53 protein-coding genes and 1 tRNA gene (1 of these 54 running past the window's edge) are annotated in these 57,671 nt (G+C 61.2%); 25 read left to right on the top strand and 29 right to left on the bottom strand.

Going from position 1 to position 57,671, the window contains the following annotated elements:
• A protein-coding gene (gltX, locus tag BLS13_RS11980; protein WP_093452572.1) for a glutamate--tRNA ligase crosses the window boundary here: on the bottom strand, positions 1–256 show its 5' end (the start). 1,172 nt of this gene lie to the left of the window's left edge; only the first 256 of its 1,428 coding nucleotides appear in the window; the start codon lies at positions 254–256; its stop codon lies off the left edge, out of view.
• Positions 257–282: 26 nt separating this feature from the next.
• Here gltX and BLS13_RS11975 point away from each other — a divergent pair, with 26 nt between their 5' ends.
• The gene (locus BLS13_RS11975) at positions 283–2,502 is read left to right on the top strand and encodes a ComEC/Rec2 family competence protein (RefSeq protein ID WP_176943564.1); all 2,220 of its coding nucleotides are present in this window, start codon (positions 283–285) and stop codon (positions 2,500–2,502) included.
• A gap of 192 nt (positions 2,503–2,694) precedes the next feature.
• On the opposite strand, the gene BLS13_RS11970 is transcribed toward BLS13_RS11975, so the two are convergent.
• The 10 genes from BLS13_RS11970 to BLS13_RS11925 all read right to left on the bottom strand — a co-directional run bounded on the left by BLS13_RS11970 (position 2,695) and on the right by BLS13_RS11925 (position 11,183).
• Positions 2,695–3,189 (bottom strand): ImmA/IrrE family metallo-endopeptidase, encoded by a 495-nt coding sequence (locus BLS13_RS11970; protein WP_093452395.1) that lies wholly within the window; start codon positions 3,187–3,189, stop codon positions 2,695–2,697.
• Positions 3,176–3,574: a hypothetical protein gene (locus tag BLS13_RS11965; protein WP_093452393.1), complete on the bottom strand. Its 399-nt coding sequence runs from the start codon at positions 3,572–3,574 to the stop codon at positions 3,176–3,178. The genes BLS13_RS11970 and BLS13_RS11965 overlap by 14 nt, the downstream gene beginning before the upstream one ends.
• A gap of 175 nt (positions 3,575–3,749) precedes the next feature.
• Positions 3,750–4,418 (bottom strand): transcriptional repressor LexA, encoded by a 669-nt coding sequence (gene lexA, locus BLS13_RS11960; protein WP_093452569.1) that lies wholly within the window; start codon positions 4,416–4,418, stop codon positions 3,750–3,752.
• Positions 4,419–4,475: 57 nt separating this feature from the next.
• Positions 4,476–5,663, bottom strand: coding sequence for a molybdopterin molybdotransferase MoeA (glp, locus tag BLS13_RS11955; protein ID WP_093452392.1), 1,188 nt, complete (start codon positions 5,661–5,663; stop codon positions 4,476–4,478).
• Positions 5,660–6,130 (bottom strand): cyclic pyranopterin monophosphate synthase MoaC, encoded by a 471-nt coding sequence (moaC, locus tag BLS13_RS11950; RefSeq protein WP_093452390.1) that lies wholly within the window; start codon positions 6,128–6,130, stop codon positions 5,660–5,662. The genes glp and moaC overlap by 4 nt, the downstream gene beginning before the upstream one ends.
• On the bottom strand, positions 6,127–6,918 hold the full coding sequence (trpC, locus tag BLS13_RS11945) for an indole-3-glycerol phosphate synthase TrpC (RefSeq protein ID WP_093452567.1): 792 nt from the start codon (positions 6,916–6,918) through the stop codon (positions 6,127–6,129). Before trpC ends, moaC begins: the two co-directional genes overlap by 4 nt.
• Before the next feature lie 54 nt (positions 6,919–6,972).
• Positions 6,973–7,731, bottom strand: coding sequence for a hypothetical protein (locus BLS13_RS11940; protein ID WP_093452389.1), 759 nt, complete (start codon positions 7,729–7,731; stop codon positions 6,973–6,975).
• Between the two features lie 66 nt (positions 7,732–7,797).
• Positions 7,798–8,784, bottom strand: coding sequence for an anthranilate phosphoribosyltransferase (trpD, locus tag BLS13_RS11935; protein ID WP_093452387.1), 987 nt, complete (start codon positions 8,782–8,784; stop codon positions 7,798–7,800).
• A gap of 163 nt (positions 8,785–8,947) precedes the next feature.
• Positions 8,948–9,553: an anthranilate synthase component II gene (locus BLS13_RS11930; RefSeq protein ID WP_093452385.1), complete on the bottom strand. Its 606-nt coding sequence runs from the start codon at positions 9,551–9,553 to the stop codon at positions 8,948–8,950.
• A 157-nt stretch (positions 9,554–9,710) separates the two neighbouring features.
• Positions 9,711–11,183 carry an ATP-binding protein gene (locus tag BLS13_RS11925; RefSeq protein ID WP_093452383.1) on the bottom strand — a complete coding sequence of 491 codons (1,473 nt, stop codon included), beginning with the start codon at positions 11,181–11,183 and terminating at the stop codon, positions 9,711–9,713.
• 116 nt (positions 11,184–11,299) lie between these two features.
• Here BLS13_RS11925 and BLS13_RS11920 point away from each other — a divergent pair, with 116 nt between their 5' ends.
• A complete protein-coding gene (locus tag BLS13_RS11920) occupies positions 11,300–12,250 on the top strand; it encodes an isopenicillin N synthase family dioxygenase (RefSeq protein ID WP_093452565.1) in 951 nt (316 codons plus the stop codon).
• A 150-nt stretch (positions 12,251–12,400) separates the two neighbouring features.
• Here the strand turns inward: BLS13_RS11920 and obgE are convergent, their stop codons facing one another.
• The 5 genes from obgE to hspQ form a co-directional block, all read right to left on the bottom strand.
• Positions 12,401–13,441: a GTPase ObgE gene (gene obgE / locus BLS13_RS11915; RefSeq protein WP_093452382.1), complete on the bottom strand. Its 1,041-nt coding sequence runs from the start codon at positions 13,439–13,441 to the stop codon at positions 12,401–12,403.
• A gap of 131 nt (positions 13,442–13,572) precedes the next feature.
• Complete coding sequence (locus BLS13_RS11910; RefSeq protein WP_093452380.1) at positions 13,573–14,142, bottom strand: GNAT family N-acetyltransferase; 570 nt, start codon at positions 14,140–14,142, stop codon at positions 13,573–13,575.
• Between the two features lie 179 nt (positions 14,143–14,321).
• Complete coding sequence (rpmA, locus tag BLS13_RS11905) at positions 14,322–14,591, bottom strand: 50S ribosomal protein L27 (RefSeq protein WP_093452378.1); 270 nt, start codon at positions 14,589–14,591, stop codon at positions 14,322–14,324.
• A 31-nt stretch (positions 14,592–14,622) separates the two neighbouring features.
• On the bottom strand, positions 14,623–14,919 hold the full coding sequence (gene rplU / locus BLS13_RS11900) for a 50S ribosomal protein L21 (protein WP_037525731.1): 297 nt from the start codon (positions 14,917–14,919) through the stop codon (positions 14,623–14,625).
• Positions 14,920–15,122: 203 nt separating this feature from the next.
• Entirely contained in the window at positions 15,123–15,515 is a 393-nt protein-coding gene (gene hspQ, locus BLS13_RS11895; protein ID WP_093452377.1) for a heat shock protein HspQ, read from the bottom strand.
• Between the two features lie 121 nt (positions 15,516–15,636).
• On the opposite strand from hspQ, the gene BLS13_RS11890 reads away from it, so the two are divergent.
• Positions 15,637–15,726, top strand: a tRNA-Ser gene (locus BLS13_RS11890).
• Between the two features lie 229 nt (positions 15,727–15,955).
• Positions 15,956–17,428 (top strand): tyrosine-type recombinase/integrase, encoded by a 1,473-nt coding sequence (locus tag BLS13_RS11885; RefSeq protein WP_176943563.1) that lies wholly within the window; start codon positions 15,956–15,958, stop codon positions 17,426–17,428.
• Positions 17,429–17,461: 33 nt separating this feature from the next.
• Here BLS13_RS11885 and BLS13_RS11880 read toward each other — a convergent pair whose 3' ends face one another.
• Positions 17,462–17,731: a M48 metallopeptidase family protein gene (locus tag BLS13_RS11880; RefSeq protein WP_093452373.1), complete on the bottom strand. Its 270-nt coding sequence runs from the start codon at positions 17,729–17,731 to the stop codon at positions 17,462–17,464.
• A gap of 77 nt (positions 17,732–17,808) precedes the next feature.
• A complete protein-coding gene (locus BLS13_RS11875) occupies positions 17,809–18,030 on the bottom strand; it encodes a hypothetical protein (RefSeq protein ID WP_093452372.1) in 222 nt (73 codons plus the stop codon).
• A gap of 79 nt (positions 18,031–18,109) precedes the next feature.
• Between BLS13_RS11875 and BLS13_RS11870 the strand changes: the two genes are divergently transcribed.
• From BLS13_RS11870 to BLS13_RS20700, 5 genes are all read left to right on the top strand, one after another.
• Entirely contained in the window at positions 18,110–18,973 is an 864-nt protein-coding gene (locus BLS13_RS11870; protein ID WP_143011942.1) for a hypothetical protein, read from the top strand.
• Between the two features lie 471 nt (positions 18,974–19,444).
• Positions 19,445–19,822, top strand: a complete 378-nt coding sequence (locus BLS13_RS20360; RefSeq protein ID WP_143011941.1) for a hypothetical protein — start codon at positions 19,445–19,447, stop codon at positions 19,820–19,822.
• 1,516 nt (positions 19,823–21,338) lie between these two features.
• Entirely contained in the window at positions 21,339–21,896 is a 558-nt protein-coding gene (locus BLS13_RS11865; protein ID WP_093452368.1) for a recombinase family protein, read from the top strand.
• A gap of 260 nt (positions 21,897–22,156) precedes the next feature.
• A complete protein-coding gene (locus tag BLS13_RS11860) occupies positions 22,157–22,447 on the top strand; it encodes a hypothetical protein (RefSeq protein WP_093452366.1) in 291 nt (96 codons plus the stop codon).
• Positions 22,448–22,526: 79 nt separating this feature from the next.
• Positions 22,527–22,673 carry a hypothetical protein gene (locus tag BLS13_RS20700; protein ID WP_176943562.1) on the top strand — a complete coding sequence of 49 codons (147 nt, stop codon included), beginning with the start codon at positions 22,527–22,529 and terminating at the stop codon, positions 22,671–22,673.
• A 124-nt stretch (positions 22,674–22,797) separates the two neighbouring features.
• Here the strand turns inward: BLS13_RS20700 and BLS13_RS11850 are convergent, their stop codons facing one another.
• Entirely contained in the window at positions 22,798–24,252 is a 1,455-nt protein-coding gene (locus BLS13_RS11850; protein ID WP_093452364.1) for an ATP-binding protein, read from the bottom strand.
• Positions 24,253–24,678: 426 nt separating this feature from the next.
• Between BLS13_RS11850 and BLS13_RS11845 the strand changes: the two genes are divergently transcribed.
• Entirely contained in the window at positions 24,679–25,899 is a 1,221-nt protein-coding gene (locus BLS13_RS11845) for a tyrosine-type recombinase/integrase (protein ID WP_093452362.1), read from the top strand.
• Positions 25,900–26,112: 213 nt separating this feature from the next.
• On the opposite strand, the gene BLS13_RS11840 is transcribed toward BLS13_RS11845, so the two are convergent.
• The 3 genes from BLS13_RS11840 to BLS13_RS11825 all read right to left on the bottom strand — a co-directional run bounded on the left by BLS13_RS11840 (position 26,113) and on the right by BLS13_RS11825 (position 28,741).
• The gene (locus tag BLS13_RS11840) at positions 26,113–26,739 is read right to left on the bottom strand and encodes a BrnA antitoxin family protein (protein WP_093452361.1); all 627 of its coding nucleotides are present in this window, start codon (positions 26,737–26,739) and stop codon (positions 26,113–26,115) included.
• Positions 26,699–27,049, bottom strand: a complete 351-nt coding sequence (locus BLS13_RS11835) for a BrnT family toxin (RefSeq protein WP_256325839.1) — start codon at positions 27,047–27,049, stop codon at positions 26,699–26,701. The genes BLS13_RS11840 and BLS13_RS11835 overlap by 41 nt, the downstream gene beginning before the upstream one ends.
• A 1,251-nt stretch (positions 27,050–28,300) precedes the next feature.
• Positions 28,301–28,741 carry a nuclear transport factor 2 family protein gene (locus tag BLS13_RS11825; RefSeq protein ID WP_093452356.1) on the bottom strand — a complete coding sequence of 147 codons (441 nt, stop codon included), beginning with the start codon at positions 28,739–28,741 and terminating at the stop codon, positions 28,301–28,303.
• Between the two features lie 276 nt (positions 28,742–29,017).
• On the opposite strand from BLS13_RS11825, the gene BLS13_RS11820 reads away from it, so the two are divergent.
• Both BLS13_RS11820 and BLS13_RS11815 read left to right on the top strand, forming a co-directional pair.
• A complete protein-coding gene (locus BLS13_RS11820; RefSeq protein WP_256325848.1) occupies positions 29,018–29,794 on the top strand; it encodes an SDR family NAD(P)-dependent oxidoreductase in 777 nt (258 codons plus the stop codon).
• Between the two features lie 98 nt (positions 29,795–29,892).
• Positions 29,893–31,371 carry an aldehyde dehydrogenase gene (locus BLS13_RS11815; protein ID WP_093452353.1) on the top strand — a complete coding sequence of 493 codons (1,479 nt, stop codon included), beginning with the start codon at positions 29,893–29,895 and terminating at the stop codon, positions 31,369–31,371.
• A gap of 138 nt (positions 31,372–31,509) precedes the next feature.
• Here the strand turns inward: BLS13_RS11815 and BLS13_RS11810 are convergent, their stop codons facing one another.
• The 4 genes from BLS13_RS11810 to BLS13_RS11795 form a co-directional block, all read right to left on the bottom strand.
• On the bottom strand, positions 31,510–33,243 hold the full coding sequence (locus tag BLS13_RS11810) for an N-acyl-D-amino-acid deacylase family protein (RefSeq protein ID WP_093452352.1): 1,734 nt from the start codon (positions 33,241–33,243) through the stop codon (positions 31,510–31,512).
• Positions 33,244–33,496: 253 nt separating this feature from the next.
• The gene (locus BLS13_RS11805; RefSeq protein ID WP_218123279.1) at positions 33,497–34,207 is read right to left on the bottom strand and encodes a dienelactone hydrolase family protein; all 711 of its coding nucleotides are present in this window, start codon (positions 34,205–34,207) and stop codon (positions 33,497–33,499) included.
• Between the two features lie 77 nt (positions 34,208–34,284).
• Positions 34,285–35,148 (bottom strand): nuclear transport factor 2 family protein, encoded by an 864-nt coding sequence (locus tag BLS13_RS11800; protein WP_176943561.1) that lies wholly within the window; start codon positions 35,146–35,148, stop codon positions 34,285–34,287.
• A 319-nt stretch (positions 35,149–35,467) separates the two neighbouring features.
• Positions 35,468–36,445: an SDR family NAD(P)-dependent oxidoreductase gene (locus BLS13_RS11795; RefSeq protein ID WP_218123278.1), complete on the bottom strand. Its 978-nt coding sequence runs from the start codon at positions 36,443–36,445 to the stop codon at positions 35,468–35,470.
• A 406-nt stretch (positions 36,446–36,851) separates the two neighbouring features.
• On the opposite strand from BLS13_RS11795, the gene BLS13_RS11790 reads away from it, so the two are divergent.
• The gene (locus BLS13_RS11790; RefSeq protein WP_176943560.1) at positions 36,852–37,661 is read left to right on the top strand and encodes a TauD/TfdA dioxygenase family protein; all 810 of its coding nucleotides are present in this window, start codon (positions 36,852–36,854) and stop codon (positions 37,659–37,661) included.
• A gap of 80 nt (positions 37,662–37,741) precedes the next feature.
• Here the strand turns inward: BLS13_RS11790 and BLS13_RS11785 are convergent, their stop codons facing one another.
• Positions 37,742–38,560 carry an SDR family NAD(P)-dependent oxidoreductase gene (locus BLS13_RS11785; RefSeq protein WP_093452346.1) on the bottom strand — a complete coding sequence of 273 codons (819 nt, stop codon included), beginning with the start codon at positions 38,558–38,560 and terminating at the stop codon, positions 37,742–37,744.
• Between the two features lie 190 nt (positions 38,561–38,750).
• Between BLS13_RS11785 and BLS13_RS11780 the strand changes: the two genes are divergently transcribed.
• The 6 genes from BLS13_RS11780 (at position 38,751) to BLS13_RS11755 (ending at position 46,281) form a co-directional block, all read left to right on the top strand.
• Positions 38,751–39,500, top strand: a complete 750-nt coding sequence (locus BLS13_RS11780) for an SDR family NAD(P)-dependent oxidoreductase (RefSeq protein WP_218123277.1) — start codon at positions 38,751–38,753, stop codon at positions 39,498–39,500.
• A 77-nt stretch (positions 39,501–39,577) separates the two neighbouring features.
• A complete protein-coding gene (locus tag BLS13_RS11775; RefSeq protein WP_093452563.1) occupies positions 39,578–40,849 on the top strand; it encodes a cytochrome P450 in 1,272 nt (423 codons plus the stop codon).
• A gap of 28 nt (positions 40,850–40,877) precedes the next feature.
• Positions 40,878–41,198 (top strand): 2Fe-2S iron-sulfur cluster-binding protein, encoded by a 321-nt coding sequence (locus BLS13_RS11770; protein ID WP_256325838.1) that lies wholly within the window; start codon positions 40,878–40,880, stop codon positions 41,196–41,198.
• Positions 41,199–41,342: 144 nt separating this feature from the next.
• A complete protein-coding gene (locus BLS13_RS11765) occupies positions 41,343–43,739 on the top strand; it encodes a TonB-dependent receptor (RefSeq protein ID WP_176943558.1) in 2,397 nt (798 codons plus the stop codon).
• A gap of 209 nt (positions 43,740–43,948) precedes the next feature.
• Complete coding sequence (locus BLS13_RS11760; RefSeq protein WP_093452340.1) at positions 43,949–45,250, top strand: spinster family MFS transporter; 1,302 nt, start codon at positions 43,949–43,951, stop codon at positions 45,248–45,250.
• A 203-nt stretch (positions 45,251–45,453) separates the two neighbouring features.
• Complete coding sequence (locus BLS13_RS11755) at positions 45,454–46,281, top strand: FadR/GntR family transcriptional regulator (protein WP_093452338.1); 828 nt, start codon at positions 45,454–45,456, stop codon at positions 46,279–46,281.
• A 166-nt stretch (positions 46,282–46,447) separates the two neighbouring features.
• On the opposite strand, the gene BLS13_RS11750 is transcribed toward BLS13_RS11755, so the two are convergent.
• Both BLS13_RS11750 and BLS13_RS11745 read right to left on the bottom strand, forming a co-directional pair.
• The gene (locus tag BLS13_RS11750; RefSeq protein ID WP_093452336.1) at positions 46,448–47,968 is read right to left on the bottom strand and encodes an acyl-CoA dehydrogenase family protein; all 1,521 of its coding nucleotides are present in this window, start codon (positions 47,966–47,968) and stop codon (positions 46,448–46,450) included.
• 131 nt (positions 47,969–48,099) lie between these two features.
• On the bottom strand, positions 48,100–49,422 hold the full coding sequence (locus BLS13_RS11745) for an MFS transporter (protein ID WP_176943557.1): 1,323 nt from the start codon (positions 49,420–49,422) through the stop codon (positions 48,100–48,102).
• 423 nt (positions 49,423–49,845) lie between these two features.
• On the opposite strand from BLS13_RS11745, the gene BLS13_RS11740 reads away from it, so the two are divergent.
• The 6 genes from BLS13_RS11740 (at position 49,846) to BLS13_RS11715 (ending at position 57,402) form a co-directional block, all read left to right on the top strand.
• On the top strand, positions 49,846–50,646 hold the full coding sequence (locus BLS13_RS11740; protein ID WP_093452332.1) for an FCD domain-containing protein: 801 nt from the start codon (positions 49,846–49,848) through the stop codon (positions 50,644–50,646).
• A gap of 82 nt (positions 50,647–50,728) precedes the next feature.
• Complete coding sequence (locus BLS13_RS11735) at positions 50,729–51,940, top strand: cytochrome P450 (protein ID WP_093452330.1); 1,212 nt, start codon at positions 50,729–50,731, stop codon at positions 51,938–51,940.
• Between the two features lie 60 nt (positions 51,941–52,000).
• A complete protein-coding gene (locus tag BLS13_RS11730) occupies positions 52,001–52,789 on the top strand; it encodes a phytanoyl-CoA dioxygenase family protein (protein ID WP_093452328.1) in 789 nt (262 codons plus the stop codon).
• A gap of 45 nt (positions 52,790–52,834) precedes the next feature.
• On the top strand, positions 52,835–53,575 hold the full coding sequence (locus BLS13_RS11725; protein WP_093452326.1) for an SDR family NAD(P)-dependent oxidoreductase: 741 nt from the start codon (positions 52,835–52,837) through the stop codon (positions 53,573–53,575).
• A gap of 274 nt (positions 53,576–53,849) precedes the next feature.
• A complete protein-coding gene (locus BLS13_RS11720) occupies positions 53,850–56,558 on the top strand; it encodes a TonB-dependent receptor (RefSeq protein WP_176943556.1) in 2,709 nt (902 codons plus the stop codon).
• Between the two features lie 130 nt (positions 56,559–56,688).
• Positions 56,689–57,402, top strand: coding sequence for a dienelactone hydrolase family protein (locus BLS13_RS11715; protein WP_218123276.1), 714 nt, complete (start codon positions 56,689–56,691; stop codon positions 57,400–57,402).
• Positions 57,403–57,671: the final 269 nt, after the last annotated feature.

Genomic DNA, 57,671 nt, shown 5'->3' with positions numbered 1-57,671 from the left:
CGCGTTCGAATTGATAGACGGTCTCGCCGTCCCAATCGAGCTCGAGCCAGGACATGCCATCGAGAATCGCCGCGATCGCCGGTTCGGTGGAGCGCGCCCGATCAGTATCCTCGATGCGCAGCAGGAACTTGCCACCGTGATGGCGCGCGAACAGCCAGTTGAACAAGGCCGTGCGGGCCCCGCCAATGTGCAGGAAGCCGGTCGGCGACGGCGCGAAGCGGGTCACGACGGGGCGATTTTCGATGCTTGCGCTCAAGCGCGGATTCTCCAAGGATCGGCGCGATGGCCAGCGAATTCGATGCCGCCCCTAGCATAGCCTTCCGGCCGCTTCAAACGGGCGCGCGGGCACAAATCGCACGGCTTTTCATTGCGCTGGAGCAATGGCTGGAAGCCGAGCGCGATCAACTTGCTTTATGGCTGCCGATCGGGCTCGGTGCGGGCATCGCGGCCTGGTTCCTATTGCCGACGCCGCTCGCCTGGGGAGGGGCCGCGATCGCCATGGCCGCGATCATGGTGTTCGCCGGGCTGTTTGGCGGGGGGAGCCGCGCGGGCCATGCCATCGCCTGCTTTGCCCTGGCGATGCTGATCGGCCTCGCGATCATCTGGATCAAGGCCGAATGGGTGGCGGCACCACGACTGGAACATGTCGGCATCGCCCGATTTTCGGGGAAGGTCGAGGCGATCGAGCCGTTGCCGGCGCGCGGGCTGATCCGGTTGCGGATCGCGCCCGATCCCTCCTTCGGCCTGCCGCCACATGTCCGCGTCAATGCCGATGCGAAGACGCTGCCGGCCTATATCCCGGCCGGCTCGCGGATCGATCTGCGCGCGCGGCTGTTGCCCCCGATGGGGCCGCCGGTGCCGGGCGGCTATGATTATGCGCGGGTCGCCTGGTTTCAGGGGATCGGGGCCATCGGCAAGACACTCGATACACCGGTGCTTCATCTGGGGGAGGCGGGCGGGTTCTGGGCCTGGCTCGCCAATATACGCGTGCGATTGTCGGCGCATATCGAATCGCAGATTGCCGGAGCCGGCGAGGGCGGCGTGGCGGCATCGTTCGTGACGGGCGACCAGGGCGCGATCCCCGAAAGCGACAATGATGCGCTGCGACAGGCGGGGCTGGCGCATTTGTTGTCGGTATCGGGGCTGCACGTGTCGGCGGTGGTGGGCGGCGTCATGCTGCTGAGCCTGCGCCTGCTCGCACTATCGCCACGGCTGGCGCTGCATGCGCCCTTGCCCCTGATCGCGGCCGGTGCGGGCGCGCTGGCCGGTATCGGATATACATTATTTTCGGGTGCCGAAGTGCCCACCGTGCGATCGTGCATCGCGGCCTTGCTCGTGCTGATCGGCGTGGCGATGGGGCGGGAGGCGATGACGTTGCGGTTGGTGGCTGCGGGCGCGCTGATCGTGTTGCTGTTCTGGCCGGAGGCGCTGGCGGGGCCGAGCTTCCAGTTGAGCTTCGCGGCCGTCGCGTCGCTCATTGCGCTGCACGAGCATCCCCGCATGGCAGCGTTCGTTGCGAAGCGCGACGAGCCGTTGTTGTGGCGCCTGGGCCGGGAAGGCGCCTCGTTGCTGGTCAGCGGGCTGGTGATCGAACTGGCGCTCGCCCCGATCGCCTTGTTTCATTTCCACAAGTCCGGCCTGTATGGCGCGGTCGCGAACATTGTTGCGATTCCCTTGTCGACCTTCGTGATCATGCCGCTCGAAGCGCTTGCGCTGTTGCTCGATGTGGCCGGCCTGGGCGCGCCGGTCTGGTGGCTCACCGGCAAGGCGCTCAGCCTGCTGCTGTGGATCGCGCATGTCGTGGGCGATGCGCCGGGCGCCGTGGCGGCGCTGCCGTCAATGCCGTGGGGCGCGTTCGCGCTGATGGTGATCGGCGGGCTGTGGATCGCGTTGTGGCGGACGCGGGTCCGGCGGCTGGGTGCGATCCCGCTTGCGATCGGCGCGCTCTGGTCGATCCTGACGCCGCCGCCGGACATCTTGGTGACGGGTGACGGCCGCCATGTCGCGATCCGCACCGGCGATGGCCGGATCGCTTTGCTGCGGCCGAAGGCGGGCGACTATGTCCGCGACGTGCTGGGTGAGGCATCCGGCGTGAAGGGCGAGGCTTTGGCGTTCGAATCGCTCGGCAATGCGCGCTGCGGCGATGACATGTGCGCGGTCGACGTCGCAGGGGGCGGGCGGACATGGCGGCTGCTCGCGACGCGCAGCCCCTATCTGATCGACATTGCGATCATGAACCGGGCCTGCGCCGAAGCCGATATCGCCATCAGTGACCGGCGCCTGCCGCGAAGCTGCCATCCGCGCTGGCTGAAACTCGACAAGCCTGCGCTGGCACGAAGCGGTGGCGTGGCGATCCGGCTGGGCTCCGCGTCTGTCGATAGCGTGGCCGATTATATCGGGCAGCACCCGTGGGCGGCGATGGTGGGCGTGAGACCACGTCACCCGACTGCTTCGTCATTTCCGTCAACGCGGCAATCCACGGATACGGCCCGCCAAAATTAAGGGGCCTATATACCTAACTAGTATACCTAACTAGCCAAAATCAGATTGGCGGGCCCGCAAAATCTGGACTACCTTGTTACACGGTTTCCCCGCTACATTCTCACGAAAGCCTACCTCCTTGGTGGACAGAAGAAGGCGAAGCAGATCGGGAGCCTGTATCAGCCCAAGGCGATTGAGGGGCCAAAGGGAGCCCTAACCCCTCAAGCCCAGCGTTTTGAGGCGGATTTCCATAGCAGCTTTGGAAACGCCGAACTTATTAGCCAGCGCGGCTGTGTCCGTCGTCGTCGCATGTTCCTGCTCTACCAACTTCTTTGGCATTACGATCTGCGCGGCGATGCGGTTCGCTTCGATCTCGTGCAAGCGCTTGAACACGACATCACCAGACTGTTCGCCGCTGCCATAAAGCATATCGATATGCCGATGCATCTTCTTTCCATCGCCCATGAGGTCGCGATGCAATAGGTAATGTGCCAACTCATGAGCAGCGGTGAAACGCTGGCGGTTTGTCGACTCAAGAGCGTTTACCACCACGGTGAAGCTATCACCGTTCCGGGTGATCGATCCCGATGCCTCACCATCCATCCACAGCGCATTGTATTCAATGCCGAGTTCGGAAAAAATTGCTTCTAGGTCAACCGGGGCCTTCGTCAAATGGCGAGCGACGATGTTCATTTCACTTTTTTCCATTGTCGTCCTCCTTTCCTGCTGCCTCAACAAGTTTGGCTAGATCGTCATCTGATATAGTGCGTTCTCCGCCCAATGTCCTGAGAAAATCAGCAATCGCGCGATTCGCGACGGGGGCTACGATCTTAGCCACTTCCTCCTTGGCGGTTTCCTCCGCCTTTTCTCTGGTCAGCCCACGCAACGCCCAGAACCCGTATAAGGCGGCTATGGCGAACATAGTTTGAAAGACCGTGAGCGAAACCGCGATATGATCGAAGTCTGGTTTACCCCGTTCGCCCCATAGAATGAGAAGCCCGGCGGTGTCCAAAATGACAAGGACCATTAGGACGAGAACCATGTAACCTTGCTGGGCTACATCGCGCTCAAGCTTCTTTAGGCGGTCTTCCATATCACCTTCCGTTCCCAGAGGGCTACGCTTGCTCGCGAGACAGAGTCAAACTCAGACAGCGCTCGGCTAGTTAGGTATATAGGCCCGCCGAAATTAATCGATGCCGCCGTCCACGGGTCCCCGCTTTCGCGGGGATGAAGGTAAGTGATGGCACGGCGAACGCTGATTCCCGCGCTCAATAGCGCCGCAACAGCCCCGCCAATTTTCCCTGCACCCGCACCTGATCAGGCGCATAACGCTGCGGATCATAAGCGCGGTTGGCCGGATCGAGGCGGATCATCGATCCTTCGCGGCGGAAATATTTGAGCGTGGCTTCGCTGTCCGCGATCAGCGCGACGACGATCTCGCCGTCGCGGGCCGTCTCGGTGCGGCGGATCAAGGCATAGTCGCCGTCGAGGATGCCGGCCTCGACCATCGAATCGCCGGATACTTCGAGCGCATAATGCTCGCCGGGACCCAGCAAGGCGGCGGGGACGGAGAGCATGCTCTGCCCCTCCATCGCCTCGATCGGCATACCCGCGGCGATGCGGCCGTGCAGCGGGATTTCCAGCACGTCATTGGCGGGCTGCAGGATGACCGGGGGTGCCTTCGGCATCGGCACCACATTGGATTTGGGCGCGGTCGGCGTGATTTCGGGCATCCGCACCACTTCCAGCGCGCGGGCGCGGTTCGGAAGCCGGCGGATGAAATTGCGTTCCTCGAGCGCGCTGATCAGCCGGTGCACGCCCGACTTCGATTTGAGGTCGAGTGCCTCCTTCATCTCTTCGAAAGACGGCGAGACGCCGGTTTCGGCCAGGCGGTCGTGGATGAAACAGAGCAGTTCATGCTGCTTACGCGTCAACATCGCGAGCACCCCATGGAGGAACGAACGATGAACATCTAGGCAACTTCCCGGGGAGTGTCAAGCGAGCGTAATGATTTGCACCGGATCGCCGGCGGCCAGTGGCGGCGCATCGATATCGCGCACGAGCAGCGCCTCGGCCTGTGCCAGTGCAAATAGCGCGGCGCTGTCCTGGCTGGTGATCGGAATGATCGCGCCATCGCGCCAGCGGCCCCGCAGATATTCGGCGCGTGAGCCACAATGGGGGAGCGGCGCCCCGAGCCGGGCGGTTGTCGTCGCCGGGATCGGATCGGTCGCGCCGAGCAGGTGCGCGATCAGCGGGCGCAGGAACAAGGTTGCGGTGACGAAGGCGGAGACGGGATTGCCGGGCAGGCCGAGCACGATCGTGTTGCCGAGAGTGCCGATCATCACCGGCTTGCCCGGCTTCATCGCCACCTTCCAGAAATCGATGCTCGCCCCGGCCTTCTTCAACGCCGGTAATACCAGATCATGGTCGCCGACCGAGGCGCCGCCGGTGGTGACGATGATGTCGGCCTGATCCTTCAGGCGCATGAAGGCTGCGGCGATCAGATCGAGATCATCGCGCACCACGCCATGGTCCCGTGCTTCGACCGGATCGCGCGCGAGCATGGCGGCGAGCATCGGGCCGTTCGAGGCCGGGAGCATCACGCCCGGCGTCGGTTCGCCCGCGGGCACCAGCTCGTTGCCGGTCGACAGGATCGCGATCCGTGGCCGGCGGTGGACGGCGATATCGGCATGGCCGCCGCTCACCGCGAGCGCGATCGCCGGCGCGTTCAGTTTGGTGCCGGCGGGCAGGAGCAGCGAACCCGCGGCGAAGTCATTGCCCGCGCGGCGGATGTGCGCGCCGATGGCGGGCGGTCCCTCGCCGCTCATCGTCAAAATGGCGCCGTCGCGGGTGGCCTCTTCCTGGATCAGGATCGTGTCGGCACCCTCGGGTACCGGTGCGCCGGTGAAGATGCGGGCGGCTTGGCCGGGCAGCAAGGCGGCATCCAGCCCTCCGCCGGCCGCGCTCTCGCCGACGACGGTCCATGGGCCGGGACGCTCGGCGAAGCGGATTGCGTAGCCATCCATCGCCGAGAGATCGGCGGCGGGCTGGGTGCGTTTGGCGAGCAGATCGGCGGCGGCGTAGCGGCCGATCGCCTGGAACAACGGCACCGTCTCAATCGGCAGGGGTGCCCCAAGCGCGATCATCCGCGCCTGCGCCTCGGCGACGGGAATCAGGCTCATGGTGCGCGCCAGTCGCCCGAACGGCCGCCGGTCTTGGCGAGCAGGCGGATCCCTTCGATCCGCATCGCGCGGTCCATCGCCTTGGCCATGTCGTAGATGGTGAGCAAGGCGACCGAGACCGCGGTCAACGCCTCCATCTCGATGCCGGTGGTGTAGGTGGTGGTGACCGAAGCGGTCGCGCGGATGCCGCCCTCTTCGATGTCGAGATCGAGTGTGACCCCGGAGATCGGCAGCGGATGGCAGAGCGGGATCAGGTCGGCGGTCTTCTTGGCGGCCATGATGCCGGCGACGCGTGCCACCGCCAGCACATCGCCCTTCTTCACCGATCCTTCGCGGATCGCGCTCAGAGCGTCGGCCGCGATCAGGATGCGGCCCTCGGCGACGGCGGTGCGCTTCGTTTCGGCCTTGGCGGACACGTCCACCATCCGCGCGGCGCCGTCGGCATCGATATGGGTAAGGCCGGTCATACGCCGACCAGCAGCCGGCGGGTGGCGGCCTCGACATCGGCGTGGCGCATCAATGCCTCGCCGACCAGGAAGCAGCGGACGCCATGTTCCGCCATCGCATCGAGATCGGCCTTCGATCCGAGCCCGCTTTCGGCGACGAAGGTGCAGCCGGCCGGAGCGCTGCCGACCAGTTCATAGGTGCGCGCGAAATCGACCGAGAAATCGCGCAGATCGCGATTGTTGACGCCGATCAGCCGCGATTTGAGCTTGAGAGCGCGATCGAGTTCGGCGGCATCATGGACCTCGACGAGCGCGTCCATGCCATGGTCGATCGCGGCCGCCTCGATCTCGGCCATCTGCCCGTCGTCGAGCGCGGCGACGATGATCAGGATCGCATCGGCGCCGAGCGCGCGCGCCTCGGTGATCTGCCACGGATCGACCATGAAATCCTTGCGCAGGCAGGGCAGGGTGCAGGCAGCGCGCGCAGCGACCAGATAATCGTCACGGCCCTGGAAATAGGGGCTGTCGGTCAGCACCGAGAGGCAGGCGGCGCCGGCGGCTTCGTAGGCGCGAGCATGCGCCGGCGGATCGAAATCGGCGCGGATCAGGCCCTTGGAGGGCGACGCCTTCTTGATCTCGGCGATCAGGCCATAGCCGGCGGCGGCCTTGCGATCGAGCGCGGCGCGAAAGCCGCGCGGCGCGCTCTGGCCCTTCGCGGCGGCCATTAGATCGGCGAACGATGTCGCGGCCTTGCGCGCCGCGACATGATCGCGCTTGGTGTTGCAGATCTCGGTCAGCTTGTTGCTCATGCCGCGCGGCATAGCGGCTCGGCGGCGATCGGGAAAGTTCCGTTTCCTTGGGGTTCAGTAGCTGGTCTGGCCGCTGCTGTTGGTGGTGCCGAGCATGTCGAGCAGCGACGAGGAGGTGGAAGTCGAATTGCTGGAGGAGGAGGTGCCCGTCAATCCGGTGAGGGGGTCGGTGTAGGCGGCGGTGCCGTCGCTGTTGCTATTGTCGCCGAGCATATCGAACAGCGACGACGTCGCACGGCCATTCGCCATAGCGGTGGTGAAGGCCGCCGCACTGCTGCGCAATTTGTCGGTCCAGCCGCGCGCGTCGCGTTCTTCCTGGGTTATCGAATCATATTGGCTGACGATCTGCTGGTTATAGACGGTGAGCGCCGACAGGCTGGCACCGCCGCTGGTCGCGCTTGCGAAATCGGCGCGGGTGCGGTTGCCGAGTTCCTGTTTGGCGGCGGCAATCTCGCTCGAGCTGAAACTGGCGGTCTTGTTGAGGATGATGGCCGACAGCGCGCGGCCGCTCATCTGGCTGAGATCGGGCTTGGAAGTGGTTTTTGCGGCTTTCGCGGCGGCATATTGCGCGTCGAGCGTGGAGCGTACCTCGTTCGAGAGCGCGGTGAAGTCCTTTTTATTATCGGCCTGCTCGGCGGCGGCGATTTTGGCGGCGGGGGAGATCGAGACGCCGTTCGCGCTGGTCGTGGTTGCGGCCTGCGCGACCGAACCCTGCGCCTGCGCAGCCGCAATCGCGGCCTTGACGGCAGCCGTCATCGATCCGGTGCCGGTCTGGCTGGTGGTCGTCGAACTGAGCGCGGATAGCAGCGACATCGGGCGAGCCCATCAAAGAGAGGCCCGAACGGTTAAACGAACATGGTTAACCAAGTCTTGCAGGCCCTAGAAGGCGATCCACCGCGCCAGCAAATTCGCCGCGCTCTTGCTGTCGATCGCCTCGGCGGCGATCGCGACCCCCGTAAGCCAGTCGGCCGCTTTCCCCGCGACGATCAGCGCGGCGGCGGCGTTGAGCAATACGGCATCGCGATAGGCGCCGGCTTCGCCATCGAGCAGGCGCTTCAATGCGGCCGCGTTGAAGGCCGCGCCCCCGCCGCGCAGCGCCTCGAGCGGGTGGCGCTGCAATCCTGCCGTTTCGGGCTTGAACCGTTCCGGCCCGAAGCCACAGGCACCGAGCCGGAAGATGCTGCTCGGCCCGCCGATCGAGAGTTCGTCGAGCGGTTCGTCGCCGGAGACCATCATCGCCGATGCGCAGCCGATCCGATCGAGCGCGCCCGCATAGACCGGCAGATAATCGGGCCGCGCGACGCCGATCAGCTGGCGGGTCACCCCGGCCGGATTGGCGATTGGCCCGAGCAGGTTGAAGATCGTGCGCCGGCCGATGCGCTTGCGGATCGGGGCGATGTGGGCGAGCGCCGGATGATGCTTCTGCGCGAACAGGAAGCAGATGCCGAGTTCGTTCAGCGACGCCTCGGCGCGATCGGACGCCCGCGTGAGATCGAGGCCGAGCGCCTCGAGCGTATCGGCGGCACCCGCCTTGCTCGATGCCGCGCGATTGCCGTGCTTGGCGACGGCGACGCCGGTTGCGGCGACGACCAGCGACACCGCGGTCGATACGTTCAGGCTATGCGCGCCGTCGCCGCCGGTGCCGCAGACGTCGATGGCTCCGGCCGGTGCGGTGACCGGGATCATCCGCGCGCGCATCGCGAGCGCGGCGCCGGCAATCTCCGCGCTGGTCTCGTCGCGTTTGGCGAGCGCGATCAGGAAGCGCTCGATGTCCTCGTCGGATACGGTGCCATCGAGGATCGCCGCGAACGCATCCTGCGCGCTCTGCTGGTCGAGCGTGATGATCGGATCGGGGAGGTGGGTCACGCGATCCCTTCTCCCGCTTGCGGGAGAAGGAGGGGCCTGCCGCCGCAGGCGGTGGGAGGATGAGGGTCTGACCTCGCCGACGCGCCGAGGCCAACAGGAAGAAAGAAGACCCTCATCCAAACCTTCTCCCGCAAGCGGGAGAAGGCTTCAGAAGGATGCGGCGTCACTTCGCCGCTCCGGCCCGGTCCTTCACCGTCATCCCCGCCGCGCGCATGAAATTGGCGAGCATCGCATGGCCATGTTCGGTGGCGATGCTTTCGGGGTGGAACTGGACGCCGTGGATCGGAAGCGTCGCGTGGCGGAAACCCATCACCGTGCCGTCCGGGGTGCGCGCATTGACGACCAGCTCGGGCGGCAGATCCTCCTCGGGCACGATCAGCGAATGATAACGCGTGCCGGTGAACGGCGAGGGCAGGCCTTCGAACAGGCCGGTGCCGTCATGATGGATCGGGCTGGTCTTGCCGTGCATCAGTTGCGGTGCGCGGATCACCCGCCCGCCGAAATGCTGGCCGATCGACTGATGGCCGAGACAGACGCCGAGCAACGGCCGTTTCGCGGCGGCGGCGGCGGCGACGAGCTCGAGCGACACGCCCGCCTCATTAGGCGTGCACGGCCCCGGCGAGATCAGGAACGCCTCCGCCCCGGACGAAATCGCCTGCCCCGCCCCGATCGCATCGTTGCGCACAACCTGCACCTCCGCGCCCAGCTCCTGCAGATAGTGGACAAGGTTCCAGGTGAAGCTGTCATAATTGTCGATGACGAGGATCATGACGGCGCTGTAGCGGGGGAGACGGCGCGGGGAAAGGGGGCGCTTACGGAAAGGTCTATCGCTATGTAAATGGCTTCGGGTGCCGTATTGGTCATTAGTATTGGGGCGTTGATCGTGGCTGGGGCATTGGGGGCTGGCCTGCTGTAACAATGGCAGTCTACTCCGCCGCCTCCGGCACTGCCGCCGCGGTGGTCCACCCCAGCTTCGGAATCGTGATCGAGCGCTTGCCGCCGAGATCGACGCGCAGCACGAAGATCCCCTGTTCCTCCATATAGGCCATCAGCCGCCGCACCCGGCCGAGCGAATGGGTGCCATAGACCTGTGCCAGCGCGCTATCGCTCGGGGCCTCGCTATTCTCGCGTGCCGCGCGGGCTACGAGCAGGAAGGGGCCGAGCATGTCGTCGGGCAAAGCCGTCCCGATCGCCAGCGCCTGTCGCCATTCCTCGTCGGGTTCGCCGAACAATCTCGCCCGCGCCATCGCCAGCCGGCGGCGGAAGGCGATGAGGTCGAGGCCGCTGTCGGGCAATTGGTGCATGCGGCAGCGGACGCCGAAATCCTGGAACAGCACGGCGGCGGCGCGATAGGTCGCCTCGGGGTCGGCGACCATTTCGGCGAGCACGTCGTCGATGATGCGATTGCGGTCTTCGGTCGGCATCGCCGGCGTGGCGGTCGCGGGGGTCAGCACAGGGCCGGGGCGTGAGATCGATCGCAGCAGATCCTCGGTCGTCGCCTGGCTCGATCGCGGCGGCGGCGGGGCGGGGGGCAGGGCTTCGTCTCCGGGGGCGAACAGCATGCCCTGGATCGCTTGCGTATCGGGCGCGCTGGGCAGCGGCACCAGCTTCGGGCTGCCGCTGCGCGCCTGGGTCTGCACGTCGCCGATCTTCACCGGGATCGGGCGGCGCGAGATCGCGGGCCCGAGTGCCAGAAAATGGCCGCGCGGCAGATCGCGGATCACCTCGGCCTGTTTGCGCTCCATGCCGAGCAGATCGACTGCGCGGGCCATGTCGATGTCGAGAAAGGTGCGCCCCATCATGAAGTTGGAGGCTTCGGCCGCGACATTCTTGGCGAGCTTGGCGAGCCGCTGGGTGGCGATCACGCCGGCCAGCCCGCGCTTGCGGCCGCGGCACATCAGGTTGGTCATCGCACCAAGCGATGCGCGGCGGGCTTCGTCGGAGACTTCGCCGGCCACGGCGGGCGCGAACAATTGCGCCTCGTCGACCACCACCAACGCCGGATACCAGTGATCGCGCGGGGCATCGAACAAGGCCGACAGGAAGGTGGCGGCGCAGCGCATCTGCGCCTCGATCTCGAGCTCGTCCAGCGCGAGGATCACCGAGACGCGATGCTCGCGGATGCGGGTGGCCAGCCGCACGACCTCATTCTCGCTATGCTCGCCGGCATTGACGACGACATGGCCGAACTTGTCGGCGAGCGTGACGAAATCGCCTTCGGGGTCGATGATCACCTGCTGGACCAGCCCGGCCGATCCTTCGAGCAATCGGCGCAGCAGATGCGACTTGCCCGAGCCCGAATTGCCCTGGACGAGCAGGCGCGTGGCGAGGAGCTCCTCGATATCGAAGAAGATCGATTCGCCTCTGTCGCCGGTGCCGATATCGATACGTGCTGTCACCTGTGTGTCTTTGGCGGATCGGGGGCGGTCTGTTCAAGCGCGGACCCCACAAAAACTGTGGATGGAATGGCTGCGATACGGTCGCAATCGGCGTTCGGCCTGTTTATATGAATGTCATGACCGCTCCCGCAGAACTCAGCACCGTGCCCAGCGTCTCGCTGGCGCAATCCGATGTCGATCCCGAAGGCTTCGCGCAGGCGATTGGCGGATCCTTCCAGCGATTCGGCTTCGCCGTCGTCGCCGATCATGGGATTCCTGCCGATCTGATCGCGCGCGCCGAATCGCTTGCGAAGGCCTTCTTCGCGCTACCCGAGGAAACGAAGCGCGCCTATCGCGTGCCCGGCAGCGGCGGCGCGCGCGGCTATACGCCGTTCCGGGTCGAAACCGCCAAGGATGCGACCGAGGCCGATCTCAAGGAATTCTGGCATATCGGGCGCGAACTGCCGAAGGGGCACCCGTTCGAAGGCTTCATGAACCCGAATCTGTGGCCCGACGAGATCCCAGGGTTCAAACAGACCTATCTCGACCTGTTCGCCGCGTTCGATGAAGCGGGTTTGCGCGTGTTGTCGGCGATCGCGCTCTATCTGGGGCTCGATCGCGATTTCTTCGTGGATACGGTTCGCGACGGCAACAGCGTGCTGCGGCTGTTGCATTATCCGCCGGTATCGCCCGACGCGCCCGGCATCCGCGCCGGCGCGCATGAGGATATCAACACGATCACCTTGCTGCTCGGCGCCGAGGAGGCGGGGCTGCAACTGCTCGATCGCGACGGCCGCTGGGTGGCGGTCGATACGCCCGAGGGCGCGATGGTGGTGAACATCGGCGACATGCTGCAGCGGCTGACCAACAATGTGCTGCCGTCGACCAGCCACCGCGTGATGAACCCGCCGCCCGAACGGCGCAGCCTGCCGCGCTATTCGATGCCGTTCTTCCTGCATTTCCGGCCGGATTATCTGATCGAGACGCTGCCCGGATGCGTGAGCGCCGACCGTCCGAATCTCTATCCGGAGCCGATCACGGCGCACGATTTCCTGATGCAGCGGCTGCGCGAGATCAAGCTGCTGTAAAAGGTTCGTAATTCCTCCCCGAGCCTGCTCGGGGAGGGGGACCATGCGCAGCATGGTGGAGGGGCGGCGGCGGACGCTTCGAATGTTGTGCAGGCCCCTCCACCGCTCTTCGAGTGGTCCCCCTCCCCGTTCCGGGGAGGAATTTGGGCCTCAGATTGGCGACCACGGCTCCGCGTCGGGGGCCGCGGCGGCAACCGACGCGGCCGTCGGCCCCAGCGCCTCGATGATCCGGTCGAGCACCGGCTCCAGCCCGGCGCCGGTAGCGCCGGACAACAACATCACTTCCGCGCCGCTGACCTTGGCGATCTTCTTGCGCAATTTCTCGACCGCCTTGGCATCGAGCGCATCGACTTTGTTGAGCGCGATGATCTGCGGCTTGTCGGCTAGGCCGGCGCCATAAGCGTCGAGTTCGCCGCACACGATATGAAAGGCGTCGACCGGATCGTCGCCAGTCGCATCCACCAGGTGGAGCAGCACGCGGCAGCGTTCGATATGGCCGAGGAAGCGATCGCCGATGCCGGCGCCGTCGGCCGCGCCCTCGATCAGCCCGGGAATATCGGCGACCACGAATTCGCGGCCCTTATGCGCGGCGACGCCCAATTGCGGGCGGATCGTGGTGAACGGATAATCGGCGACCTTCGCCTTGGCATTGGAAACGGCGTTGATGAAGGTCGACTTGCCGGCATTGGGGAGCCCCACCAGCCCGCAATCGGCGAGCAATTTCAGCCGCAGCCAGACCCACATTTCCTCGCTGGGCCAACCGCTGCCATGCTGGCGGGGGGCGCGGTTGGTAGAGGTTTTGTAGGTGGCATTGCCGCGGCCGCCATCGCCGCCGCGCAGGAACACGCGCCGCTCGCCGGGGGTCACGAAGTCGGCAAGCACCTCCTCCTTGTCCTCGGACAGGATCTGCGTACCGACGGGGACGCGGATGACGAGATCGTCACCGCCGGCACCCGTGCGATTCGATCCGGCCCCGCCTTTGCCGCGGGGTGCGCGAAAATGCTGGGTGTAGCGAAAATCGATGAGCGTGTTCAGGCCGGGCACGACTTCGAAGATGATGTCCCCGCCCTTGCCGCCATTGCCGCCGTCGGGGCCACCATATTCGATGAACTTTTCGCGCCGGAAGCTGACGGCTCCGGGGCCGCCCGTACCGGAGCGGATGAAAATCTTGGCTTGATCGAGAAAATGCATGGCCGCGCTTTATACGAATCGCGGATGAATTGAACCCTTGGCGCGCCTGATGTGGTCATCCGACATGCCAGGCAGACGTGAATCGTGCCTTGGTCCCTCTTCCCGGGATGGGGAGAGGGAAGGCTCGGCGCTTAGGCGGCCATCGCGCCTTCCTGATCATAAAGCGATTCGATCGGCGATTCGGCGCCCTGCGCGCCTGCCTCGCGCCGATATGCGACGCAAGGCTCGACGCTGCTGCGCGCGCGGCATGGGCGCATCGTAACATTGCCGGTCGGCACGAAGCCCAGCTTGCGCAGGACATGCCCAGATGCGGGATTGTCGGCGAAGTGCCCTGCGATCAGGTGCGGCAGGCGCAGGCTGTTATCGGCCATCGCGATGATTGCCCGGCCGGCTTCGGTGGCGAATCCCAGGCCCCAATAGGGCCGTGCGATCCAGTAGCCGAGTTCGACGCCATCGGCGGCTTCATCCAGTCCGATCGCGCCGACCAGGCGGGGGGCGCCGCGCGTGCGCGCGAAAATCAGCGCGTTGGGCAGCCGACCCTGTTCGCGCGAGAGGAAATCCTCCGCGTCGGACAGATCATAAGGCCAGGGCGCGCGCGACAGCTTGCTGACGACCGCGAAATCGCTGATCGCTGCGGCCAATGCGGGCGCATCTTCTCTCCAGGCCGGCCGCAGCAGCAGCCGTTCGGTTCTCGCGAACATGTGGATTCCTCCCTCTCTGGCTGTACAAAACGCGTCTAAACGCAATTGGTTACAGGCCAGCGACAAAAATGAGGGAGACCAAGAAAAAGGGAGCCGGTGCGACCCGTCTCCCTCATCATCCCGCTTGCGCGGGATTTTCGGGGTCGCCCGGATGGACGACCCTTATATGGTTCGTCCGATTATTCGGCGGCCAAAGCCGCCACGTCGACGCTGACATATTTCCGGCCGAGCTTGCCGTCGTGGAAGGCCACGCGACCGTCGCTGAGCGCGAACAGCGTGTGATCCTTGCCCATGCCGACATTGCGGCCCGGATATACGCGGGTGCCGCGCTGGCGCACGATGATGTTGCCACCGACGACGTTCTCGCCGCCGAACTTCTTCACGCCAAGGCGACGGCCGGCCGAATCACGACCGTTGCGCGACGAACCGCCTGCTTTCTTATGTGCCATATTCTATCTTCCTTTCGCGGTTCTGGCGGCTTCAGCCGATCGCGGTGATCTTGAGAATCGTCAGCTGCTGGCGGTGGCCATTCTTGCGACGATAATTGTGGCGGCGGCGCTTCTTGAAGACGATGACCTTATCGGCCTTCGCCTGCGCGATGATTTCCGCCGAAACCGTGAGGCCTTCGACCGACTTCAGTTCCGAACCCTCGCCGGCGAGGAGCACATCGCCCAGCGCAACGGTTGATCCGGCTTCGCCGTCGATTTTCTCAACGACGATCTTGTCTCCTGCGGCAACGCGATACTGCTTGCCGCCCGTGCGCACGATAGCGAACATGGCCCTCATCACTTCTTCAAAGCTGTTAGCGCGAACGCCATGGCTACGGCCATAAGCCCCCGCACGGGAAAGACCGGCTCGCTAAAGGCTGGTCGTGCAATTGTCAACCTGCGCGAGGGCCGAAAAGCCGGGTTCCGCGGTAATCAGGATGGTTCTTCAAGGGCGCCGGACCCGGATCGGGATAGCACCGGCCGAATCGGTGATCAGTGGCGATGCTCGCGGCGCAGGCGATAGCGGCCGTCGGCATAGCTATCGAACAGCCCATCGATCGCCGGATGATCGATCATCTCCTCGCTGTCGTCGCGCACCAGATTATGCTGGCTGACATAAGCGATGTAGCTGCTCTCGGCATTTTCGGCGAACAGATGATAGAAGGGCTGTTCCTTGTCCGGGCGGATATCCTCCGGAATCGCCTCATACCATTCCTCGCTGTTGGCGAAGACCGGATCGACATCGAAGATAACGCCGCGGAATTCGAACAGCCGATGCCGCACGACATCGCCGATCGCAAAACGCGCATGGGCAATGGGCGGGGCTTTGATACCGGGGAGGGCCGCACCCGCAGGGGTGGCCGTGGCTACGCTTTTTCCAATCACAAACGATAATGTAGGGAAGTCCACGCGACTTGCAAGCGGGCGCTTGGCAAGAGCGATTCCTTTCGCTAATGCCGCGCCTTCATCGACCGGTTGAGCCCTCGCGGCCTGCCGCAAGCCTCGCGGAGAGGTGCCAGAGTGGTCGATTGGGACGGTCTCGAAAACCGTTGTGCCGGTAACGGTACCGTGGGTTCGAATCCCACCCTCTCCGCCAACTCCTTCCTAAGGGGACGAGTTTGCTAAAATCCTTGGAAATCGCCGGTTTTCAGCGTTGATGTGCTACAAACTGGTGCTACAAATTGCGAATGTCTCCGTATCTTCGAAAGTCGAGTAACGGTGGTTGGGAGGTGCGCGTTGTTGTGCCTGCTGATTGTCGGGTGGCGTTGGGGCAATCTGCGCTGACGAAGCGATTGCCCCGCGTTTCCAATAGCGCAGCGAGCCGGTTGGCAGCGCCCATCGCGGCTGAATTTCTCGACCGCATCAACCGTGCGCGCATGGACAAGAGCAGTCTGCCATCAATCCATCGTGATCACGCGAATTCCCTCATTAAGCCAAGCGAAGCCCGTCGGGCGATCGAGCAATGGCAATTGGGCGAAACGGCGCGATTGAAGCTCCTGATTTTCAACGGTCTCGACCCAGACCCAGAGCCCGACCGGTCGACAGATTTGCCGCGTTGGATAACATGGCGGGCTGCAAAGTCTCGTGAGCGCGGCCGACTGGCGAATGAGATGTGGACCGAAATTCAGGGCTTCGATGACCGCCTGATTGGCGCTCTGGCGGCGGCCGGAATATTAATTGATGCCAGCCACACCGCTATGGATCGGCTTCGATGCATGTTTTGTGAGGCGAGCTTGGCCGTTTTTGATGGGACCCATCCATCCATCACCGGAGAAGACGAAGAATTTTTCGAGGAGGCTCCGGAGGCCGAGACGAAGACGGTGGTCCCGTTGATGGATGTGTTTGCGGATTATGTCGGCGAGCGGAAACCTGCCCCGTCGACGGTGAAGCGCTGGCGCCCGGTGATTCGCGCGCTGATCGCGCAGTTGGGTCATGACGATGCGAGCCGAATAACCACTGCCGATCTCATCGCTTGGAAAGATCGCCTCCTTAAGCAGCCAGGCGGAAGAGGTGTGCCTATGGCCGCAAGGACGGTTCGTGAAATCCACCTGGCGGCTGTGAAGGTCGTTCTTGGATGGGCTGTCGAGAACGGCCGAATTCCGCTCAATCCGGCGGCGGGCGTGAACGTCCGCGTGCCAAAGGCGACGCGCCTCCGAGCGAAAGAGTTTAACGACGACGAAGCGAGAAAAATCCTCCAGGCGGCGTTGGCCGCTGGGCAGGGCCGCATATCAGCACAACACATGTTGGCCCGGCGGTGGGTGCCTTGGCTTTGCGCCTACACCGGTGCTCGCGTCGGAGAGATTACTCAAATGCGAGGGCAGGATGTCAGTCAACGTGATGGCGTCTGGACGATCCGAATCACTCCTGAAGCGGGAACCGTCAAAACTGGCGCTGCCCGTATTGTGCCTATCCATGATCATTTGATCGAGATGGGCTTTTTGAAGATTGCCAGGGCGTCTGAGGGGCCGCTGTTCTACGACCCGAGGAAGGGGCGGGGCGGCTCGGCCGGAAATCCGCAGTCTAAAAAGGTCGCCGAGCGGATTGGTGCGTGGGTCCGCAAGCTTGGCGTTTCTGACTCGTCGATCCAGCCCAATCATGCCTGGCGACATCTCTTTAAAAGCATCTCGCGGCGGGCAGGCATGTCGACGCAAGCCTGTGACGTGATCCAAGGTCACGCCGCGCGGACCGAAGGGGAGGCCTATGGAGAATGGAGGGCCGATGTGCTCGCGATTGAGATGAGCAAATTTCCGAGGTTCCACTGGGAAATGCCAGACGCCGATCGTGCGGGTTTGGAATAACTTGCGCGCAAGGCGATCAGGATCATGTTGTAATTAATCGCGATCGCATTCGAGAAATTCTGCGGACAAATCGGATTGGTGCCTGTCCAGCCAGGCCTTAGCAGCGGCGTATCCCGGAGCCAGTGAGGTCAAAAAATTCCAGAATTCCGGCTCATGTGACCGGTGCCGGAGATGCGCGAATTCGTGCGCCACCACATACTCCAGCACCTTCTTCGGTGCGAAGATCAGGTGCCAGTTTATGAGGATGTTGTCCGCCGCGCCCCAAAGATGGCGTTCGAGTTCCGCTAGCGTCAGTTTGCTCATTCATGCCCCGTCGCCATTTTCTGGCACAATAGGACAGGTGCGGCGGCGATTGAAGGCTGAACCGAAAAGCGAGTCCGTCAGGCGTCTGGCGACGATTTCCAAGGTGGCGTTTCGAGCCGTTGTTCGCGCGCCTCCAACGCCTCCTCCAACAAAACCCTTACGAAATCGCCCTGTCGAACCGTGCCCCGGAGCGCATCGATACGCGCCTTGGTTCCGCTTTTTGCGCGGAAATGAATGGCTTCATCAAAGACCTTGGGCTTCGTCACAAAACCCGAGATAGCGGTATCGCTTTCTTTCATCCAGACCTCATTATTGCACGGCGTTGACGCTATAAGCGATACCGGTTATATAAGCGGTATCGCTTATAGGGGCAAGGTTTTGGCGACCCACAAAATTCTCATCAGCATTCCAACCAACGGAAATCCCGCGCAAATCTACGATCAGGTCGCGGCCTATAACGCGGCGATGGCCGGGAACTGCACGCACATTGTCCATGTGTCGCGCGATGCTGCGCAGTCTGGAGCAATGGCGGAGTCCGGCGCGCTCAGGCTAAGCAGCTTCGAGAACGTCCTCCTCAATGACCGGCACTATTTCTCCAGGACGCCGTCGATCCTGGGCATCCACGTGATGAACGTCGAATTCGCGGTTAGGCTCGGAATCGCGTTCGATTATGTCTATCTCCATACAGCCTCGGACCTGCCATTTCGCCGCAATCTCGACGTTCATATTGCGCAACACGACTTCGGCATGGGACCGTCCAGGCGCGTCGATGCGACCAAGCAGAATGGTTGGAATCCGGCAGTTGCGGATCACCGCGACATTCACGTGCTGACTTCGTATTTCGGTGCGGATGCACCGATTTACACGACAAGGACGGAAGGCTTCTTCGCACGGAGAGACCTGTTTTTCGAGGTCATGTGGTATGCAAAAGTCCACGTCCCGTTTGAGCGTGAGAACATCTGGCGCGGCAATTATCCGTTCGAAGAATTTCTGCTGCCGACGGTTGTCGAGCACGTCTTGGGCAAGCGCAACCTCCGGCGGACACGGCATGCGGTCCACACGACGACCTCGGATCGAAGCTTTGCGCTGAAAACTCGGGAGCCCGTAAGCGAGCGGCATATCTCGCTCCTGGATGGCCTCGATCGAGCGATCTTCGCATTCAAGTTCGCGCCAACCGACCTCGCCTCCCCGGTCCGAGTTTGGGTGCGTCGGCGACTCGGCTACGAGCTACCAGTCCAATGAAGAACAAAAAATCAGGCCATATCCGTCCGACTTGTCTATGCGGGTCGCACGCGATCTGTTGGTGGACGTGCTCTTCGGCGCCGAGCGCGTAGCCCGCCGACAGACTGCCGGAACGATCGGCCTGCACACGCCACGCGACGACGATATGTCGGCATGGACTTGGCACAAACAGGGCCAGATCGTTGGCTGGAGACCCGCAGCATAAATACCTGCACGACACTTAACGCAGGTTTTTATGACATATCGAGAAATTGCCCGGCGCCGAACCGAGCTTCCAACCCCTCCTTTTACACACCCCTATTTGACGAAAATTTGGATCGACCCCGTCGATGCTGTGCGATTTTTCGCTACGATTGACGGCAGCGAGCACTATCGAATTTACGAACATGATCGCTCTCATGCGGATGTCCACGTCGTGTTGTTGGCGTGCTCGACTGAACTCGCGCGGGATCATCTTAGACGGGAGTGGATGTGACTTCGATACATCAGACCTATTGCTTCGATCGCTCGCGGCGCGAGATTGGAGAAAGATGGATTATGGAGCGCTGCGGTAGCCTCGTAACGATGCCCATCGTTCACGGAGCGGCCCTCTATGTGGAAGCCTGCGACACGGGAAAACTTTGCATCAAAGCTGGGGAACCGGAATGGGAATCGATCAATGGTGTGTGGATGGCTGTTGGTGATGAGAGAGAAATTTTGGATATACTCAAATGGGTTGTAAATTTAGCGCGATTTCATGGGTTTAGACCGAACCTTCGAGCATGTGTGGATATTTTGGTGACTTGCGAGTTCGATAATGCTGAAAGTATGCGTGAATTTGAATCGACGTTAGGCGCAAGTCCAATTTGATTTTCCTCATAAAGCGGCATGTGATGTCCGTATTTATCGCTAAATATTGACCTAAATCATATTTCAGTATAAATATATGTGAAATAGCTCAGGAAGCATTTAGGGCGCACTTCCCGCCCAAACCAGCCCGTGACCTTGGAAGGCGCCGCCGTAATTGGATTGGGGCCGTGGAGCGGAGATGGATCGGTAGAGCAACCGCCTGGCCCCGAGCACTGCCAGGTAAAATAAAGGTGCGATCACAAGAGGAGAGCCATGTTGAATGGACATCTCTCCGCATCCGAATGGTCAGATCGACGCGGCGTTTCGGATGAGCTTCATGAAAATGATAACCGTTGTGGCCAGAGAGGGCCAGGGACAGGCGAGCTAATACAGGGACCGGGCAACCCCCTGTCGCGCTATAGACGCGCATGTCGCCAGTGTTCGATGTTACGCCTGCTAGTTGCAGAGGTCCCCCTTCCAAGTTACCTTGTTGCGCCTTGGCCCAACGGAAGCGGCAATTTGGAAGGGGGAGAAACTTCGTTGTCCAACGCTGTTGCAGCCCGATAAACCGCTTCGCGTTGAATATTAGATTCTGGTTCATTTATGCCGATTGAAAACTGCTGCCGACGAAATGTTGAGCGCGCTCGTCGCGCGAAACAGTTCAAGGAAGCCGGTCGCCTGAGCGGCGCGAAGGCGAGCGCAATGAGATGTCCCCCGAATTTTGCTGCCGTCTCGCGTCCGATGATCTCGACAGATCAGACGCGCCCGATTATCTCGCGATAAAATTCGCGAGATAATCGTTGTCTGATATCGATTTTTCGGCGCTCATAAGAGCGGCACGCAAGCGTTTGGTGATCCCGCGCGAGGTTTCCGGAGGCGCCCGATAGCGTCGCGCCTTTGGCCGTTGAAGTGCGATCTAATTGGATCGCACTTCCACATCGCGCTATGATCACATTGGCAGATCATAGGTATATAGGCAGATGGGAGCGCGGTTTTCGCATGCGACTGTTGGGCGTAACTGGGGCGTCTTTTGCGGGGTCATAGAGCAAATTGTTGCTCCCGTCATATACAACCCAGTGCCAAACGTTCTTGTTCGGACCCATGCGACCGCATTTGACGATGGAAAGCGTAGTTATCGCCTCCCACGACCGATGGCGGTGAATGCGATCAGCATATGCGATGTCCAGATCATCTAACGCTTTTCGCAGGTGGTGCCAGTGCGTGTAAAGGACGTCGATTTTGCCAGGTCCAAAAATTAATTCGACGGCCTTCAGATATGCGCCTCTTTTTGATCTCGACAAACGAGTGCCTGCGATGATTGCAATACATGCAGGTCCACAGCCTGTGCTTTTGTTCTCTTGGCGGACGAATCTAACCTTGCTCATGGCATGTGGTTAACCATCGCGCAGTGTCTCAACAAGGTAACCTCTGGCGGGGCATTCAATGAGACATCCTAGGCGTCTCGTATGGATCGCTATTCCATTTATGGAACATATGCGGTATAGGGCTTTAGAGCCAACTGAGACAGGAGACCGCATTGGGGAAGACGTTGGGCTATGCCCGAATCTCAACGCACGACGGTCAGGACATTGCTTCGCAAAAGACGGCCTTGGAACGCCTAGGCGCACTCGTGGTCTTTGCTGACATCGGGAACGGTTCGTCGCTTGATGGCCGAGATCAACTAGAGGCCGCCATTCGCTTGTTGGAACCAGGGGGAACGCTACTCGCACTCCATCCCGACCGCCTCGCCAGGGATACCGGTGACTTGTTGACCATCGGCAAAAGGGTGGTCCAGAAGAAGGCGATTCTCAAAATCCATGATCCAGCGATCACGTTTGACGGCAGTGATATGATGGGAGAAATTCTCCTGACGCTGTTTGGGATGGTTGGTTCGATCGAGAAGCATTTCATCAGAGCACGTCAACGTCGCGGGATCGAGGCCGCCAAGCGGCGCGGAGGCGTCTACAAGGGGCGCCCGGCTACAATCGACCCTGAAGCGGTGAAAGAGCTTCATAGGGCGGGAATGGGGCCATCGGCGATTGCCAGAAAGCTGGAGATCGGTCGGGCATCGGTATATCGGGCGTTGGCTGCCTAAACGGCAATCTGCAGTGAGATATCGATGGATTGGACAAAGGAAAAAGGAGAGGTTTTTTTGTTGGCCTGATCTTTCATGCTGGCGGAGGCCCGCACGTGAGCAGGTTGCGTGGCGAAGGCCGCCACATTTCTTAAAAGGCGCCGAGCCGGAGTCGAAATATCCGCTGACAGCATTTTTTGTTACCGAAACGAATAAGCCATTGGTGTTCGCATTGATGCATGTGTAGCTGATTCCGCCTCACTCAAGACGACGGAGGCCACATGAATTACGATACACGGTTCGCTCTTATCGATGCCGATGGCGACGAACGCTTCGCAGCAATCATCAAAGGCACCTACCAGATCGGCAAGGAATCTTCGAGAAGGCCGGTGAGCATCCACGATTTCGCCAAAGCAATTTTGACTGAAGGAGAGGGTGGTCGTTTCGTCTCCGGTGACGGCCGCAAACATGGCATTTTGAAATTCAGCGGTCACGCAAGGCAAGCGGTCTCATATAGGTTGAACTCGGCAGTGGCCGCCCAGCTTGGCCTCACAGCCTTCGGCAAGAGATAGGCGTTAACAATCTGCTTGGGAGGCCATGCGATGCGCATGGCTTCCTCTTCTCGGCGAGGTGATTTCCTACGGAGAGATTTTGCGCGATCTCTACGGCGAGATGATGCGCAATGATCTGCGGATGCAGGTTGCGGAAGTTTCCTCATTTGCATTCCAAAAGCAGGCCATAATTTTCCTTTTGCGTGGGCGCGACATGGATAGCTTGGAAAATGAGAGGCGCGATTGACGAAGTGGTCAAATCTTTAAAGCCAAACGGGTTTTAAAATTATCATTGAATATCAATAGGTTAAATTCATGCCGATGGGCAGCCTACGCGGATTTCACGTCACTCATCAAATCATGATCAAATCTTATGCCCAGAATGGCAGGTAGCCGACCTTTGGGTGTTTTATATCGGCATACCTAATTATATTCCGATCCAAAGCCTGTCGGATCACTCCAGAAATTTGGGCGGCATTCTGACTCTCCACGCCAAACCGTTCACGCAGAGTGCTATTTTTCATGCGGTCACCGCTCACATAGCGAAGGACCGCGTGCTGATAACACGCTCGGACCCGTTCTTCGCCCGTCATCTCTGAGAATTTGCGGGGTGAAAATAGGGTGACGCGAGTAGCGTTATCCTCGGCTCTAAAGTCGGGAGGAGGCAATTGAAAAAACTCCACAGAGGCGATGACCTTGTCAATCCCGGTGCCCTGTTCCTCACATATGCGCATCCGGCGCATGAGCGCCGCCAACGCTTCGTTTCGGGATCGTGGAGGAGAATCAATGAAGCGATCGGGATTGATCAACGGAATGCCGGGATTTGTGATTTCCAACCTGTCAGTAAACAGTTCAATGAGAGGGCCAGCACCGCTAATCGTCATATCTTGGTGAATGAGCGCGTTTGCGATCAATTCACGGATAGCAATTTCCGGAAACAACGGGTGTTCGCTCCGGAGGGCGGAGCCGATGTGCTCATTTTTAGGCAAAACCCCGTTAATGAATTCGATCAGGCCTCTAAATCCGCTTGCATATCCCCGCTGTCCATCCCGCCGATTTGTAACGGAAGCGGCTCGATTTTGGCCATTATAGGAAACAAACCGAACAGCCTTTCGGGCAATCGAGGGAGCAAATGCATCGAGCTTTTTTGCGGTGAGGATTGCACCAAGATTGGTGATATTCCAACGTCCACCCACGTCACCTGCTATAAGCCTATCGGCTGCCAATCGGTCGAAGATACCTGCTCGGTTGTCCGGAAGCGGCTGCTCGGTCAATTCAAAATAGCTCGTATAATCGAGCATGGACAGAACGTCGTCGCCAGTGACGAATTGCGCCGCGATGCCGTCCTCCCACGCGTAAGGCTGTAATTTTGCCCAAAGCGCCTTTTGTCGTTCTGGGTGGTCAGACAAGCGAGGAGTCGCGCTTCCAATGCGAATATAGGCCGTTCGTTCATATTCTACCGGAGCCGTCGTAGCCGCCGGAATTTCCAGCAGCACGACTCTTCCGTCAGGGTGATCGATTTCTCGAAAAGAAAAAGGAACGCTCGGCTGCAACCGCTGTGCGAGATAGAATTCGAGAGGTTGCCCCTTCGCCTTTTCTGCGCTTGGCCGAAAATGAGCGCCCACGACAGCATGGTCGGCATCTCTGATTCCCCAAACGATATAAGCAAAATGCTCATTCGCGAGGCGGGCCGCGTTTGCTAAGGCCGAAACGCGAACTCCGATCATGTCAGGATCAAAATTATTCTCTTTGAACTCGATCCAGGAGGTTTCGGCCGGTCGGTCACGTAGATCGTCAATAAGGGCGATGGTGCGGAGATCAGTCATTGGGCACGTCCTATAGCCCCGTTGGCGTGTTGTGGCGCATGTAATTGCAAAGGCGCTCTCATAGCACGACAATCCGCGACGATAAGTGGTTGCCCATCGCCCTGGATATGCTCGCGACTCATTTGGCATCGGTCATTTTTCGAGCGCGTGCGATCCGTGAGAAGCGCGGCAAATTTCTTCGTCAAATGCTCCCAATTATGCTACAAAACCGCTACAATGCTCGGAGGAATCAGACGATTTTTCAGTGACTTTTATGCGAGGGAGATGTGTCCCACCCTCTCCGCCAGCAACTCCTTTGTTGGGTATCGCCAGCCGCCGCGAACCACTCAATAAACGCTGAGTTTCGGTGGTTATGGCTCCGCCCCTTTTCGTTGACCTTCGCGTGCATTCAGCTCATCGTGTGGGGAACGATGTGGGGAGCCGAAGATGGGAACTCTGTCCGCTACAGGCATTCGCGCAATCAAGACACCCGGGCGTTATCACGATGGCGGCGGGTTGATGCTGGTCGTCGGGAAAAACTCCCGAAGCTGGATAGTTCGGATCAAAGAGCCTGGTCCCGCTGGCCGCCGGCGTGACATCGGCCTCGGATCGGCCGCGCTGGTGACTTTGGCCGAAGCGCGCGGCGCGGCGGTGATGGTACGGAGGCAAGTTCTCGCGGGGATCGATCCCGTCGTTGAGCGTCGCCGCGCGCTCGAGCAGATCCCGACATTCCGAATCGCGGCAACGAAGCTGCACGGTGAACTGAAGGCGAGCTGGAAAAAGGACGGCAAGCACCACGACCAGTGGCTCTCAACGTTGGAGACGCATGTTTTCCCATCGCTCGGCGATCGCCTCATCGATGGGATCACCGGCGGCGATATTCGTGACGTTCTTCTGAAGTCAGTCGATGACAAGCGCGGAGCCTTATGGCTTGAGCTGCCTGAAACGGCCCGCCGGGTCCGCCAGCGGATCGGCGCCGTGCTCGATTGGGCGCGCGCCAATGGGTTCCGGGAGACGGAAGCGCCCTTGCGATCGGTAAATCGGACCCTCCCGCGCCAGCCGAAAAGCGACGGCCACTTTGCAGCGATGGCCTTCAGCGAGGTGCCCGATTTTATGAAGCGCCTTCGCGAACGTGATGCATCGTCACGGTGGGCTGTCGAGGCCGCTATTTTGACGGCGACGCGGTCCGGCGAGATCCGCGGTGCGCGTTGGGTAGAATTCGATTTCGAGGCAGGAACCTGGACTATCCCAGCCAATCGGATGAAGGCGGGGAAGGTGCATGTCGTGCCACTCTCCGCCTCAATGCTCGCGCTGTTGAAGAAAGCGAAGAAGGTCGCAACCGGAGACTATGTCTTCCCGGGGCAGAATCTCCGCAAGCCCATGAGCAACATGACCATGACGAAGTTGCTGCGCGATATGGGCGTCACCGATACCGTGCATGGCTTCCGAAGCGCCTTTCGGGATTGGGTCGCTGAGGAGACGACGTTCCCAGCCGAAGTCGCGGAAGCGGCCCTGGCGCACGCCGTCCCGGACAAGGTGGTCGCGGCCTATAAGCGCACCGACTTTCTCGCCAAACGGCGCCAGCTCATGGCCGAATGGGCGTCATATTGTGAGGGAGCCAAAGCGAAGGTGGTGCGGTTGCCCCGCCGGCCGGCGGTGAAAGGTTGATACGGCAGAGGTTTCGACGGTCGCCGACCTTGCGAGACTGTCAAACTCGATGTCGAAGCCGAAGTGGAAATACGCCCATTCGAGCAATTGACAGATTTTTTCATCTCGCCGTGCGCAGCGGGCAATGGCCGCGCGCGCTCACCGCGGACGACGTCTTGATCCTACCGGTTAGCGGCTATTCTGCCCAGCCGCCGACTGGGCAGAATAGCACTGTTATCTATGCGACAGTTTGGCGACGCGCTGCGCTGCTTCCTGCAGCTTGCCAAGATTGGTAAATCCGCCGGCAGCCTCGATTCTAGCGAATGCGGCGCGCGCATCGTCGATCGATTTGGAAATAACATCCATGCCGCCGATCGCTTCCACCTTCGCCATTGCCTCCGCTGCTGCTTCACTGGATCGCTTGACGAATTCCGCCCCGCCGGCAGCCTCAATGGAGGCTTGCACACTCGCCATCTGGAGTTGCATCGCCCGGACGATCCCTTGTGTCGCGTCTGCCCTCTCCCGCAGGGATTGCGCGAGTTTCATGGGCGCATCATCAACTGTGCCGAGGTTGATCGCGGCCTGGCGAAGCGCTTGCTCCATTTGGGTATGCCAGCCGGCGCCGGTTGCCTTGAACGCCTCGATGACCTCGAGCGGTAGCCGAAGCGACTGTTGCACCTTTGCGCCGCCGCCTTTCGGTGGGCGGCCGCGGCGCTTCATCGTCGACGTCGCCTGGCGGTGGACGGTATCCCCGATCCGCACCTCGGCATTGTCGAAGAAATGATCATCCAGTTCGGGCGCGTCGTCGCGATCGAACTCCTCACCGGAGCCGTTCGCCGAACTTGGTCTGTTCTCGCTCATTGGCTTTCCTCAGAGAAATGATCCGGCGCGTGGCCTCCCGATCGGTGTAAACGCAAACGACCATGCGGCCGTCCATCAGCCCAAATGCGATGTAACGATCTTCTCCATAGTCCGCGCGATCGTCCAACATGATCAGCGTGGGGCCGGCGAAGATCTCCGCCGCATCGGCCATGTCCAGCCCGCGCTCCTGAAGGGTTGCTTCGCGCTTGGCTGAATCGAAGCTGATGTCCATGGGAATTATGTAGCAGCGTAAATCGTTCGGCGCAACGATTATTGTAGTAGCGAAATCCAAGGCCCGTGCCAGCCGCATCCGAAATGCGCCTCAGGTATGACCGTCAATGCTTCAGGATTGCAATTATGAGGGCGGCGATCGCGCAGATCAGCGATCCCACAGATATGGGCAGCGAAACGGCGGCGGGCGTCGCCCATGCATCGCGCCGTCTCAGTTCACGCTCCAGGGCTATCCTCGTGCCGCGGTGGAGATCGCCGGCGAGAAATTCGTGAAGCCCGCTATCGGACAGACCGCGTATGCCGCGCCGATTGTCGGGCGCAAATCGGATGTCCAACTCCGCGTACCAATCGAAGTCCTTCTCGTATCGGCGCTCACGGGCGACCTCAGTCAACCAACGATCCGGAATTCGCCACATGGGGCGACGGTATGGTCAACTTATCTCGAAGTCGATCGGAGGCGTCGCGGCCTCCCCCCGAAACCGGCGAACTGCTCGACCGGCGCAAGCGCCTGCATCTCACAGTGAATCGTTCTAAGCTCGACAAGGCAATCGAGTATCGCGAACGAGACCTCGGGCGCAAATTCCTCAGCCGCGACCTCTCCAGTCGCGTCAGTCCTTCGTTCGACCTTCGCGATAAAAGGAACTTCAGCTGACCCGACCCGACCCCGGATTCTCGATTTGTTACGGCGGAGACATGGGGGGAGGCCACTCGAAATTGATACAATCCGGCCGCTTCGCTGGGCGATCCCGTGTTTAAAATGCGGTCTCCAGCCGCTTCGCTAAGCCGACACCAGAGGTAGGACCCGTTGCCAGCGGTGAGCCTGTCGTGGCATCATGAGGGATGGGCAAGGCATCTCGCAGACTACTCACGGACCCCGACCTAGAAATGGCGCTCGAGGGTGTTGTCGGCAGGGTGACCCGCCATCTCCTGATGATTGTAGGCGCTGCCACAATTTTTGTCGTAGGTCTGCTGTGCTTCGTGGCTTTGCTCAGCCGTTGAGCATACACCCGGCCGTCTGGTTCGCATCAGAAGTTGTTGAGCGTCAGGTATTGCGTGGCGCCGGTGGCCGGCTGCGATGCGAGCGCGCCCAGACCTGTAGCGAATCACGGGCATCGGTTCGTTAACCATCGGCGCGGGGGCGAGATGCAATCAATTGCATCAATTCCCTGTAATATCGGCCACAGGCTCGCTGCAACTTCGCGCAAACTCCGATCCTCCGCGCCCCCTCCAGTATCGCAGGGCGATGGAGCGGAATTATTGGTCTGATGCCGGAACTGCTTAAACGGGTTTGGCGGAATGGGTGGAATACCCGCACGGGAGGCGGGTGCGTCTATCGGTCTATATCTATGTGCAGTCGGGTTAACTTCAGATAGGCGATGCGCCAGCGACCGTCAGGTCCGCGCACATAGCGTTCGTGATAATGGCCGAAACCGGTGTGGCCGGCATTGCCGATCTGCAGCTTGCGGTCCTCGGTCCATACCACCCGGTCCTGCATCGCCCAGATAACCTCGGCGACGTTACCGACGATCGTCATCTCCGGCGAATGGACCTGATGCACGGTAACCTGGCCCGCGAGTGCGCCGCTTATCATCCGGATCATCGCGTCCCGGCCCTTGATGAGCGTACCGCCCGAAGGCCGCATATCGAGTTCCATATCCTCGGTGAACAGGTCCGCATATCCATCCCAGTCCTTGGTATCGAGCATGCGGCAACATGTCGCCTTGACCTGGCTGATCGCGACATAGGCCTCCAGTTGGGCAGTATCCGGCATTGCTCTCTCCCTCCGGTTCGCCGGCGCGGTTGGCCACGCCGTTGGTGATATGGTGCCGGTGCCGGATGGCATCTCAAACCTCCGGCGCCGACATGGGCCATTGTGTATCCGGCCACGCCGGGCACGGTCTTCTGTTGACAAAGCTATGGCGTGAGCAATAGCTATTTCTAAGAACTATAATACTAGATATTTCGCGCGGCGACGGTGGATGGCGGGCGGGTGATCCGGAGTCAGGGCCGTCGCAATTCATAATGATGGAGAGTGATGGTGAACGAGATGTTCTCGCTTGAAGGCAAGGTTGCCCTTGTGACCGGTAGCGGTCGGGGCATCGGCGCGGGGATCGCGCGCATGTTCGCCGAGGCCGGTGCGGCCGTCGCGATCACCGGGCGGACCGCGTCCGAGGTCGAGGCGACGGCGGCGGCCATCCGCGAGAGCGGCGGGCGAGCGGCGGCCTTTCCGGTCGATATCGCGGACGCTTCGGCTCTGCCGCCGCTGATCGACGCGATCGTCGCCGAATTCGGCGGGCTCGACATTCTCGTGAACAACGCCGGCGGCGGCACGTCGACGGCCTTCGTGGACACCACGATCGAGGAACTCGAAACCCACTTCCACCTGATCGTGTCGATCTCGTTCGAGCTTGCGAAGCTGGCACTTCCCCACCTGTTGGTGCGGCCGGGTGCTTCGATCATCAATATCCTCTCGCCTGGGGCATATAAGGCGACCCGCGGCAACCTCTCTTATTATGTCGCGAAGTCCGGCCTGTCGCACATGACCAAATTGATGGCGGCCGATCTCGGGCCGCGGGTGCGAGTGAACGCGATCATTCCCGGCCCCATCGAAACGCCCGCGTTGCAGCAGGTCTTTGCGGCGCGGCCGGAAATCCACGAGGTCGCGGTGAACTCCACCAGGCTGCGGCGCATCGGCACGCCGGATGAGATCGGATATGGCGCGGTCTATCTCGCGTCGCCCGCAGCGGCCTTCGTCACCGGGGCGATCCTGCCGATCCACGGCGGCGACGTCGAAGAGGGACGCCAGATCTCTCCCGATCTTTGATTGAGCGCACATATTCGGCCGAGATCGTTCGATCTTCGGCTACCGGCCTCGCTCGCTGACGGTGCGCGGTTCACGATTGAAAAGAACAGGAGAGTTCGATGTCGACCATCACAATGCCCTTGAAGCACCCGGGTAAGCTGTTCTTTGGAGGGGAGTGGATCAGTCCGTCCACCTCGAGCATGATCGACGTCATCGATAGTGGCACCGAAGAGCTGTTCGGTAGCGTCGCCGAGGCCCAGGAAGCAGATGTTGATCGCGCCGTCGCTGCTGCGCGAAAGGCGTTCGATACCGGGCCCTGGCCCCGCCTCAGTCATGCGGAGAGGGCGCAATATCTCAGAGCGATTGCGACGGAGATGGATGCGCGCGCCGAAGACACCGCATTGATCTGGACGGTCGAGTCGGGGTTTCTCCACGGCATGGCGAAGATGGGCGCGAAAGGCGTGGCGAGCATCTATAATTATTATGCCGATCTCGCCGGCACATTTCCGTTCATCGAACAGCGCCAACCGGGGCCGGGGAGCGGAAATGTCGGACTGCTCGTGCGCGAGCCGGTTGGCGTCGTCGCGGCGATCATCCCCTGGAATGGCCCCGCCTCGACAATCGCCTATAAGATTGCGCCGGCGTTGATCGCGGGATGTACCGTGATCGTAAAGCCTTCCCCCGAAGCGCCTGGCACGGCTTATGTGCTGGCGGAAATCTGCGAAAAGATCGGTCTGCCGCCGGGCGTCGTGAATGTGCTCACGGCCGAGCGGGAGGTGTCCGAAAAGCTGGTCCGTCATCCCGGCGTAGATAAGGTGACCTTCACCGGGTCGACCGCCGCCGGGCGTCGGATCGCTTCGGCCTGTGGCGAACGGATCGCGCGCTGCACGCTCGAGCTCGGCGGGAAATCGGCGGCGGTGATCCTGGACGATTATGATGTCGAAGTGGCGGCGAACACGATCGCGCGCCTCGCGCGATTGATGACCGGTCAGGTCTGTTCGTCGCTCACCCGGATCATCGTGACCCGGGATCGCCATGATGCGCTGGTCGATGCGCTCAGCCAGTCGTTCGGTGACACCAAAGTCGGCGACCCGTTCGACGCCACCAGCCAGATGGGACCGCTGGCGATGGAGCGTCAGCGCGATCGCGTCGAAGGCTACATCGCCAGGGGCAAGGCCGAAGGCGCCACGCTCGCAACCGGCGGCGGGCGGCCGAAGCATCTGAACCGCGGCTATTATATCGAGCCGACCGTGTTCGGACATGTCGATAATCAATCGACCATCGCGCAGGAAGAGATTTTCGGCCCCGTTCTCAGCGTGATCGCCGCCGACAGCGAAGCCAATGCCATCGCGCTCGCGAACGACACGATCTACGGGCTCAATTCATCGGTCTTCACCAACGACATCGACCGCGCCTACGCCGCGGCGCGCGAACTGCGGTCGGGCACCGTGGGGCATAATTCGCTGCGGTGGGACTGCAACATCGCCTTCGGCGGCTTCAAGCAATCGGGGATCGGGCGCGAAGGCGGGACGGAAGGGCTGCTGCCGTTCCTCGAGGCCAAATTGCTGCTGCTCGATGCCATGCCGTCAAAGCTGTAGGGGCGGCCCGCCCACGATTGAAAGAGGTGACCCAAGTTAGGGGCCGGGGCGCCTTTGCCCCGGCCCGCACCTGGGATTCCTAGGCGAGCAAGTCGCGACGCGCTTGACAGGAGCGCGTCGCGGCCTGGCTGCGCGGTGTTAAGCCGCCTTCGGTGCAGGTTGGCGTCCGCGGATAAGGCGACCCGGCAGGTGGCCGGTCTCCTTATCGTCCCGACGGGTAATCTCGCCGCTGACGATCGTGGCGCGATAGCCCTTCGTCGGCATGACCACCCGCCCTGCGCCGGCCGGCAGATCCTTGACCAGCAACGGCCGGTAAAGCGTGAAGTTGTCGAGGTCGATCACATTGAGATCGGCCTTGTAGCCCACCTCGATAACGCCGCGGTCGAGCATGCCGGCGGTGATCGCCGGATCGAGGGTGATCATCTTGATGCCCTCGGGCAGCGATACCGAGCGCCCGTGGCGGCCCTTGATCCAGCGGGTAATCATGTACGACTGTGCGCTCGCGTCGCAGATCTGCGTGGAATGTGCGCCGCCATCGCCCAGCGCCAGCACCGTGTGGGGGTGCTTCATCATCTTTTCGATGGCATCCATCGCCTGATCGACCATCGTTGTCGACGGCAGCATGAACATCGTCAGCCCCTCGTCAGCGATCAGCCGCTCATAGGCATATTCCTTGGCGGGAATACCAAGCTTTTCGGCCATTCCGGTAAGGCTGTTTTCGGGGAATGGCTCGAGCTCGGGTTCGACCTCCCTGAGTTCATAGATCCGCTCGAGCATCGTATAGGCTTTCGACGCACGATGGTCGGTGATCGTGGGGAATTCGTCGAGGATCGCCTTGCGAACTTCGGGCTTCCGCATTTCCGCCACCCGCTCGGGCAACGGCAGATCAGCGATCTTTTGATAGCTCGGGCAGAACGCGAACGGGTGTCCAAACACCGACAGTCCGAAGATGGTGGTTGTCGGGCGGCTCAGCACCTGGCCTCGGATCTCCAGCCCTTCGTCATTGGCCTTCTCGATCATCTCCATCGTCTTGACGTGACGCTTCAGATTGTCGTCTTTCTGCGTCATCGTGAAGGAGACCGAGCAGCCGGACTCGCGCGCCATCGACTCCATCAACCCGAATTCGCCCTCATGGTCGCCGAAATCGGTGATCAGCTGGATGGCCCCGCCACCACCGCGCTGAACCCCCTTGGCGATGCCAACCAGTTCCGCCTCGGTCGCGTCAAGGCTGGCGGGTTTCCAGCCATCGCGGCTCTGGTGATGCGAGGTGCGCGATGTTGAAAAACCGATCGCCCCGGCGCGAACCGCCTCCTCGGCGATCTTGCCCATCTTCTCGATTTCCTCGGGGCTGGCGGCCTCGCGATGGATCCCGCGCTCACCCATCACATACGCGCGCAGCGGGATATGGCCGATATGCGCGGCGACATCCATGTCCAGGTGACGCGCGGCCACGGCATCGAGATATTCGGGGAATGTTTCCCAATTCCACGGGAGGCCGGCCTCCATCACTTCCTTGGGGATGTCTTCGACGCCTTCCATGAAGTTCAGCATCACAGCCCGCGTCTCGGGCTTGCACGGGGCAAAGCCGACGCCGCAATTGCCGATCAGCGCGGTCGTCACACCGTGGTTCGAAGACGGCTTCAGATGCGTGTCCCACAGGACGTGACCGTCATAATGGGTGTGAAGGTCGACGAAGCCCGGGGTCACGATGCAGCCGGTGGCATCGATTTCCTCCTTGCTGGATCCGCTGACCGTGCCGACCTCGACGATCTTGCCGTCCTTGATCGCGACGTCTCCCTTATAGGGCTCGCCGCCCGTACCATTCACGATCAGGCCATTGCGTATGATGAGATCGGCGGTGATGTTCGACATGGGAAAATTTCCTCCACCTATAACGGATCCGGCCGCGCCACGACTCCGGATCCACAGCCCTAATAATATAATCCTCTAGCGGATTGACGGACGGTATCAAGCGCGATCGATGAGGCTGAGCGGTCGGCAACCCGCCCCCCGGGAACTTTGCGAAGCTTCACCGCCACGTTCGCCGGATGATCTTAGGCTTCGGCGAGTCGAACCCCCGCTCCGGATGATGGCATCCAGAGCGGGGCCGCTTGCGGTGCGCCGATCAGCTTTGGACGTGGGCGTCGAGGAACTGCACCGTCTTCGCCCACGCATCCTTCGAAGACGCGGCGTTGAACGAACTGCGATCGTTGCAGTGGAAGCCGTGATCGGCTTCGGGATACCGGTTCACCTCGGTATCGACAGCGGCGCTGGCGGCGGCTTCGCGCAAGGCATCGACTTCGGCAACAGGGATGCTCTGATCGAGATCTCCGAAATTGCCGAGCCAGGGGGTTTTCAGAGACGGCGCCTGATCGACCAACGCGGGCAGACCGAAGCGACCCTGCGCGATACCGCCACCGTAAAAGGTGACCGCGGCGCCCAGCGCCCATTCGGCACCGGCGAAGAACGAGATTGTACCGCCCATGCAGAATCCGATGATCGCAACCTGCCTGCCCGAAAAGCCGGCCGCGGCAAGGAAATCGAGCGTCGCCTTAAGGTCCGATTCGATGTCGGCCCGGTTGAGCTTCATGATATGGGGCACGACCTCCGGCATCTTGTCGTAGGGGATCAGCGGGTCGCCGGTGCGGTGGAACATGTGCGGGGCAACCGCGACATAGCCTTCCGCGGCGAGGCGCTTGCAAATGTCCATGATGTGATCGGTGATCCCGAAGGCTTCCTGGATGACAATGACGGCACCCTTCGGCGTTCCGTCCGGCTTCACCTCGTAGATCTTCATTTGCGAGCCGCTGCTATCGACCGTATGGGTACCAGACATTCCAAACTTCTCCTGAATATGAATCAATCAATGATCTGGACGTTGACGCATAATCTGCGCATTCGTCCGGTCGAGGGTCACATGGTGGGCAGCGGATGCTCGCGGGCCTCGACCGGGTCCGTTCCCGCGCCGGTGCGCACCCAATATTTCCGATCGGGGTCGATCGAGTTGAGATCTGCCGTGCAGAAGGCCAGCGTCCGGCCCGAACTCCGCTCTTCGACCTTCCATTGCAGCTCGGCGAAGATGTACCAGCTCTCGGCGACCCGGTTCACGAGTTGCACGTCGAGCACGCGATACTTTGCGAACAACCGCGTATAATGGTCCCTGATCGCCGCATGCCCTGCGACGTTGAGCAGGCTCGATTCGTCGGTAAGGTAGTTACGGATGGCAATCGCCGCGTCATCCATGTGCGCGGCGACGATGCGATCGACGTCCTCCGCACGCAGCGCTGCGATATAGTCTTCATGTTCGGCCAGCACGGCCATGCGGCGCAACGGCAGGCGACCCTCTTCGGCGGGTTCCGTGCCATCCGGCATGCGTCCCACGGTGCCGACCTGCAGCTCGCCGAGGATACCGTCAACGCCGACGGGGAACATCACGACGGTTTCGCCTTTTCGCATTTCCCCGGTTGCGGCGATCTTGAGCTGCGAAATGCCCTGGGACATCATGTACCAGCCGGTACGGATCTCGAGCATCGGCTCCCAACCGTGGATCTCGAGGTCGCTGCGCAATTCCTCATAGCGCTGACGAACTTCTTCGATCGTGACGCCGGTGCGGAAACGATATGCGCCGCCATGGGCTTCGGACGGCAGCGCCAGGGTCCAGGCGATCGGCGCGCCTGTCGCGAGTGTCTCGGCGATCTGATATGGGTCCTGCGTGAATTCCGCGAAGATATGACGCCAGCTGAGATCGCCGGCACGTTTGGCCAAATATGCATGCATGACCGCTTCTTCACTCAGCGATTGTGCGTTCGCCTGGGCCATTTTATCTTTCCTCTCTATGATCCAGTTCGCTGCTCTAGCATCTCGTTGCGCGAAATACTCGCCCGTTACCGGTGCAATTTTTCCTGCCCGCGTCACGAGGCGATGGCCAGGTTCACCTGACGGTTCGGGTCAGTCGCCCACCTCGTTTGCCGCAGCCAGGCCGATTGCGTGGCGCGGTTCCTGATCGCAAATCCCGCCCGATCCGGGCCAACGTCCATTCAGGAGTTTTCGGCGTCTCAGGACGATGAGGTGGGCGCCCCCTTGCTCCGGATAGGGCTTAGCTTGCCGCTACCGTCGGCAATTCGGTTCCATCGCGTTTGGCGATCCGCTCGGCGATCGAGCGGAGTTCATCGTAGATCGAATTTGGGACGAGGAACGAGCTGCGATCCTCGATCTCGTCCAGATGGTCGGCGATGTCCTCCGCAGTGGGGCAGGAGTCACGCTCGCTGAGCCAACCGTCAGTGACGCCGACGAAGACGCGTGCGTAGCGACCACCGCCGCCGGAGAAAGACTCGCCGGAAACGGTGCAGGCACTGCTCGCCAGATAGGTCGGCAGCGGCACCAACCGTTCGGTGGTCGCTTCCTCCGGGATCGGGCGCGGAAGGCCGGTCACCTTATAGTCCTCCATCATCGCCGGCGGAAATGACGCCTGATATTTCTGCACGCTGGATCGGGCGATCGGCATGAGGCAGTTGGCGAGGATACCATATTGGCGCCCTTCGAGCGCGAGGGTCCGCCCAAGCCCCATAAGACCGGCCTTCGCCGCCGAATAATTGCTGCCGAAGCGCCGCCCGAACACGCCGGTGCTGGAGCTGCAGAGCACGATACGACCATAGCCCTTTGCCTTCATGATCTCCCATGCCGGCTGGGTGACGAAGAATGCGCCGCGGAGATGGACGTCGAGCACCGGGTCAAGCTGGTCGATCGTCATCTCTTCATAGAGGACGCTGCGCCAGGTGCCGGCATAGTGCAGAATGGCGTCGACCGTTCCGAAATTATCCAGCGCGCAATCGATGATTGCCTTACCTCCCTCTGGCGTTGCAACCGAATCGTGCGAAGCCACCGCTCGGCCGCCCTCGGCCAGGATTTCGGCAACGACGTCGTCGGCGGAAGGGCCTTCGGGCCGGTCCAGCCCGCCAACGTCATTGACCACCACGGAGGCGCCGCGCCGCGCCAGTTCCAGCGCCTGGACTCGGCCGATGCCGCCGCCGCCGCCGGTAACCACCGCGACCTGACCTTCAAACGATATCTTCACGCGCCTCTCCCTGGCTGCTTGCCGAAATGAACCGCGACGATGCAGTCGGCTCGTGGCCGGTTGGCTGCAAATATCCTCGCCCCCCTGCCGCCGCGGCAGCAAGTGAATATCTAGTGCTATAGTTCTTATAAATGGGTAGGCCGGCTGCGATGTCCGTGTCAACGGCAATGTACGCGTGATGCCCCCAGTAGAGATATGCCGATGTCCGTCAGGCCGGGAAATGAGGCCGACGTACGCGGGCATCTCATTTCGTCGCAGCTAAGCATTTCAAGCAATTGGGGAAGGAAAACGGCGAATGCCGATTGACACCGTTGAGGAGCGGTGTGAAACCATGCTAACAGTTAGTGTAGATTCGATGGAAGGGCGTGCCCGTGATCGTGCGAGGCGTGTCCAGTGGAGAGATGTCTTGCTGAATACCATTGATTTGACGCCGGCGATCGGTTCCGAGGTCGTGGTCGACCCCCAGGCGCTGCTGGAGGGGGCGTATGCGGATGAGTTTCGCGAGCTGCTGATCCGACGGGGCGTGATCGCGATAAGGGGCGTCGACTTCGACGACGACCAGCTGCGCGCGCTGACCGCGACGATCGGCGAGGTCCGGCAGGGCGCGCTCTACGAGAATAAGGGAATGCTCGAGGTCGTCCACATCCCGGGCAGCTATTTCTGGCACGTCGATGGCACCTATACCGAGATGCCGCCCTTTGCGACCTTGCTGGCCGCGCGCGTGGTTGCACCGGAGGGCGGCGAAACCGAATTCGCCAACACCTATGCTGCCTTCGAGGATCTTCCGCTGGATGAGCAGGAGTATCTGTCGACGCTCGAGGTGGTCCACACGATGAAGGCGGCGCATAATTATGCCGTCCCGGAACCGTCGGTGGAACGTTTCCAAACCTGGCAGGGGCATCGCGGCGTGCGGCCGCTTGTATGGCGACACAAATCCGGTCGCCGATCGCTCGTCATTGGAGCGACGGCGTCGCACATCGTCGATATGCATTTCGTCGACAGCCACGAGTTGCTCCAGCGGCTGCTGGCGCACACGACTCAGGACAAATACGTCTATAAGCATCGCTGGAAAGCGCGCGACGTGGTGATCTGGGATAATACCGGCACGATGCACCGGGTGCGTCCATTCGATCTGAGTTCCGGGCGGCGAATGCATCGTTTCGCGGTTGAAGGGACCGAGCCGCTTGCCACGGCGTTGCAGCTTGGTGCGGCCTGATAGGGGCGCCGCTCGCAAGACTTCGACAGCGGCTGGGCGGCTGAAAAATGCCCTTTCACCCTCCGCCGGAGCGGCCCGCCTCAAAGCCGGGTCGTGCTGCCTCCGTCAACCGGGATCATCAGGCCGGTGAGATAGCGTCCTTCATCGCTCGACAGGAAAGCTACGGTATGGGCAACATCCCAGGCATCGCCCTGGACATTCAACGGGGTGCCGCTGAACCGCGGATTCGCGGAGAGGTCGATGCCCGATCGCGCAATCAGTGCCCGGCGCACTGGTGTGTCGACCATCCCCGGCGCCACACAGTTGAAGCGGATGCCTTTCTCTCCAAAACTATTGGCGAGGCTGGTGGCCAAGCCCATCAGCCCAGCCTTCGAAGCGGCATAAGCCACCGGGCCGGGTCCCCGCATTGCGAGGATCGAAGAGATATAGACGACCGATCCGCCGCCGGCCTTTATCATCGCGGGAATGACCGCCTGGGACAGCATCAGCGGGACGATGAGGTTTACCGCAACGACCGCCTGCACGTCTTCCTGCGTCGTTTCGAGAAACTTCGATTGTGCATAAGCCGCGGCGTTGTTGACGAGGATGTCGATGCGGCCGAAGCGGTTGAGCGCTTCACTTGCTATCCGCTGGCTGGATGACGGATCGGTGAGCTCCAGCGCCAGGACAGCGGCCTCGCCGCCTTCTTCCTCGATCATCCGGCGGGTTTCGATCGCCCGATCCTCGTGGCGATCTACCAGCAGTATGGCGCATCCCTCTCGCGCCATCTGCACGGCGATGGCTTTCCCGGTTCCCACCAGGGAATCGCTGTCCGAGCTCTTTGATCCTGCACCGGTCACGATCGCAACCCGGCCTTTCAGTCTTCCGCCAGCGCTTTTGCGCGATTCTAAGCCTTTCATATGTCGATCTCCCAATTCGGTATGATTGTTTCCGGCCTTCTTGGCTGGGGTGGGCGTGGTTCGCGCATTCGATTCCACGTTTGCGGGCCGCGTGAGAGCGGGCAGGCGCCCCAAAAACAAGGTGTAACGCTCGCTCGCGAAAATACATGCTATACATTGTCATGATTCGGTGAGATTAAGAATTAAGAAAATGAGAAAGGGAGAGACGATGGGGCTGCTGGAAGGCAAAGTTGCCGTAATCACCGGCGCGGGCTCGGGTATGGCCAAGGCTGCGGTAAGAATCTTCGTCCGTGAAGGTGCGAAGGTGGTCGCTGCCGACATCAGCGGCGCGGAAAAGACCACGGCGGCCGAGGTTGGTTCCGACGTATTGGCGGTCCATTGCGACGTAACCCGCGAAGCCGATATCGAGGCGATGATCGCTGCCGCGCTCGACACGTTCGGTCGGGTCGACGTGATGTTGAACGTCGCCGGCATCAGTAGGCCGCAGCTCATCGACGAGATGACCGAGGAAGATTACAATGTCACCATGGATGTCAACATTCGCGGCGTTCTGTTCGGGATCAAGCATGGTGCCCGCGCAATGTTGCGCAGTGGCGGCGGTTCCATCATCAACTGGTCGTCGACGGGCGGGATGAACGGCTTCGCGAGGACCGGGGTCTATGTGGCGGCCAAGCACGGCGTCATCGGTGCGACAAAGACGGCCGCGATCGAATATGGACCGCAGGGTATCCGGGTCAATGCAATCTGTCCGGGTGCGATCGTGACCGAGGGGATGGGCGCGACGGCGGGCGGATTCGGCATCGAGAAGGCGACGCTCAAGCGGGCCGGTCGCCCCGAGGAGGTTGCCGAGGTCGCCGCGTTCCTGGCTTCGGATCGGGCTTCCTATGTGAGTGGTGCGGTGATCCCCGTCGACGGCGGCTGGACGGCAAGACTCGCGTGAACGCTCGCTCCGTGAAAGAGCGCGTTTCGAAAGATACTGAACGGGAAGAGAAAGTGGTCATGGGTTCGGAGCTGAAGATGAAACGATTCGAGGAAGTCGATTACTTCAGCGACAGATCCCTGCCCGATGATCCGCACCCATATTTCGAATATCTTCGGAGCCAGGGGCCGGTGGCGGGCCTGCCGCAGCGCGGTGTCGCGGCCGTCACGGGGTATGATGAAGGTCTCTCGATCTTCCGAAATGAGGAGCGCTTTTCTTCCTACAATGCGGCGTATGGACCGAATTTGTTGCCGTTTACGCCGGAAGGCGATGACATCACCGACCTGATCGAGAGCCATCGTGGTGGCAACATGATCTTCCGGATGATCTCTACCTTCGATCCGCCCAATCACACCCGACTGAGATCGCTGCTCAAGGGATTGTTTTCGCCAAAACGGCTCGTGGAAAACGAGAAGTTCATGTGGGAATTGGCGGATGGCCTGATCGATGAGTTCATCGATGACGGGAAGGTCGAGGTTATTTCGCAATTCGCCTTGCCGTTTGCGACCCTGGTGATCGCCGATCTGCTTGGCGTGCCCGAAGACGACCACAAGGCGTTTCGCGCGATATTTTCGAGTTCGGGGATGCGGACGGGTTCGCTCGACGGCGTCCCGCCGCCGGAGGATAATCCGATGCCCAAGATCGAGGGGCATTTCGTCCGGTATATCGAGGATCGGCGCAGCAATCCGCGCAAGGATGTGCTTACCGATCTCGCTTTGTCCAAATATCCCGACGGCACCCTCCCTCCGGTGGCGGATGTCGCCCAACTTTCGGCATTCCTCTTCGCCGCCGGTCAGGAGGCGACGGTGCGGGTGGCGGCTGCGATGTTGCATTTCCTGGGCGAGGACCAGGCATTGCAGGAACGGCTGCGCGCCGAGCGGTCGCTGATCCCCAATTTCGCCGAAGAGACCCTGCGGATGGAAAGTGCAGTCAAGAGCGGGTTTCGTCTCGCCAAGGTTCACGCAACCGTCGGTGGTGTCGAGTTGAAGCCCGGCACGCCGGTGATGATGTGCATCGCCGCGATGAATCGCGATCCCCGCAAGTTTGAAGATCCCAATGCCTTTCAGGTCGACCGCAAGAATGCGCGCGATCATCTCGCTTTCGGAAGGGGCATCCACTCCTGCATCGGAGCACCCCTGGCGCGCGCAGAATTGAAGGTCACCCTTGAGCGGATGTTCGATCGCATGTCGAACATCCGGATCGACGAGGCCCAGCATGGCCCGCCCGGAAGCCGGACCTACCATTATGCCCCGAGTTACATCGTGCGCGGGTTGAGGGAACTCAACCTCGCATTCACTGCCGCGGCCTGACCGAATTTTTGCCAGAGGTAATCGAGCCTTGAAGATCACCTACATCGAAAGCGACGGGACGCCGCACATGATCGATGCCACATGTGGCTGGTCGATCATGGAGAACGCGGTGAAGAACGGTGTTCCGGGCCTTCTCGCCGAATGCGGTGGCAGCGCGACGTGTGGCACGTGCCGCATCTATGTCGATGCCGACTGGTCGGCGAAGATGGATAAGCCACATGCGGACGAGCTGGCTCTACTTGAATATGTCGATGAAGAAGATCCCAATGCCAGATTGTCCTGTCAGATTGAAATGAACGAAAAATTGGATGGCTTGGTGGTGAGAATGCCAGAAAAGCAATATCGCTAAATTAATAATAATTAACACCGAACTTTAATATTATTAGTGTCAAATTTAGGACTTATCCTAAATAAAATAAGATAATAATAAAAAATATAAGCATGAATGCCGCGAGAGCATCATCTATTTAATATTCAGGGGAGAGATGGAACCATGAAAAGCATTCATTTGCGTGTTGCGCTGCTCGCAACAGCGTCGATTCAGTTCTTGGCAGATGCGCCGGCGTTCGCGCAGTCCGCCAACGGATCCGCGTCAGCAGAGACCATCATCGTGACGGCGCGACGTGTCGAGGAGCGTCTGCAGGACGTGCCGATCTCGATCTCGGTCGTCAGCCAGGATCAGCTGACCAAAGCGAACATCACCTCGTCGGAGGACCTCACACGTGTGGTTCCCGGTCTTAACGTCCAGTCGCGCTTTTCGCCGGAGCAGGCGAGCTTCTCGATCCGCGGTTTCTCGCAGCTTCAGCGTACGTCGGCCACTGTCGGTACCTATTTCGGCGAGGTCGTGTCCCCACGGGGCGGTGCCGCGTCGGTATCGGGCGGCGACGGGGCGGGCCCAGGCACCCTCTTCGATCTGCAGAACGTGCAGGTTCTGAAGGGGCCGCAGGGAACCTTGTTCGGCCGCAACACGACCGGCGGCGCGGTGATCCTGACGCCGCGCAAGCCGACAGGCAAGCTCGAAGGGTATGTCGAGGGCAGCTACGGCAACTACAATATGCGACGGTTGCAGGGCGTGATCAACGTGCCGGTCGCGTCATGGGCGCGGCTGCGAATTGGCGCGGATTATCAGAAGGCTAACGGCTTCCTGCACAATGTTTCGGGGATCGGGCCACACCAGTTCGCCAACACCGATTATATCGCGGTGCGGGGTAGTCTCGTGCTCGATGTGACCCCCGATCTCGAAAACTACACGATCGTCAGCTATCTGCATTCGCACAACAATGGCAGCCCTGGTCAGATTTTCCAGGCCAATCCCACGCCGGGGATCGGCTTCAGTACGCAAGCGCAGCCACAGATCGCGCGCTATCTCGCCAGCGGCGATAAATATCAGATCGAGCAGGACCTCAACAATCCGGAGGCGATCACCAAGCAGTTCCAGGTCATCAACACGACGAAGCTGGCAGCCAGCGACACCATCACGATCAAGAACATTCTGTCCTATTCGACCTATATCCAGGATGTCCGGCAACAGGCCTATTCGACGAATTTCCTGGTTCCCGCGCTCAACGCCTATATCGCCACCGGCGCAATCTTCCATCCGGAAGGCGTCCATACCAACGACCAGAACAACTTCACCGAAGAATTGCAGCTCCAGGGCCGCAATTCGGACAGCAGGCTGATCTATCAGGCGGGGCTGTACTTCGAGCACAGCACGCCCGGCAGTCGGGTCGCATCGACGTCGCCGTCGGTCGGTGCCGTGTGCCTCATCAGCGGCTTCACCACGATCGAAAATTCGCTGTGCAGGAGCGGGCGGGCCGCCCCGCAATATGGCTCGATCGCATTCACCAACATGGCGGCCTATGCTCAGGCGACCTACGCGCTGACCCCGAAACTGAAGCTGACTGGTGGCGTCCGTTACACCTACGATCGCTCGCGGGGTGAATCGACCGGCTTCATCCTCACGTATGTTTCGCCAACCGGAGCCTTCGTCAATCCGACCGTCACGAGCTGCGGCGTGAGCTTCACGCCGCCAGGTTGCACCTTCTCGGCGCGGACATCGGACAAGAAGCCGACATGGACGCTGAACCTGGCCTATAGCCCGAACGAAGACATGATGTTCTACGGAACCTATTCGCGGGGATATCGCCAGGGCGCCGTCACGCCATTCGCGGTTGCCGGGTCGCCTGTGTTCGGCCCGGAGAAGGTCGACAACTACGAGGCCGGCACGAAGCTGACGCTACGCGGGCCGGTTTCGGGTAACCTCAATCTGGCAGGCTTCTACTCTGACCTCTCGAAGGCGCAGCTCTCGGTCGGGTTGCAGAATTCGGTCACGGGGCAGAACGCTTCCTCGATCCTCAACGCCGGCAAGGCGCGGATCTATGGCGTCGAATTCGATGGCACGTTGCGGTTCGCTCGGTTGTTCCGGGTCAACGGGTCTTTGGCCTATATCAACAGCAAGCTGAATACGATCTCTCTGCCCGCGACCTTCCCGGGCTACAATATCGTTCTTCCTTCGGCAGTGGCGGGCGATCCGCTTCCGTACACGCCGAAATGGGGCGTCAACATCGGCGGCACATTTACCCTGCCGGTCGACGAGAGCGTGGGCGTGGTCGAACTCTCTGCGGCATATCGCTACAACTCGTCTTACACGAGCAATGCATCCTCGGTGACGACGATCGGTTCAACCCCGGTCAAGCAGCTCGATCTCAACCTGGATTGGCGCAATGTCGCCAAGCGGCCGGTCGACATATCCCTGTTCGCCGCGAACGTGACGAACCAGTTCACCCAGGGGGTCATCGTCGCGCTGATCAACCAGCTCGGTTACAACGCCCGCTATGTCGGGCGTCCGCGGACCTACGGAGTGCGTGCCCGGTTCCGTTTCGGCGAGTGAGGCAAGTCAAACGAGAACAGGGCCGGGCTGCGATTCCGTCGCGGCCCGGCCCTGCCGATTTTATCATTGAAACGGTGGCCTGACCGCCGCGCTCTCAGCTCTTGATCGCATCGTTCGCCGCGATCGAACCATTTGATCCGTGCTATGAATTCCGGATTGTGCGTGTGTATGCTGAATTCAGAACAAGCGATCGACTGAGGGAGTAGGAAATGTTGCAGACGTCGAGCGCAAAGGAAGGAGAAGGCGTCGGTCGACCGCAAAAGGCGCCCGTTGCCAAGATTACCGGCGCGGGTTGGTATGCGCTGTTAATACTCGGCATGATCAATTGCTTCGCTTATATGGACCGCATCGGACTCTCGATCCTGATGGAGCTGATCAAGCACGACCTTCATCTCACCGATGCACAGCTAGGCGTCGTATCGGGATTTGCCTTCGCGTTGTTCAACGTCATTCTCGGCATTCCGCTGGCCTGGATCGCCGATCGCTATTCGCGCGTGAAGCTCATTTCGGTCTGTCTCGCATTGTGGAGCGCAATGACGTCGCTAAGCGGTCTCGCGATGAGCTATGGTCAGCTTTTCGTGGCGCGCATGGGCGTGGGGGTCGGTGAGGCCGGATGCCATCCGCCTGCGCATTCGCTGATCGGGGATATCTTTCCGCGCGAGAAGCGTGCGCTCGGCATCGGCCTTTTCAACGCCGGCGCCGCGGTGGGCGTCGCCGGAGGAATGGCGCTGATTGGGGCGCTCGGCCAGCATCTTGGCTGGCGCGCCGCGATGCAGATCGTCGGTCTTATGGGCCTGCCGCTAGCGCTGCTGACATATTTCACGTTGAAAGAGCCACCGCGCCCGGCCCTGCATAAAGAAAGCGTCGAAAGCCCGCTTCGATCGGTGAGTACACTGCTGCGCCGGTCATCCTTCACGCATCTGGTGCTCGCGCTATCGATCGCACTGGTTGGTACGCAGGGCTTTTCGGTATGGGCGCCGACCTTCCTCATGCGCAGCTTCGGGATGGGAATGGTCGAAGTCGGTGCCTGGATCGGAGGCATCACCGCCTCCTTCGCGGTCGTTGGCACGATATTCGGCGGGCTGCTCGCCTCCTTGCTATTTCCCCGAGATGCGCGTTGGGAGCTCTGGCTTCCCGCTGCGATGGTCGCGATCTGCGTGCCGCTGTTCTTCCTGATGGTCTTGAGTCCGAAGGCCTGGATCGTGCTCGTGCTAAAAGCGCTCAACACCTTCTTCGGGGCCATCGGATCGAGCGTTGCGATGACGGCAGTGCAATCCTTCGCCGAACCGCATCGCCGGGCAACCGCGGTGGCGATCGCGTTGCTTGTCACGTCGTTGCTCGGCACGGGCGTCGGCCCCTATCTGATCGGCCTTGCCAGCACGCTTCTGGAGCCAACCTTCGGCAAGGAAAGCTTGCGCTACGCGCTTCTTGTGACGCCGGTCATGCTTATATGGTCGTTCGGGCATTATGTGATCGCGCTGCGTACTGCGCTGAAAGATCGCGTGAACTGAGAAGAGCGGGGAGTCGGAACGATAAAGTGTTGCCTGCAGAGTTCCGATTAGACGCTATTGAATTCGGTCACTGAATCCATGTTGGATTTCAGTTATAAGCGTTAGGATGGTCCTGAGTTATCATTGACCCACCATGAAAAGTCGGCGATATCGGGCACTCTTTCCGATCGCCCTGCGGGCGATACGCACCCACAGCAGGAGTGATGGTGAACGACCCTTCAGCAACTGCTAAGTCGAGGGACGCCGGATTGAGCAAGCCGTCTGCCAAGGACCAAAGCGGACGGCGATCGTCCGGGCAAATGCGCCGCACGGAAAAGGTCTCCGAGGTGATTGCCAGGGAGATCGTGCGGGATAGCCGGGGTCTTCCGCCTGGAACGATGTTACCGCCCGAGGCAAAACTGCTCGAACGATATCGCGTTAGCCGCGCATCTTTGCGGGAAGCGCTGCGAATGCTCGAGGTTCAGGGGCTCGTGGTTATCCGGCCCGGTCCAGGCGGTGGCCCGATGATTGCCGAGGCGGACAGCTGGCACTTCGGCCGCATGGCGTCGCTCTATTTCCATCTATCGGGCGCGACGTACCGGAACACGCTTGAGGCTCGCCTCATCCTGGAGCCGGTTGTGGCTCGGCTCATCGCCCAGCAGCAGGATCCTGAACATATCCAGGCGTTGAAGGATTATCTCGATCATTCGAAGACGACGATGGAGGGCAAGCTGCCACCGTCTGCCTTCGCGATCTCCGAAGCGCAGGAACGGGTGCTTGAATTTCACGCGATGCTGATGAGCATGACGGGAAATCCGGTCATAACCTTGCTTGTGCGGTCCTTACAGGACCTGCGAGTCGACCATATGGCTGGTGATGCGAAACATCTCGAAAATGATTTCCTGCATGTCCATGACATGATTGCACGCGCGATCATCGACGGGCGGGCTGCCCAGGCCGAGCAGCTTATGCACGAGCACATCCAGGATTTCATCCAGTATGAACTGGTGAACGACCCGGCCTATCTCGAGCAAACGGTGTCCTGGCGCTGACCCGAGCGGATGGTTTTGAGCATCGAGCGTAAAATCTGACGGACTTTCGTCATCCCTGCGTTGGCCGCGGCATGACGGCATTGAGTGCACATTTTACGTTCGATGCTGTAGAGTCTTTCCGCGACGCTTGATCCGAAACTGGACCATGCAAGGTCTTTCCCGCCGGTCACATGAACATCGCCATTCGCGACAAGTGGAAATCGAGCGAGCCGCGCAGTGCATTCGATGCGGCCGCGAAGCTGGAAAGCTGGCTGAGGCGCACCCTTTCCATATCGCCTATGTCCCCGCACGACCGGAGAACCTGACCGAAGAACACGCCGCTCGCCCGGGCGACGACCGCCTTGGTCGCCGAGGTCGCGTAAGCGCGCCGACGCGCATCGGGTTGCAACAGGCTGGCCAGCCCCAGCATGGCCGCCGAGCGTGCCAGCTCCACGAGCATGCTGTCGAACGGCTCGCGCAGTTGCCCGGCGGTCTCGATAAACACCGCCTCCATCGCTCCCACGGTGCCGAACGCGCTGGCGACGATCGTGGCGTCCATCCCCGCGCTCAGCGCACCAAGCGCGGCTCCCGGCTTGCCCAACAGCGCCTCGTCCGCGACACGCACGCCATCCAGCTCGACGGTTGCCATGTCGCTGCCGTCGATCATCCGCCACGCGCTGACCTTGAGGCCTGTCGCGTCGCGCGGCACCAGGAACAGCGAATGGCCGAACGGATCATAGACCTCGCCCGCGGTGCGGGCAGAAACCAGATAGTGGGTTGCTGCGCCGCCACCTGCGACCGCGACCTTGCTTCCACTGAGAATATGACCTGCCTTGTCCGGCGTCGCACGCGCGCTGGTCCAACGCAGGCCACCTCGGGCGGGGGCTTCGTGGCAGGCCATGGCGAGCCTGGTCTCGCCGGTGATCGCAGGCGCGAGCAGCTTCGCTGCGATGGGCGCGTCGAGCAAGGCTTGAAGCACCTGCGAGGTATAAACGATGCTGCCGGTGAATGGTTCGACCGCCAGCCCCTTTCCCAGCCGTTCGGCAACGACCATCATTGCGGCCAGCGAACCGCCATGGCCACCCGCTTCCGCGGGAATGCCGATGCCCAGCCAACCCTGTGCAGCGATGCGATTCCAGTTGTCGCGATTGTCGGCCAGCAGCACGGCCCGCTTTGGCGCGTCATATTCGGCGGCTGTAAAGAGGTCGATGCTGGCGCGGAGCCGCGCATCGTCTTCGGAAGAATCTTCCCTGGCTCCAGAAAGGTGGGGATCGACTCCGGCGGCTTCGGTCGCCGCCGTGTTGCGAACCGCCAGGATCGAGGCCGCACCGGGCGCTTCGATCGCGGCCGTCCGGGCATCCGTTCCCGAGCCATCATGATAGGTCGACTCCTGCGCCAGGCCGAATGGGCCAAGCGCCTCGACGATCAGCTCGTTCACCCTCCGCCGCAGCTCAAATCCGGATATTCGGACGAGCACGGCAAGGTCGCCGCCCGCATGATCGCCGCCGTGTGTCGCCCGGCCGAGCATATGCTCGAGCGCGTCGAGTTCGGCCTGCAGCGCCGCGGTTTTCGCCCGTAATGAAGGATCGTTCCACAAGATATCGGCATGATAATCGGCTTGCCGCGCGAACGCGATCAACTGCTCCATATCGCGCTTTATCGCAGGCACCGTGGCGGCGCCTTCTTCAAATTCGGGATCGACAGTCATGTACAGGTATATCCTATCTCGTGCCGAACCGATCAACGGTGTCGGGCAAAATTAACGGTCACGAAGCCGGGAGATATCTGCCCCGTCAACCGCTCCCAATCGAATATCTTCAACAGTCTCGCCAACGACGATCAGGCCGGGCAATCACGTTCGTCGCCCGCCGCCCGACGCTGGCGATCATGCGCCGGGATCTGCTGTGCTTCATCGGGTTTGGTGGGAGGTTCGACATCCTTGGGATGCATGCGGATGTAGGGCACGAACAGGATCGTCGCCCCCGCGATCGCCGCAAGAATGATGAACATCATATCGTAGCTGCCGGTTCGGTCGTAGATCAGCCCGAATGCGGGCGGGCTGTAGAGCGCGAGCGCCAGCATTACGAGCGACAGCAGGCCTGACACACGGCCAATCACCCGTTGGCCGAAGATTCGCGGGACCAGCATGCTCTGCAGCGGTGATGACAGGCCAGCGAATATTGCGACCAGGCTGACCCCCGCCGCGATCGCCCAGAAACCCGATTCCGCCCGCGTCAGGCAGAGTAAACCGGCCACAAAGCCGGCTATCGTGACCGCGAGCAACAGACGCGGACTCACCCGATCGGCAATCGTCGCGAAGATCAGCTTCGAAGCCAGGCCTGCGGCGGAAAAGATCGACATCAGCAGCGCGGCAGAGCTGGGTTTGACACCCATATCGATCGCCAGCGGCATGAGGTTGGTGAGCAGTCCCTTCATGCCGGCAACGCACAGCCCGAAAATGGCGCCCAACATCCAGAAGGTAGGGTCGGTGAGGATCGCCTTGACACTGATCGGCACCGCGTTCCGCTCCAGGCGAGCCTTTTCGCTGGGGTGGATGCCGCCATCGGGGTGTAGGCCGCGCCTGGAGGGGTCCTCCACCACCATCGCCACCGCGAGCGCACTGAACAGGCCGAGCGCGACCGCGAGCAGCCGCATGGCGACACGCCAGTGATAATTGTCGAGCAGTAACTGGATCAGGGGTGGCAGGCAGATGCTGACGACGCCCATGCCGGCCATCGCCATCCCGATCGCGCGCCCGCGGCGATCGACAAACCACCGCGAAAGCAGCACGGTGACGGCAATCGGTCCCATCAGCACATTCACGGGTGCCACGAGCAGGCCATAGACAGCCAGAACCTGATAGATTGAGGTCGTGAAGGACAGCATGATCAATGCGGCGATTGCCGACAGCATGCCGACAAACATCAGCCGTTTGAGCGGCACGCGATCGATGAGGCTGCCGAGGAGGGGCGATATGATCGCAGTGACGATCGACATCACGGTGATCGCCAGCATCAGCAACATGCGGCTGGGTTTGAACTCGTGAGCGAGCGGGACGGCGAAGATGCCATAGCCCGTGACGAGAATGCCCATCACGCCAAGCATCATCGCCGATGCGAGTACCTGCCGCCATGCCACAATCGCGAAGCCCGGAACCGCCAAACCATCCTCCCATTGTTGTTCTTGGCAGCGATCATGACAGGTCGCGAAAAAATTGGAACCTCGATTCAAGAACGCGGCGAGCCGTTGGGCTGTCCGGGGCGCTTTGCGGTTCGCACCGCTTGGCAACATGGCTCCGAAATTCGGCGATAGACCAATGACTTGATTTGATGGATGCATTTGATAAGATATTTTTACCAAAATAGCGATCGGTAAGGATTGGGAGCCACATTCGCCGCGACCGATGCGGTGGACTGAAATCAAATCGTTTGATGGTCAGAGCGTCTGAAGCGGCGTGGTTCTGCTGCGGCTCGTATGCGAGTTCTCTCCAGGCGGTTCGCGGCCACTGCCTGAAGGGCGCGGGCAAATCCCTCCCCATCAGACCCCGTCGCGATATTTTCCTCTCGCCTCCAGGACAGGCCCGAAATGCAATCCACGATAAAGTCCGTAAAGCTCGCTGATACGATCGCCGACTATATTCAGGATCTGATCCGGGAAGGCGCACTGGCGCCCGGCGATCGACTGATTTCCGAGCGAGATCTTGCGCTGAAGTTGAATGTTTCGCGCCCATCCTTGCGCGACGCGCTGAGCAAGTTGGTCGACTCGAATCTGTTGATGACCGACGCGCAGGGAACGGCATATGTCAGCAAGTCCATAGGCAGGAGCTTGCGCGATCCGCTGGCCCTTCTCCTGGAAACGCCGGAAGGGCAGCGCGATTGCATGGAGATGCGCGCGGTGATCGAAGCGGCGGCCGCAGGCTATGCCGCGCTGCGCGCCTCGGATCTCGACCGTGAACTGCTTACACGCCGGCTCGAAGCGATGGAGGAAGCGAACGCGCGCGCGGATGTCGAGACCATCGCGCGGACGGATGCCGAGTTTCATTTCGCGATCTACGAGTCCAGCCACAATCTGATGATGCTGCACTTCATGCGAAGCCTGGAATCGAGCCTTCGGATGAATGTCTATCTCAACCGCACCATCCTGTATGAACGCAGCGAAGTCTGGGAGGCGCAGCTCGGCGAGCACCGGCGGATCTACGAAGCGATCATGGCGCGCGACATCGATGCCGCGAAGAGCGCTGCCTCGGCGCACATGTCGACCGCAATTCAGGCCCAGCGGGAGCTGCGCGATGCTGAGAAGCGGCTCGCAGCATCGACGCGGCGGCTCTCGCGTGGGGACCTGATTGCCCCGCAGAAGCGCCGAGCGCGGGCTCGCGCCGCAAGCTGACGCACGGCGGGCGAAATCGGCCTCGCGGAAGGCGCCAAGGCTGGTCCGGGCAGACACAGAATGACAATAGGAGTGGACGATAATGAACGCGCAAGCATCTTCATCGGGCGGGGTTAGGGATGACCGTAAGACCGCGGCGTTCATCGCCGAAAATCTCAGTCCCTTCCCGGTATCGCGGGTAGCCCATGATTTCGCCTTCGCCCGGGAAATTCTTCGGACGCCCGGCGTCAATCAGGGGCGCGGCGTCGCCAGTCAGGACTTCGGCAACCCTGATCATATCTCGTTCTTCTTTCTGGACGGGGAGCCGCACCGCAAGCGTCGCTCCTCGGTCGCGAGCTACTTCACGCCGAAGGCGGTGCTCACACGCTACCGCCCGCTGATGGATCGGACGATGGACGAACTCGTCGCCGAGCTGCAGGCCAAGGGTTCGGGCGTTCTGGACGAGATGAGCCTTCGGCTCGCCTCCAATATCACGGCGGAAGTGGTCGGGCTGACGAACAGCGACGGGCGCAGGCTGGCGCAAGTGCTACGTGATCTGATGAACAAGAATCCGGCGCTCGGCAAACCGCGGCTCTACCAGTTTCTGCACGGTATCTTCGCGGGCTGGTACTATAAACGCCGCACCAAGAGGCTGATGGACGAGCTTTATTTCGAGCATATCCTCCCGGCCGCGGAAGCCCGGCGGAAGGAGCCCCGAGACGATGTGGTCTCGCACATGGCCAAAGAGAACTACTCCCGGCAGGCGATGTTCATCGAGTGCATGACTTATGCGGGGGCGGGCGTATCCACGACGCGCGAGTTCATCGTCATGTGTTGCTGGCAGCTGTTCGATCATCCGGACGTGATGGAACGGTTTCTCAAGGGCGACGAAAGCGATCAGTTCGCAATCATCGACGAAATTCTGCGGCTCGATCCTGTCGCCAACTATGTCTATCGACAATCGTCGATCGACATTCCGGAATCGGTCAGCGGGAGCCCGGTGAAGCCGGGCGAGGAGTTCGCGGTCAATATCCGTGACGTCAACACCGACCCGAGCATCGTTGGCGAAAACCCGTTCAAGCTCGACCCGGAACGCGCGCAGCGCATGAAGAATACCGGAGCATGGATGAGCTTCGGGGATGGTCCGCATCGCTGCCCCGGATCGCAGATCGCGCTCCACGAAACGCGCGTTTTCCTCGACAGGTTGCTGCGCGTTCCCGGCATTCGGCTGGCGAGGAAGCCGGATCTGATCCTGAGCGTCCAGAGCCAGGGCTATGAGCTTCGCGGGGCCATCGTCACCTGCGATCGCCGATAGAGCAAACCAAACGATAAGAAGCTGCGGGAAGCGGGAATACGGGAAGAGGATGGATTTCAGATGACCGAAGCACCCGACATGGCAGCCGTCGGCCGCCAGCTCGACGAGGTGGGTTACTGCGTCATACCCGAAGTGCTGACCGCCGGGCAGCTCGATGCCGTCAGGCATGCGCTCGATCGCGTCCTGGCCGAGGATGAAGCGGCGGGAACCTCTTTGCGTTATGGTCCGAACCTGACCAACCAACGCGTCTGGGCGCTGCTCAATCGCGCGGAGGAATTCGTCCCCCTCGCGATGCACCCGGTGGTGCTGAACGTCGTTCGCCGGCTGCTCGGCTTCGAGGATATCCTGCTGAGCACGCTTACGGCCAACATTACGAGACCTGGGGGTGATCACGGGATTGGCCGCCTGCACACCGATCAGGGATATCTGCCTACCCCCTGGCCCTGCATGGTCGCTTGTAACGCCGCGTTCTTTCTCGACGATTACACCGAAGAAAATGGAGCGACCATATTCGTTCCGGGAACCCACAAGCTGCTGGCGTGGCCTCATGACATCCCGCCGCCGGATCCCTCCAGGATCGCCTGCGCCACCGGCCGCGCCGGGAGCGTGGTGATATGGGATGGCCGCCTCCACCATGCGACCGGCCTCAATCGCACGCCCGATCAGCAGCGCCGGGGCGTGATCGCAACCTATATCGCGCCGTTCATCCGCGGCCAGGAGAATTGGTGCCGGTCGATGGATCCGAAAATGCTCGACAAATATCCCGGCCTTGCCGCGCTCACCGGCTTCGAGGAGTGGCAGACGCTGGGCGGGGTCAATGGAGCAAAATATTCCGGATTGAATTTCTGATCGAACGAACACGCAACTTTACAGAACAAGAAGGAGAGGAATGACGTGGGAATTCTGGATGGCAAAGTCGCGGTAATTACCGGCGCGGGTTCCGGTATGGGCAAGGCAACGGCCAAAATATTCGCGCAGGAGGGGGCCCGGCTCGTCATTTCCGATGTCAGCGGGGCAGAGGCGCAGACGGCTGCCGAAATCGGCGGTGACATCGTGGTTCGTCACTGCGACGTTTCCAAAGAAGATCAGGTCGAAGCGCTCATCGCCGCTGCTGTCGCCCGTTACGGGCGCCTTGACGCGATGCTGAACGTTGCCGGAATCGGTGTCGGCGGCATGCTCGTGTCGTTCGAGGAAGCCGAACTCGATCGCATTTTCAGCATCAACTTCAAGGGGGTCTTCTTCGGGTCGAAGCACGCGGTCCGCGCGATGAAGGACACCGGCGGCGGCACGATCACGAACTGGTCGTCGCTGTCGGGGCTCGTTCCCGCCGCTGGAACCGTCGGCTACGGCGCGTCGAAGGCGAGCGTGATCCATCTTACCAAGACCGTCGCGGTCGAATATGGCCCGTCGAACATCCGCGCGAACGCGCTTTGCCCCGGCGTCATCACCACCGAAGGCATGGGCGCGGCCTCCGCGGCGAAGACCCCGGGCAAGGCCACGCGCAATCCGCTCGGTCGGGCCGGCAAAGCCGAGGACGCGGGCGAGCTCGCCGCGTTTCTGGCGTCGGACAAGGCAACCTATCTTAACGGCGTCATCATCCCGCTGGATGGCGGATGGAGCTGCACGATGGCCTGAGGCGCGTGGCGCGGGAGCATTCTGAAAACGACTGTTTGCGGCCGGCAGGGGCGAACGAATCCCAAGGGCGTTGCCCTGCCGGTCGAAACTCAGCGAACTGAAGCCGAGCAGCCACGAAGCCTTATGAGCTGCGCAAGCCGACCGCGAGTGAAGGGTCTTGTCGCGGGACCGGAAATAATTTCGGCTCCGTCTGATGTGGGTTTTGCGCTCGCCTGCGTTTCAGAACCTGACGACCGGAGAATTCCGGCGCAAGCGAGCAGGGGAGGGGATGGCAATGACAGGTATCACGATGTTGGCGGCGCGCAGGGGGCTGCGGGTGGGTGTGGCGGCGCTTTCGCTGCTGGCCGGCGAAGCGGTTTATGCACAGCCCGTTAGCGCAAACCAGGTCAATGTGCCGGCGCAGCCGCTGTCGGTCACTTTGAACCAGATCGGCCGGCAAACCGGTTCAGAAATCATTTTCACGTCGGTGGACGTGCGGGGGCGACAGGCGCCGGCTATCCATGGGAGCTTTACACCAGCGGACGCCCTTCAGTTTGCCCTTCAGGGCACGCCCCTGAGCGTGCGCCGGACGCCGCAGGGCGCCTATCTGATCCAAAGGACATCCGAGGCGGGGGAAGGCAACGTCGGGAGCGCCGCGACGGTAAACCCGAGCGCTGACATCATCGTGACCGCCCGCCGCATCGACGAGCGACTTCAGGACGTGCCCGCGTCGATCGTCGTTCTCAACCAGCAGCGGCTGGACGACAGGAATGTGCGATCGGTGCTCGATCTCGCAACCTTCGCGCCCTCATTGTCGGTGAATACCCGCTTCGGCACGAAGGGTGCGTCGTTTGCCTTGCGTGGCTTTTCGCAGGCTTCGCGCACGGCGGCTTCAGTGGGGGTCTATTTCGCCGATGTCGTAGCGCCCCGTGGCGGCGATGGCGGAACTCCGGCCGGCGACGGCGCCGGGCCGGGCTCGTTCTTCGACCTTGAGAATGTGCAGGTGCTGAACGGCCCGCAAGGGACATTGTTCGGCCGCAACACCACGGGTGGCGCGGTGATCATCGTTCCCAAGCGCCCGACCGACAGATTTGAAGGCTATGGCCAGGCCACCTACGGCAATTACAACAACAAGCAGCTGCAGGGCGTGATCAATATTCCGATCAGTAACACGGTCCGCTTTCGCGCCGGATATGATTATCTCGATCGGGACGGATTCATCCGGAATCTCTCGGGTATCGGGCCGAGCCGATATGGCGATCAGTCGTATATCGCCGCGCGCGCCAGCCTGCTCGTGGACGTGACGCCCGACCTGGAGAATTATACCGTCGGCACGTACAGCTATGGGGAGGACAATGGTCCGATGCCCAAGCTCACCAACTGTACCAATGCCTTCCCGTTCGGACTGCTCTCGTGCCAGCAGCTCGCCCGCGGCGCCGGCCAGGGATTCTACACCGCTGAAGGCGCGCTGCCCAACCCGCACAGCCGGGCTATCCAGTGGCAGATGATCAACACCACGACATGGACCGCCGGTGACAATATCACGGTCAAGAACATCTTCAGCTACTCGCAGGTTCGCACCAACTTCATCGTTGACGTCCTGGGCGCCAACTTCGTCATCCCCTCGGGATCATTTGGCCCGATCGCCAATACCGGATCCGCAGCGGGTCGCAATTTCAGCTTTGCGCAGTCGACGCGGGGTGTCGGCCGCAACAATTCCGACCAACAGAATGTCGTCGAGGAAGTTCGGTTGCAGGGCAAAAGCGCGGATGCCCGCCTCAACTGGCAGGCCGGCCTCTATTACGAGCATAGCACGCCGCGTAAACCTTCCGGAACACAGGCGCCGAACGTCCTGGCCTGCACCGATTCCGATACTTTCCAGTGCACCGACCTGATCGGTCCGTTCATCCGGCGCTCGGCGGGATTCATCAACTATCGGGTGGGAGAGTCCTACTTCCTCAACCGCGCTCTTTATGCCCAGGCGACCTATGCCGTGCTCGAGAATGTCAAGCTGACCGGTGGCTTCCGCTACACCTGGGACAAGACCCGCGGCAAGGCCGAGATACGCTCCTACCGCGTCTCATCGCCGACGGGCGCGCCGTTGGCAATCCCGACCGTGGCGTGCACGCTTTCCACCGCCGACGTTAATTGCCAGACCGATACGACGCAGCGGTCCAAAGCCCCGACCTGGCTGCTGGGAGTCGATTACAATCCGGCCCGGAATGTCTTGCTCTACGGGAAATATACGCGCGGCTATCGCCAGGGTTCGATCAACACCACCGCGCCGCCGCCGTATCAAAGCGTTGGCCCCGAGCATGTCGATTCCTACGAGGTCGGCGCGAAGACGAGTTTCTCCGGCGCTGTCCCCGGTACGTTCAATGTCGCCGCCTTCTACAACAATCTTCGCAACCAGCAGTTGAGCGTGGGGCTTTCGAGCTCGACCAATGCGACAACGCCGACGACCACGAACCTCAATGCGGGCAAGTCCGAAATTTCCGGTGTCGAGGTGGAAGGATCGATCCGGCCGTTCGCTGGCTTTACGCTGGACGGTAACCTTGAATATCTGCACACCAAGGTCAAATCGCTCGACGTCCAGAATGTCCCCAGTGGAATCTATGATGTGGTCCGGCCCACCGCCACGGTCGGCAGCCGCCTCCCGCTCGTTCCCAAGTGGAAATGGAATCTGACGGGCACCTACCAGCTCCCGGTTCCGCAAAGCATCGGCCGCGTTTCTGTGTCGACGACATTTTCTCGTGTAACAAATATAATGTACACGACCGGACAGTTTGGTATCATCGACGGCGTTGGTCTGCTCAGCGCAAACCTGAACTGGAATATGGTGTATGGGAAGCCAATCGATATCAGCCTGTTCGGTACGAACCTGACCGGCAAAAAATACTATACCGCGGTCAATGATCTCAGTACCAGCGGCGGCTTTGTGTCGAAATATTTCGGCGACCCGCGGATGTATGGCGTGCGTGTGAAATACTCGTTCGGCCGATAGGAGTTGGTGCAAATAGGAATGGTGCCGGCGGCAGCATGGCCGGCGCCATTCGACGGGATGGTAAGGTACCGATACGTGTAAATTGATAAGCTTTATTGTTGACGAACTAAGTAGATAGGGAATTCCTGAAATGGCGAAGACGAATACGGTTGATAGCGGCGGCAGTCAGATGAAAATATACGAAGTCGGACCTGAGGGCACGGCGAAAGGCGCTGTAATCGTGATTCAGGAAGCTTTCGGGATCACCGATCACATCATGGATGTGTGCCAGCGCTTCGCGGCGGAAGGCTATGTCGCAGTTGCGCCGCATATGTTTCACCGCACCGGCGATCCGCTCATCGGCTATGACAAGATGCAGGATGTCGTCCCGCATATCATGAAGCTCAATCGCGAAGATCTCGAGGCCGACCTCAAGGCGACGCTCGACTTCCTTGCCGCCGCAGGTTTCTCGGGGCGTCAGGTCGCGATCGTCGGCTTCTGCATGGGCGGCACGATTTCCTTCTTTGCCGGAACCGAGTGGGCGCTGGGCGCTGCGGTCACCTTCTACGGAGGCGGTATCGCGCAAGGCCGCTTCGGCCTGCCGGCCATGCTCGAACTGGCGCCTTCGCTGAAGACGCCCTGGCTGGGCAATTTCGGCGACCGCGACCAGAGCATCCCGGTTGCGGAAGTGGATGCGCTGCGCGAAGCCGCCGCCAAGGCGGGCGTCGCCACCGAGGTCGATCGTTACCCCGAGGCCGATCATGGCTTCCACTGCAACGATCGCAGTTCCTTCCATGAAGCCTCCTCCAGGGAAGCGTGGAAGAAGACGGTGCAGTTCATCAACAGCCATGTTCAGGCTGGCTGATCATCGTTCGTACTGAGGGCGCTTTCCTTCGGACGGGAGGGCGCCCTCATCGGCAGGAACGGAAGCATGAGGCCATGCCGTGAACCGGTCCGTCGATCGCTGCGCCGCCACGGGCGCCATCGACATGCCTGAGGTTCGGATGGAAGCTGCCGGGCGGGCTCAACGGACCGGGGCATTTTTGACTGGAGATCGAACATGACAACGAGCGCTCACGGCTTTGCGCCGAAGTCGACAGCCTTGTCGCATATCAGGATATGCGATCTCACCGG

Source organism: Sphingomonas sp. YR710, from assembly GCF_900101455.1.
Classification (GTDB): Bacteria; Pseudomonadota; Alphaproteobacteria; order Sphingomonadales; family Sphingomonadaceae; genus Rhizorhabdus.
The sequence above is the reverse complement of the archived record's forward strand: the minus strand, read 5'-3'. Positions and strand labels throughout refer to the sequence as shown.

Bases quoted from the DNA above. Each gene is read 5' to 3' on its own strand.
- BLS13_RS11975 (WP_176943564.1), top strand. From the start codon at position 283: ATGGCCAGCGAATTCGATGCCGCCCCTAGCATAGCCTTCCGGCCGCTT.
- BLS13_RS11970 (WP_093452395.1), bottom strand. From the start codon at position 3,189: ATGGAAAAAAGTGAAATGAACATCGTCGCTCGCCATTTGACGAAGGCC.
- BLS13_RS11965 (WP_093452393.1), bottom strand. From the start codon at position 3,574: ATGGAAGACCGCCTAAAGAAGCTTGAGCGCGATGTAGCCCAGCAAGGT.
- lexA (WP_093452569.1), bottom strand. From the start codon at position 4,418: ATGTTGACGCGTAAGCAGCATGAACTGCTCTGTTTCATCCACGACCGC.
- glp (WP_093452392.1), bottom strand. From the start codon at position 5,663: ATGAGCCTGATTCCCGTCGCCGAGGCGCAGGCGCGGATGATCGCGCTT.
- moaC (WP_093452390.1), bottom strand. From the start codon at position 6,130: ATGACCGGCCTTACCCATATCGATGCCGACGGCGCCGCGCGGATGGTG.
- trpC (WP_093452567.1), bottom strand. From the start codon at position 6,918: ATGAGCAACAAGCTGACCGAGATCTGCAACACCAAGCGCGATCATGTC.
- BLS13_RS11940 (WP_093452389.1), bottom strand. From the start codon at position 7,731: ATGTCGCTGCTATCCGCGCTCAGTTCGACGACCACCAGCCAGACCGGC.
- BLS13_RS11930 (WP_093452385.1), bottom strand. From the start codon at position 9,553: ATGATCCTCGTCATCGACAATTATGACAGCTTCACCTGGAACCTTGTC.
- BLS13_RS11920 (WP_093452565.1), top strand. From the start codon at position 11,300: ATGACCGCTCCCGCAGAACTCAGCACCGTGCCCAGCGTCTCGCTGGCG.
- obgE (WP_093452382.1), bottom strand. From the start codon at position 13,441: ATGCATTTTCTCGATCAAGCCAAGATTTTCATCCGCTCCGGTACGGGC.
- BLS13_RS11910 (WP_093452380.1), bottom strand. From the start codon at position 14,142: ATGTTCGCGAGAACCGAACGGCTGCTGCTGCGGCCGGCCTGGAGAGAA.
- rpmA (WP_093452378.1), bottom strand. From the start codon at position 14,591: ATGGCACATAAGAAAGCAGGCGGTTCGTCGCGCAACGGTCGTGATTCG.
- rplU (WP_037525731.1), bottom strand. From the start codon at position 14,919: ATGTTCGCTATCGTGCGCACGGGCGGCAAGCAGTATCGCGTTGCCGCA.
- BLS13_RS11880 (WP_093452373.1), bottom strand. From the start codon at position 17,731: ATGAGCAAACTGACGCTAGCGGAACTCGAACGCCATCTTTGGGGCGCG.
- BLS13_RS11875 (WP_093452372.1), bottom strand. From the start codon at position 18,030: ATGAAAGAAAGCGATACCGCTATCTCGGGTTTTGTGACGAAGCCCAAG.
- BLS13_RS11860 (WP_093452366.1), top strand. From the start codon at position 22,157: ATGAATTACGATACACGGTTCGCTCTTATCGATGCCGATGGCGACGAA.
- BLS13_RS11850 (WP_093452364.1), bottom strand. From the start codon at position 24,252: ATGACTGATCTCCGCACCATCGCCCTTATTGACGATCTACGTGACCGA.
- BLS13_RS11845 (WP_093452362.1), top strand. From the start codon at position 24,679: ATGGGAACTCTGTCCGCTACAGGCATTCGCGCAATCAAGACACCCGGG.
- BLS13_RS11840 (WP_093452361.1), bottom strand. From the start codon at position 26,739: ATGAGCGAGAACAGACCAAGTTCGGCGAACGGCTCCGGTGAGGAGTTC.
- BLS13_RS11835 (WP_256325839.1), bottom strand. From the start codon at position 27,049: ATGCGGCTGGCACGGGCCTTGGATTTCGCTACTACAATAATCGTTGCG.
- BLS13_RS11825 (WP_093452356.1), bottom strand. From the start codon at position 28,741: ATGCCGGATACTGCCCAACTGGAGGCCTATGTCGCGATCAGCCAGGTC.
- BLS13_RS11820 (WP_256325848.1), top strand. From the start codon at position 29,018: ATGTTCTCGCTTGAAGGCAAGGTTGCCCTTGTGACCGGTAGCGGTCGG.
- BLS13_RS11815 (WP_093452353.1), top strand. From the start codon at position 29,893: ATGTCGACCATCACAATGCCCTTGAAGCACCCGGGTAAGCTGTTCTTT.
- BLS13_RS11810 (WP_093452352.1), bottom strand. From the start codon at position 33,243: ATGTCGAACATCACCGCCGATCTCATCATACGCAATGGCCTGATCGTG.
- BLS13_RS11805 (WP_218123279.1), bottom strand. From the start codon at position 34,207: ATGTCTGGTACCCATACGGTCGATAGCAGCGGCTCGCAAATGAAGATC.
- BLS13_RS11800 (WP_176943561.1), bottom strand. From the start codon at position 35,148: ATGCATGCATATTTGGCCAAACGTGCCGGCGATCTCAGCTGGCGTCAT.
- BLS13_RS11785 (WP_093452346.1), bottom strand. From the start codon at position 38,560: ATGAAAGGCTTAGAATCGCGCAAAAGCGCTGGCGGAAGACTGAAAGGC.
- BLS13_RS11780 (WP_218123277.1), top strand. From the start codon at position 38,751: ATGAGAAAGGGAGAGACGATGGGGCTGCTGGAAGGCAAAGTTGCCGTA.
- BLS13_RS11775 (WP_093452563.1), top strand. From the start codon at position 39,578: ATGAAACGATTCGAGGAAGTCGATTACTTCAGCGACAGATCCCTGCCC.
- BLS13_RS11765 (WP_176943558.1), top strand. From the start codon at position 41,343: ATGAAAAGCATTCATTTGCGTGTTGCGCTGCTCGCAACAGCGTCGATT.
- BLS13_RS11760 (WP_093452340.1), top strand. From the start codon at position 43,949: ATGTTGCAGACGTCGAGCGCAAAGGAAGGAGAAGGCGTCGGTCGACCG.
- BLS13_RS11755 (WP_093452338.1), top strand. From the start codon at position 45,454: ATGGTGAACGACCCTTCAGCAACTGCTAAGTCGAGGGACGCCGGATTG.
- BLS13_RS11750 (WP_093452336.1), bottom strand. From the start codon at position 47,968: ATGACTGTCGATCCCGAATTTGAAGAAGGCGCCGCCACGGTGCCTGCG.
- BLS13_RS11740 (WP_093452332.1), top strand. From the start codon at position 49,846: ATGCAATCCACGATAAAGTCCGTAAAGCTCGCTGATACGATCGCCGAC.
- BLS13_RS11735 (WP_093452330.1), top strand. From the start codon at position 50,729: ATGAACGCGCAAGCATCTTCATCGGGCGGGGTTAGGGATGACCGTAAG.
- BLS13_RS11730 (WP_093452328.1), top strand. From the start codon at position 52,001: ATGACCGAAGCACCCGACATGGCAGCCGTCGGCCGCCAGCTCGACGAG.
- BLS13_RS11720 (WP_176943556.1), top strand. From the start codon at position 53,850: ATGACAGGTATCACGATGTTGGCGGCGCGCAGGGGGCTGCGGGTGGGT.
- BLS13_RS11715 (WP_218123276.1), top strand. From the start codon at position 56,689: ATGGCGAAGACGAATACGGTTGATAGCGGCGGCAGTCAGATGAAAATA.